Annotated in this window: 52 protein-coding genes and 1 pseudogene (1 of these 53 cut by a window edge); 26 read left to right on the top strand and 27 right to left on the bottom strand. The window is 69.2% G+C overall.

Going from position 1 to position 56,950, the window contains the following annotated elements; translation table 11 throughout:
* Positions 1–338: 338 nt before the first annotated feature.
* Positions 339–2,834, top strand: a complete 2,496-nt coding sequence (locus tag H5T77_RS07840) for a DNA gyrase/topoisomerase IV subunit A (RefSeq protein WP_292647293.1) — start codon at positions 339–341, stop codon at positions 2,832–2,834.
* Positions 2,835–2,972: 138 nt separating this feature from the next.
* Positions 2,973–3,347 carry a YybH family protein gene (locus tag H5T77_RS07845; RefSeq protein WP_292647296.1) on the top strand — a complete coding sequence of 125 codons (375 nt, stop codon included), beginning with the start codon at positions 2,973–2,975 and terminating at the stop codon, positions 3,345–3,347.
* A 78-nt stretch (positions 3,348–3,425) separates the two neighbouring features.
* Here H5T77_RS07845 and H5T77_RS07850 read toward each other — a convergent pair whose 3' ends face one another.
* The 6 genes from H5T77_RS07850 to H5T77_RS07875 form a co-directional block, all read right to left on the bottom strand.
* Complete coding sequence (locus tag H5T77_RS07850) at positions 3,426–3,887, bottom strand: dienelactone hydrolase family protein (RefSeq protein ID WP_292647299.1); 462 nt, start codon at positions 3,885–3,887, stop codon at positions 3,426–3,428.
* Between the two features lie 454 nt (positions 3,888–4,341).
* On the bottom strand, positions 4,342–5,328 hold the full coding sequence (locus H5T77_RS07855) for a cyclase family protein (protein WP_292647303.1): 987 nt from the start codon (positions 5,326–5,328) through the stop codon (positions 4,342–4,344).
* A complete protein-coding gene (locus H5T77_RS07860; protein WP_292647305.1) occupies positions 5,325–6,497 on the bottom strand; it encodes an alpha/beta hydrolase family protein in 1,173 nt (390 codons plus the stop codon). Before H5T77_RS07860 ends, H5T77_RS07855 begins: the two co-directional genes overlap by 4 nt.
* A 24-nt stretch (positions 6,498–6,521) precedes the next feature.
* Complete coding sequence (locus H5T77_RS07865) at positions 6,522–7,502, bottom strand: fumarylacetoacetate hydrolase family protein (protein ID WP_292647308.1); 981 nt, start codon at positions 7,500–7,502, stop codon at positions 6,522–6,524.
* Between the two features lie 25 nt (positions 7,503–7,527).
* Positions 7,528–8,499, bottom strand: a complete 972-nt coding sequence (locus H5T77_RS07870; protein WP_292647310.1) for a VOC family protein — start codon at positions 8,497–8,499, stop codon at positions 7,528–7,530.
* A gap of 29 nt (positions 8,500–8,528) precedes the next feature.
* Positions 8,529–9,656: an FAD-dependent monooxygenase gene (locus H5T77_RS07875; protein ID WP_292647312.1), complete on the bottom strand. Its 1,128-nt coding sequence runs from the start codon at positions 9,654–9,656 to the stop codon at positions 8,529–8,531.
* Between the two features lie 115 nt (positions 9,657–9,771).
* Here H5T77_RS07875 and H5T77_RS07880 point away from each other — a divergent pair, with 115 nt between their 5' ends.
* The 5 genes from H5T77_RS07880 (at position 9,772) to H5T77_RS07900 (ending at position 14,762) form a co-directional block, all read left to right on the top strand.
* Complete coding sequence (locus H5T77_RS07880) at positions 9,772–10,698, top strand: LysR family transcriptional regulator (RefSeq protein ID WP_292647315.1); 927 nt, start codon at positions 9,772–9,774, stop codon at positions 10,696–10,698.
* Between the two features lie 130 nt (positions 10,699–10,828).
* A complete protein-coding gene (locus tag H5T77_RS07885) occupies positions 10,829–12,019 on the top strand; it encodes an MFS transporter (RefSeq protein WP_292647317.1) in 1,191 nt (396 codons plus the stop codon).
* Between the two features lie 19 nt (positions 12,020–12,038).
* Entirely contained in the window at positions 12,039–12,260 is a 222-nt protein-coding gene (locus H5T77_RS07890) for a hypothetical protein (RefSeq protein ID WP_292647319.1), read from the top strand.
* 58 nt (positions 12,261–12,318) lie between these two features.
* Positions 12,319–13,041 (top strand): LppX_LprAFG lipoprotein, encoded by a 723-nt coding sequence (locus tag H5T77_RS07895; protein ID WP_292647321.1) that lies wholly within the window; start codon positions 12,319–12,321, stop codon positions 13,039–13,041.
* Positions 13,038–14,762: an MFS transporter gene (locus H5T77_RS07900; RefSeq protein WP_292647323.1), complete on the top strand. Its 1,725-nt coding sequence runs from the start codon at positions 13,038–13,040 to the stop codon at positions 14,760–14,762. Before H5T77_RS07895 ends, H5T77_RS07900 begins: the two co-directional genes overlap by 4 nt.
* Positions 14,763–14,778: 16 nt before the next feature.
* On the opposite strand, the gene H5T77_RS07905 is transcribed toward H5T77_RS07900, so the two are convergent.
* The 5 genes and pseudogenes from H5T77_RS07905 to H5T77_RS07925 all read right to left on the bottom strand — a co-directional run.
* A complete protein-coding gene (locus tag H5T77_RS07905) occupies positions 14,779–15,972 on the bottom strand; it encodes a cytochrome P450 (protein ID WP_292647325.1) in 1,194 nt (397 codons plus the stop codon).
* A gap of 16 nt (positions 15,973–15,988) precedes the next feature.
* Positions 15,989–16,237, bottom strand: a complete 249-nt coding sequence (locus H5T77_RS07910; protein ID WP_292647327.1) for a hypothetical protein — start codon at positions 16,235–16,237, stop codon at positions 15,989–15,991.
* Positions 16,238–16,339: 102 nt separating this feature from the next.
* Positions 16,340–16,483, bottom strand: coding sequence for a GPGG-motif small membrane protein (locus H5T77_RS07915; RefSeq protein WP_292647329.1), 144 nt, complete (start codon positions 16,481–16,483; stop codon positions 16,340–16,342).
* Positions 16,484–16,600: 117 nt separating this feature from the next.
* The gene (locus H5T77_RS07920) at positions 16,601–17,389 is read right to left on the bottom strand and encodes a catalase-related domain-containing protein (protein WP_292647429.1); all 789 of its coding nucleotides are present in this window, start codon (positions 17,387–17,389) and stop codon (positions 16,601–16,603) included.
* A 27-nt stretch (positions 17,390–17,416) separates the two neighbouring features.
* A pseudogene (locus tag H5T77_RS07925) lies at positions 17,417–18,802 on the bottom strand (catalase); the annotation flags it as partial.
* A 126-nt stretch (positions 18,803–18,928) separates the two neighbouring features.
* Between H5T77_RS07925 and H5T77_RS07930 the strand changes: the two are divergent.
* Positions 18,929–19,723 carry a sigma-70 family RNA polymerase sigma factor gene (locus H5T77_RS07930; RefSeq protein WP_292647330.1) on the top strand — a complete coding sequence of 265 codons (795 nt, stop codon included), beginning with the start codon at positions 18,929–18,931 and terminating at the stop codon, positions 19,721–19,723.
* Between the two features lie 56 nt (positions 19,724–19,779).
* Positions 19,780–20,004 carry a hypothetical protein gene (locus H5T77_RS07935; protein WP_292647332.1) on the top strand — a complete coding sequence of 75 codons (225 nt, stop codon included), beginning with the start codon at positions 19,780–19,782 and terminating at the stop codon, positions 20,002–20,004.
* A gap of 78 nt (positions 20,005–20,082) precedes the next feature.
* Here H5T77_RS07935 and H5T77_RS07940 read toward each other — a convergent pair whose 3' ends face one another.
* From H5T77_RS07940 to H5T77_RS07950, 3 genes are all read right to left on the bottom strand, one after another.
* Entirely contained in the window at positions 20,083–20,409 is a 327-nt protein-coding gene (locus H5T77_RS07940) for a plasmid stabilization protein (protein ID WP_292647334.1), read from the bottom strand.
* Between the two features lie 174 nt (positions 20,410–20,583).
* Positions 20,584–21,120 (bottom strand): sigma-70 family RNA polymerase sigma factor, encoded by a 537-nt coding sequence (locus H5T77_RS07945; RefSeq protein ID WP_292647336.1) that lies wholly within the window; start codon positions 21,118–21,120, stop codon positions 20,584–20,586.
* A gap of 188 nt (positions 21,121–21,308) precedes the next feature.
* On the bottom strand, positions 21,309–21,929 hold the full coding sequence (locus tag H5T77_RS07950; RefSeq protein WP_292647337.1) for a helix-turn-helix transcriptional regulator: 621 nt from the start codon (positions 21,927–21,929) through the stop codon (positions 21,309–21,311).
* A 160-nt stretch (positions 21,930–22,089) separates the two neighbouring features.
* Here H5T77_RS07950 and H5T77_RS07955 point away from each other — a divergent pair, with 160 nt between their 5' ends.
* Complete coding sequence (locus H5T77_RS07955) at positions 22,090–22,665, top strand: hemerythrin domain-containing protein (protein ID WP_292647338.1); 576 nt, start codon at positions 22,090–22,092, stop codon at positions 22,663–22,665.
* Between the two features lie 66 nt (positions 22,666–22,731).
* Positions 22,732–22,929, top strand: coding sequence for a hypothetical protein (locus tag H5T77_RS07960; protein ID WP_292647340.1), 198 nt, complete (start codon positions 22,732–22,734; stop codon positions 22,927–22,929).
* A gap of 19 nt (positions 22,930–22,948) precedes the next feature.
* Here H5T77_RS07960 and H5T77_RS07965 read toward each other — a convergent pair whose 3' ends face one another.
* Positions 22,949–24,985, bottom strand: coding sequence for a M3 family metallopeptidase (locus H5T77_RS07965; RefSeq protein ID WP_292647342.1), 2,037 nt, complete (start codon positions 24,983–24,985; stop codon positions 22,949–22,951).
* Between the two features lie 61 nt (positions 24,986–25,046).
* On the opposite strand from H5T77_RS07965, the gene H5T77_RS07970 reads away from it, so the two are divergent.
* The 5 genes from H5T77_RS07970 (at position 25,047) to tuf (ending at position 33,018) form a co-directional block, all read left to right on the top strand.
* On the top strand, positions 25,047–25,544 hold the full coding sequence (locus tag H5T77_RS07970; RefSeq protein ID WP_292647344.1) for a beta-class carbonic anhydrase: 498 nt from the start codon (positions 25,047–25,049) through the stop codon (positions 25,542–25,544).
* Positions 25,545–25,701: 157 nt separating this feature from the next.
* The gene (locus H5T77_RS07975) at positions 25,702–26,502 is read left to right on the top strand and encodes an ABC transporter ATP-binding protein (RefSeq protein ID WP_292647345.1); all 801 of its coding nucleotides are present in this window, start codon (positions 25,702–25,704) and stop codon (positions 26,500–26,502) included.
* Between the two features lie 46 nt (positions 26,503–26,548).
* Positions 26,549–29,182 (top strand): ABC transporter permease, encoded by a 2,634-nt coding sequence (locus H5T77_RS07980; RefSeq protein WP_292647347.1) that lies wholly within the window; start codon positions 26,549–26,551, stop codon positions 29,180–29,182.
* A gap of 9 nt (positions 29,183–29,191) precedes the next feature.
* Entirely contained in the window at positions 29,192–31,456 is a 2,265-nt protein-coding gene (locus H5T77_RS07985) for an FdhF/YdeP family oxidoreductase (protein ID WP_292647348.1), read from the top strand.
* Between the two features lie 374 nt (positions 31,457–31,830).
* Positions 31,831–33,018, top strand: coding sequence for an elongation factor Tu (gene tuf / locus H5T77_RS07990; protein ID WP_292647350.1), 1,188 nt, complete (start codon positions 31,831–31,833; stop codon positions 33,016–33,018).
* A 57-nt stretch (positions 33,019–33,075) separates the two neighbouring features.
* Here the strand turns inward: tuf and H5T77_RS07995 are convergent, their stop codons facing one another.
* The 3 genes from H5T77_RS07995 to H5T77_RS08005 form a co-directional block, all read right to left on the bottom strand.
* Positions 33,076–33,528: a PaaI family thioesterase gene (locus tag H5T77_RS07995; RefSeq protein WP_292647432.1), complete on the bottom strand. Its 453-nt coding sequence runs from the start codon at positions 33,526–33,528 to the stop codon at positions 33,076–33,078.
* Positions 33,529–33,645: 117 nt separating this feature from the next.
* Entirely contained in the window at positions 33,646–34,056 is a 411-nt protein-coding gene (locus H5T77_RS08000) for a hypothetical protein (RefSeq protein WP_292647353.1), read from the bottom strand.
* Between the two features lie 16 nt (positions 34,057–34,072).
* Positions 34,073–36,067, bottom strand: a complete 1,995-nt coding sequence (locus H5T77_RS08005) for a DNA gyrase/topoisomerase IV subunit B (RefSeq protein ID WP_292647356.1) — start codon at positions 36,065–36,067, stop codon at positions 34,073–34,075.
* Between the two features lie 481 nt (positions 36,068–36,548).
* Here H5T77_RS08005 and H5T77_RS08010 point away from each other — a divergent pair, with 481 nt between their 5' ends.
* Positions 36,549–36,755 carry a DUF7455 domain-containing protein gene (locus tag H5T77_RS08010; RefSeq protein WP_179657270.1) on the top strand — a complete coding sequence of 69 codons (207 nt, stop codon included), beginning with the start codon at positions 36,549–36,551 and terminating at the stop codon, positions 36,753–36,755.
* Positions 36,756–36,843: 88 nt separating this feature from the next.
* Positions 36,844–37,344 carry a DUF456 domain-containing protein gene (locus tag H5T77_RS08015; RefSeq protein ID WP_292647363.1) on the top strand — a complete coding sequence of 167 codons (501 nt, stop codon included), beginning with the start codon at positions 36,844–36,846 and terminating at the stop codon, positions 37,342–37,344.
* Between the two features lie 120 nt (positions 37,345–37,464).
* Here H5T77_RS08015 and H5T77_RS08020 read toward each other — a convergent pair whose 3' ends face one another.
* The 3 genes from H5T77_RS08020 to H5T77_RS08030 form a co-directional block, all read right to left on the bottom strand.
* A complete protein-coding gene (locus tag H5T77_RS08020) occupies positions 37,465–39,435 on the bottom strand; it encodes an N-acetylmuramoyl-L-alanine amidase (RefSeq protein WP_292647365.1) in 1,971 nt (656 codons plus the stop codon).
* 136 nt (positions 39,436–39,571) lie between these two features.
* Positions 39,572–40,942, bottom strand: coding sequence for an RNA polymerase sigma factor (locus H5T77_RS08025; protein WP_472850341.1), 1,371 nt, complete (start codon positions 40,940–40,942; stop codon positions 39,572–39,574).
* Positions 40,943–41,275: 333 nt separating this feature from the next.
* Positions 41,276–41,854 carry an HhH-GPD-type base excision DNA repair protein gene (locus H5T77_RS08030; protein ID WP_292647368.1) on the bottom strand — a complete coding sequence of 193 codons (579 nt, stop codon included), beginning with the start codon at positions 41,852–41,854 and terminating at the stop codon, positions 41,276–41,278.
* Between the two features lie 84 nt (positions 41,855–41,938).
* Between H5T77_RS08030 and H5T77_RS08035 the strand changes: the two genes are divergently transcribed.
* On the top strand, positions 41,939–42,403 hold the full coding sequence (locus tag H5T77_RS08035; protein ID WP_292647371.1) for a hypothetical protein: 465 nt from the start codon (positions 41,939–41,941) through the stop codon (positions 42,401–42,403).
* Here the strand turns inward: H5T77_RS08035 and H5T77_RS08040 are convergent.
* Positions 42,400–43,323 (bottom strand): DUF4192 domain-containing protein, encoded by a 924-nt coding sequence (locus tag H5T77_RS08040; RefSeq protein WP_292647373.1) that lies wholly within the window; start codon positions 43,321–43,323, stop codon positions 42,400–42,402. The two genes, H5T77_RS08035 and H5T77_RS08040, sit on opposite strands and share 4 nt — an antisense overlap.
* 147 nt (positions 43,324–43,470) lie before the next feature.
* Here H5T77_RS08040 and H5T77_RS08045 point away from each other — a divergent pair, with 147 nt between their 5' ends.
* From H5T77_RS08045 to H5T77_RS08060, 4 genes are all read left to right on the top strand, one after another.
* Positions 43,471–44,781: a DNA polymerase IV gene (locus H5T77_RS08045; protein WP_292647376.1), complete on the top strand. Its 1,311-nt coding sequence runs from the start codon at positions 43,471–43,473 to the stop codon at positions 44,779–44,781.
* Between the two features lie 171 nt (positions 44,782–44,952).
* Positions 44,953–45,162 (top strand): hypothetical protein, encoded by a 210-nt coding sequence (locus H5T77_RS08050; protein WP_292647379.1) that lies wholly within the window; start codon positions 44,953–44,955, stop codon positions 45,160–45,162.
* A 10-nt stretch (positions 45,163–45,172) separates the two neighbouring features.
* Positions 45,173–47,308, top strand: a complete 2,136-nt coding sequence (locus H5T77_RS08055; RefSeq protein WP_292647381.1) for a S9 family peptidase — start codon at positions 45,173–45,175, stop codon at positions 47,306–47,308.
* A 202-nt stretch (positions 47,309–47,510) separates the two neighbouring features.
* Positions 47,511–48,458 (top strand): sigma-70 family RNA polymerase sigma factor, encoded by a 948-nt coding sequence (locus H5T77_RS08060; protein WP_292647383.1) that lies wholly within the window; start codon positions 47,511–47,513, stop codon positions 48,456–48,458.
* A gap of 51 nt (positions 48,459–48,509) precedes the next feature.
* Here H5T77_RS08060 and H5T77_RS08065 read toward each other — a convergent pair whose 3' ends face one another.
* From H5T77_RS08065 to coaE, 3 genes are all read right to left on the bottom strand, one after another.
* The gene (locus H5T77_RS08065; protein ID WP_292647385.1) at positions 48,510–49,649 is read right to left on the bottom strand and encodes a DNA polymerase IV; all 1,140 of its coding nucleotides are present in this window, start codon (positions 49,647–49,649) and stop codon (positions 48,510–48,512) included.
* Positions 49,650–49,763: 114 nt separating this feature from the next.
* Positions 49,764–51,056: a glycoside hydrolase family 3 N-terminal domain-containing protein gene (locus tag H5T77_RS08070; RefSeq protein WP_292647388.1), complete on the bottom strand. Its 1,293-nt coding sequence runs from the start codon at positions 51,054–51,056 to the stop codon at positions 49,764–49,766.
* A 96-nt stretch (positions 51,057–51,152) separates the two neighbouring features.
* On the bottom strand, positions 51,153–51,734 hold the full coding sequence (gene coaE / locus H5T77_RS08075; protein ID WP_292647391.1) for a dephospho-CoA kinase: 582 nt from the start codon (positions 51,732–51,734) through the stop codon (positions 51,153–51,155).
* 277 nt (positions 51,735–52,011) lie between these two features.
* On the opposite strand from coaE, the gene H5T77_RS08080 reads away from it, so the two are divergent.
* Complete coding sequence (locus tag H5T77_RS08080) at positions 52,012–53,109, top strand: pectate lyase family protein (RefSeq protein ID WP_472850340.1); 1,098 nt, start codon at positions 52,012–52,014, stop codon at positions 53,107–53,109.
* Positions 53,110–53,115: 6 nt separating this feature from the next.
* Here H5T77_RS08080 and H5T77_RS08085 read toward each other — a convergent pair whose 3' ends face one another.
* A complete protein-coding gene (locus H5T77_RS08085; protein WP_292647396.1) occupies positions 53,116–54,075 on the bottom strand; it encodes a helix-turn-helix domain-containing protein in 960 nt (319 codons plus the stop codon).
* 89 nt (positions 54,076–54,164) lie between these two features.
* Between H5T77_RS08085 and H5T77_RS08090 the strand changes: the two genes are divergently transcribed.
* On the top strand, positions 54,165–54,311 hold the full coding sequence (locus H5T77_RS08090) for a hypothetical protein (RefSeq protein WP_292647398.1): 147 nt from the start codon (positions 54,165–54,167) through the stop codon (positions 54,309–54,311).
* Positions 54,312–54,486: 175 nt separating this feature from the next.
* A complete protein-coding gene (locus H5T77_RS08095; protein ID WP_292647400.1) occupies positions 54,487–55,911 on the top strand; it encodes a mandelate racemase/muconate lactonizing enzyme family protein in 1,425 nt (474 codons plus the stop codon).
* A gap of 22 nt (positions 55,912–55,933) precedes the next feature.
* On the opposite strand, the gene H5T77_RS08100 is transcribed toward H5T77_RS08095, so the two are convergent.
* Positions 55,934–56,950, bottom strand: the 3' portion of a protein-coding gene (locus H5T77_RS08100) for a TCP-1/cpn60 chaperonin family protein (RefSeq protein ID WP_292647403.1). Its footprint extends 480 nt past the window's final position; the window shows 1,017 of its 1,497 coding nt (coding positions 481–1,497); its start codon lies beyond the right edge, outside the window; its stop codon occupies positions 55,934–55,936.

Below are 56,950 nucleotides of genomic sequence, written 5' to 3' on the forward strand. Positions count from 1 at the left end.
GACATAGGAGCGTCGCGGTGCATGATCGAGAAACACTCGAGGAAATCGAGAAACACTCGAGGAAAGGGTCGGCGGCGAACCCTAGAAGCGAAGAAACAGTCGCGTAGCGAGGTTTCCCCGACGAGAACCGTGTTGGTCTCGACACGCCTCCGCCTAGCGGCTCCGGCGGCTCGACCAGCGGGTGGCAGGTCTCGACCAGCGAGTGGCGGGTCTCGACCAGCGGGGGATGCTCGACCAGCGGGGGATGGGTCTCGACCACCGGGCCGTACCAGACAGATCTGGCCCCGTACGGCGAGCCCGATGTCGCGTTCGCACAGGGATTCGAGACAATGCCCCTTATGGCACGCGGCAAGGCAAAGCAGGATGTCCCCGACGACTTCGAGGAGCACATCCTCGACACCGACATCGGTGACGAGATGCGGTCCTCATTCCTGGAGTACTCCTACTCCGTCATCTACTCCCGGGCGCTGCCCGACGCCCGCGACGGCCTCAAGCCCGTCCAGCGCCGGATCCTGTTCACGATGAACGACATGGGCGTACGCCCAGACCGCGGCCACGTGAAGTGTGCACGCATCGTCGGTGAGGTGATGGGCAAGCTGCACCCGCACGGCGACGGCGCGATCTACGACGCCCTCGTCCGGATGGCGCAGCCGTGGGCGATGCGACTGCCGATGATCGACGGGCACGGCAACTTCGGCTCCCCAGGCGGCGACGACCCGGCTGCGGCGATGCGTTACACCGAGGCCCGGATGGGGCCGGCCGCGCAGGCGATGACCGATGACATCAAGGAAGACACGGTCGACTTCCGGCCCAACTACGACTCGCGGGAGATGGAGCCGAGCGTGCTCCCCGCCGCGATCCCCAACCTGCTGGTCAACGGCGCCACCGGCATCGCGGTCGGCATGGCGACCAACATGGCCCCGCACAACCTGATCGAGGTCATCGCCGCCGCGCGTCACCTCATCAAGCACCCAGGTGCCGAGCTCGACACGCTGATGAAGTTCATCCCCGGCCCCGACCTCCCCACCGGCGGCACCATCGTCGGCCTCGACGGGATCCGGGATGCGTACGAGACCGGCCGAGGCTCCTTCAAGATCCGTGCGACGACGCGGATCGAGACGTTCGGCCGCCGCAAGGGCATCGTGATCACCGAGCTGCCGTTCAACATCGGCACCGAGAAGATCATCGAGCGCGTCAAGACGCTGGTGCAGTCCAAGAAGATCCAGGGCATCGCCGACCTCAAGGACCTCACCGACCGCGAGCACGGCACCCGCCTGGTGATCGAGGTCAAGAACGGGTTCGTGCCCGAGGCCGTCCTCGAGCAGCTCTACAAGATGACCCCGCTGGAAGACTCCTTCGGGATCAACAACGTCGCGCTCGTCGACGGCCAGCCGCGCACCCTCGGCCTCAAGGAGCTCCTCGAGGTCTTCCTGGGACACCGCTACGACGTCGTCCGCCGCCGCAGCCAGTTCCGCCGCGACAAGGCCGCCGACCGGCTCCACCTGGTCGACGGTCTGCTGATCGCGATCCTCGACATCGACGAGGTCATCCAGCTGATCCGCTCCTCCGACAACGCCGGGGAGGCCAAGGAGCGGCTCATGTCGGTCTTCGACCTGAGCGTGGCGCAGGCGGAGTACATCCTCGACATGGCGCTGCGCCGGTTGACGAAGTTCTCCAAGATCGAGCTGGAGAAGGAGCGCGAGGACCTGCTCGCCACCATCGAGTACCTCGACTCGATCCTCGGCGACGACGACATGCTCCGCAAGGTCGTCTCCGACGAGCTGGGCGAGGTGGCCAAGACGTTCGGCACCCCGCGCCGCACCGTCCTGCTCGCCTCGGCCGGCACCCCGGCGCTCGAGGCGATGAGCCTGGAGGTCGCCGACGACCCGTGCTTCGCGCTGCTCTCCTCGACCGGGCTCCTGGCCCGTTCCTCGGACGCCGACCCGTTCTCGACCGGCTCTACTGGTTCCGGGGGGAGCCGCGCCAACCACGACGTCATCGTCTCGGTGGTCCCGGCGACCGCCCGCGGCCAGATCGGCGTCCTCACCTCCCGCGGGCGCCTCGTACGCCTCGGGGTGCTCGACCTGCCGGCAATGCCGCCGACCCACGGCGACCCGAACCTCTCCGGCGGTCTGCCGCTGTCCGCGCTCCTCTCGCTGGAGTCCGACGAGAAGGTGCTGGCGCTCACCACGCTGGCCACCGAGGGCCCGGGCATCGCGCTCGGCACCAAGCTCGGTGTCGTCAAGCGGGTCAACCCCGAGGTGCTGCTCAACAAGGACGAGTGGGAGGTCATCAAGCTCGCCGACGGCGACGAGGTGGTCGGCGCGGCCGAGCTGCGCACCGGCACCGAGTCGCTGGTCTTCGTCACCTCCGACGCCCAGCTCCTCCACTTCCCCGCCGACGTCGTACGTCCCCAGGGCCGCAGCGCCGGCGGTATGGCCGGCGTCCGGATGGCCCACGGCTCCCGCGTCGTCTTCTTCGGGATCGTCTCCCCCGATGCGCCCGAGGGCGCCGCGGTCGTCACCGTGTCCGGATCCTCGACCGCACTGCCCGGCACCGAGCCGGGCTCGGTGAAGACCACCCCGTTCAGCGAGTTCCCGGCCAAGGGCCGGGCCACCGGCGGCGTACGCGCCCACCGCTATCTCAAGGGCGAGGACTCTCTCGTCTTCGCCTGGGTCGGCGCCGCTCCCCCGATGGCGGCCGCGGCCTCCGGCGCACCGATCGAGCTGCCCGAGATCGACCCGCGCCGCGACGGCTCCGGGGTGCCGCTGGAGCAGCCCATCGACGCCGTAGCCGGCCCGGTCGCCAACGCATTCCCGGTATCCGCTGGGTAGGTGTTGTCTGCTCACCGAGGTAACTCAGTCGGCGCGCACTTCCTTCACCGAGTTCCACGAAGGAAGTGCAGCCAAACCGAGGTATCTCGGTGAGCGTCCGCGCCCTCAGCGCACACCGGTCGCCACGAAAGGAAGTCGATGGGCAAGCACACCGCCCGACTGACCGAGTTCATCGACACCTACGAACGCGCGACCAACAGCCATGACACCGCGGAGCTCGCGCCACTGATCGCGCCCGAGGCCGTCTACTGGTTCACCGACGGGTCACATCGAGGGCGCGAGGCGATCCTGTCCGCCATCGCTGACACGTTCACAACCATCAGAGACGAGACCTACCGGATCCACGATCTGGAGTGGATCCTCGCCGACGACAGCCAGGCCGTATGCCGCTACCGGTTCTCGTGGACAGGGGCCATCAACGGAGACCCTCGATCGGGAGACGGGCGGGGAACGAACGTTCTGGTCCGCCACGGCGAGTCGTGGCAGGTGCTCCACGAGCATCTGAGCGCCTGAATCGCCCGTCCGACTGCGGGGCACCGATGTGGCAGGGCGCGCGGCTCCGCGCTTCGACGCCCTTGGAAGGCAACAGAACTAAGGACGCAGTCTGCTGGCGACGAAGTCGATCCAGGTCTCTTCGTCGCCAGCATGAGAGTCGGCATGAGCGCCTGGGCGAAGGGTCATGACCTTGTCGGGCGACCCGAACGCATCGAAGAGACCGAGCGCCCCGCTGAACGGGAAGAGTTCGTCGCCGCGTTGCACGTGCAGCAGCAGTGGCGCCTCGATACGCCGCGCTGCGCCCTCGATGAGCTCCGTGGTCGCCAACTCCTCCGGCAAACGCGTCGACTGTTCCAACCCGAACTTGCCGAACACAGCACATCTCAGGCGCTGCCCCAGCTCAGCCGCGAGCGGGATGCCGAACCGGGATCCGAGGGACAGACCGATATAGCCGCAACGGTTCCGATCGACGCGGGCAGTCTCATGTGCCGCCTCGAGCGCGGCCAGCCAGTCGGCCATCATCGTCTCGATCACGGATGCGACCCCGACTTCGATCATCCGGTGTTGGTAGTCGCCGGCATGCTGGGCCGCAACTCCCCTATCGCCGTGGAACGGTCCGTCGATCGCAAGTGCCGCTATGCCTCTTGAGGCCAACGCGTTCCCGAGACGCTCGTTGCGAGCGGACGCTTTCGAGCTGCTACCGCCATGCCCGAGCATGCAGGTCGGCGCTCCGGTCGGGTGACTCGGCAGCCACAGGAGCGCGGGAACGTCGCCCCTGTGGCCATGGATCGAAACCTCTAGCCTGCTAACCGCAAGGTTCGTCTCTTCGATCTCGGGTCGTGATCCCACTCGCTGAGGATGGCAGATCTGTCACATCCATCCACCGTGGCCTCGATACCGTTTGCTCACACGTCGACCTGTGAAGCGCCATACCGTCGACTTGGCGCTCGACGGGTCTGTGTTGGTCTCGACACGCTCGGCCGCAGGCGGCCTCGCGGCTCGACCAGCTTGGTCAGCGCAGGGCGATGGGGTTCACCGGGGCGCCGACGGCGCCGGTGACGCGGAGCGGCGCCGCGGTCAGCAGGAAGTCGTAGCGACCGTCCTCAGCGCAGGCGGAGGCGAGGCCGTCGAGGTCCCACATCTCGCCCAGGAAGAGGCCGAGGTGTGGGATCGCGACCTGGTGGAGCGGCTGGAAGGCATCGTCGAACTCGTTGGGCCGGACCTCGAAGCCCCAGGTGTCGGTGGCGATCGCGGCGATCTCGGTGCGGTGCAGCCAGTCGGCGGTGGTGAAGGAGAGCCCCGGGGCCGATCCGCCGGCGTAGCCGCCCCAGCCGTCACCCGCCGCGACGGCGCGGCGGGCCCGGGTCAGCTGCCCGGTCCGGACCACGACGATGTCGCCGCGGCCGACGGCCGCGCTCGGCCCCTGCGCCGCGATCGTACGTTCCAGGTGCTCCTCGGTGATCGCGAAGCCGTCGGGCAGCTCACCGTCGGTCCCGACCGCGCGGCCGACGTCGAGCAGCACCCCGCGGCCGCAGACCACGTCGGCGACCGTCTCGATGCCGGTGACCCCGTCGCCGAGCGAGGTGACCACCGAATCGGCCGGTCGGCCGTTCCAAGCCCGGCCGTGGTCGAAGATGTGGCCGAGCCCGTCCCACTGGGTCGAGCACTGCAACGGCATCGCGATGACGTCGTCGGCGCCGCCGATCCCGTGCGGGAAGCCCTGGACGCCGGCAACCGCGTCGGTGCCGGTGTCGAGCATGGTGTGCACCGGGTTCGTACGCCGCCGCCAGCCGTTCTGCGGGCCGTCCATGTCGAAGGGCAGCGAGAGGGAGTAGGACCGCCCGGTCTGGACCAGCCCCGCAGCCGAGACCCGCTTGGAGTCGGTGAGGAAGTTCATCGTCCCGCGGACATCGTCCTCGCCCCAGCGCCCCCAGTTGGAGACGCGGGCGACCGTCTTCGCGATCTCGCCTTCGGGATCGCTCCGATCAAGGGAGGTCACGACGCGTCCAGCTCGGCGAACGTGTCGGCGACCCAGTCGGCGATGTAGCCGATGACGTGCGGGAAGTGGTCCAGCCCGATGTGCTCGGTCGCGCCCTCCTCGGGCGTGAAGACCCGCAGCTCGCGCTTGGGGCTGCCCGTCGCCTGGTCGTAGGAGCGGTGCGCGTAGGAGAGCGGGATCTGGCGGTCGTTCTCCCCGTGGGCGATGAGGAACGGCACAGTGATCTTCTTGACCACGCCGTCGAGGTTGATGTCCTCGGCGAAGTCGATGAACGTGTCGATGTCGGGCTGTCCCCACACCCACAGCACGTGGTCCCAATAGTGCGGCACCGGGTTCTCACCCTCGCGCAGCAGCCGGCGCTTCTGCACCGCACCCCAGTCGTGGTTCGCACCCCAGGCGACACACAGCGCCAGCCGCTTCTCGTACGCCGCGGCGCGAGGTGCGTAGTAGCCGCCCAGCGACCAGCCCACGAGCCCGATCCGGTCGCTGCGTACGTCCGGACGCGCCTCCAGCCAGTCGACGCAGGCCGCGGCCCAGGCCTCGGTGTCGACACGCGCGGTGAGCCCGTCGAGACGCAGCGCCTCGCCTGCACCGCCGCAGTCGACCATCAGCGTCGAGATGCCACGGGCGGCCAGCTCGGTGTGGACGCCGGCGCCGACCATCATCTCCTTGGTCGAGTCCAGGCCGTTCCACACGATCATGACGGGCGCCGACTCGTCCGCACCGACAGCCGCATGGAAGTAGCCGGGCAGCGTGGTCTCACGGCCGTTCTCGACGTACGGGATGGCGACCTTCACCGTCGGCTGGTCGAGCAGCTCGAAGGAGCGCACCAGCAGGTCGACGCTGCGCTGGTACTCGGCGTTGCGGCCCGGGTCCTTCGCGCTCTGCATCCGCTCGGCCTGGGAGACGTAGACCGAGGCGCGGAAGAGCTTCTGGCCGGCGGTACGCCGGTGGCCGGCCTTCTCGGCCTCGCCGGCCTGCTCCTCGAGCTGGTCGGCGACGCCGCGCCAGGCAGCCATGAACTCGGCGGTGCCCACGTCGGAGCCCTGCGCGGCCAGCTCCTTCAGCGGCCGGCAGGCGCGGTCGACCTCGTCGATCAGACCGCCGGAGTTGAGCGTGGCGACCACACCCAGGTTCCACACGTAGTTGCCGGGAAAGTACTCGAACATTGGTGTTCCTCTTCTTGGTAGGTATCAGCGGCGGCGGTCGGCAGCGGCGCGGCACCGCACCGGCGGCAGCTCGGGGGCGGCCGGCGCGACCGCGACGGTGTTGGTGAGGGTGCCGATCCCCTCGACCTCGAGGGTGACCACGTCATCGGGTTGCAACGGCTTCGGGTCTTGCGAACCGCGACGGCCCCAGAGCTCGGCCAGGCATCCGCCGTTGCCGACGGTGCCGGAGCCGAGGACGTCGCCGGCGACCACGCGAGAGTCGCGGGAGGCGTAGGCGATCATCGTCTCGAAGGTCCACCCGACGTTCGAGAGCCGGTCGCGGCCGACCTCGACGCCGTTGACCGACACCGTGCACAGCAGGTCGAGGAAGCCGTCGTCGGCGCGGTACGGCTCCAGCTCGTCGGCCGTCACGATCCACGGCCCGAGCGTGGTCGCGAAGTCCTTGCCCTTCGCCGGTCCGAGACCCACCTGCATCTCGCGGCCCTGCAGGTCCCGCGCGGACCAGTCGTTCATGATCGTGTAGCCGAAGACGTACGCCCCGGCCTCCTCCGGCGGGACCGACCGGCCATCACCGACTCTGCCGCCGACCACGACCGCGACCTCCAGCTCGTAATCGCGGGCCTGGCAGGCGGCCGGGAACGCGACCTCCTCCCCCGGTCCCTGGATGGCGTGCGGGTTGGTGAAGTAGAAGGTCGGCGCGTCGTACCAGGCGTCGGGGACACCGCTGGCGCCGTCGACCGAGCGGCGTACGCCCTCGACGTGCTCCTCGAAGGCGACGAAGTCGCGCACCGAGGCCGGCTCCAGCGGCGCCAGCAGCTCGACCTCGGCGAGGTCGATGGCGTCCGCCGCCCGAGCGTGGTCGGCGGCGCGGTCGAGCACGTCGCGGCCGCCGGCGATGAGCGTACGCATCGAGTGCCGGACGGCGAAGGGGTGCAGCCCGTCCTCGGTGACGAGGCCGACGCGCGGCACGCCAAGGTCAGGATCACGGAAGGTTGCCAGCTTCATCGGGCTCTCCTCATTCGATCGCGTCTCAGACCGGCGGGGCGACGAAGACGCCCTTGTCCGGGTCGTTGAACGACTTCCCGGCCACCAGCTCGTCCATCGGGTTGGCGGTGCCCCACTGGTCGGTGACGTTCGGGTCGCTGAAGTCGTACAGATGCGGGTGCCAGTTGTCCTCGACGAGCTCCTCGAGCTCGGTGGTGTACTCGATGGTGTTGCCGTGCGGGTCCAGGAAGTAGCTGAAGGTGTTGTTGCCGGCCAGGTGCCGCCCCGGCCCCCAGATCTTCTCCGCGCCGGCCCGCAGCAGCCGCCCGGTGCCGCGCATGTACTCGTCCAAACCGCGCATCTCGAACGAGGCGTGGTGGAGCGCGACGTGCGGCCCGCGGGCGATCGCCAGGCTGTGGTGGAACCGGTTGGTACGCAGGAACCACATCATCGAACCCATCCGCGGGTGCATCAGGGTGTCGGAGAGCGCGAAACCGAGGTGGCGCTGGTAGAACGCCACGGTCTGCTCCGGGTTGGGTGAGTTGATCACGACGTGGGAGAGCTTGACCGGCACCGACTCGCCCTCCTCGATCCGCCGGTGCTGCCGCACGGCGACGTCGCAGGAGACCTCGACCGTACGTCCGTCGTTGTCGAAGAAGCGGAAGCCGTAGCCGCCCCCGGGGGTCAGGATCGGGCCGGGCTCGCTGATGAGCCTCACCCCGGCACGGCCGAGCCGCTCGGCCATCGCGTCCACGTCGGCCGGGCTGGCAGCACCGAAGGCGATCAGGTCCAGGCGCTTGTCGTCGGCGCGGCGCAGGCGCACGGAGTAGTGCTCCGGGGAGCCCTCCGCGGCCAGGAACGCCAGGCCGCTGTCGGTGGTCTCGGCCTTGAGCTTCCAGGTGTTGGTGTAGAACTCCAGCTGCCGCTCGTAGTCGGGCACGGCCAGGTCGACGTGGCGCAGGTGGGTGATCAGCCGCTCGGCCGGCGGCGCCTCGATGACAGGTTCGTTGTCGGTCACGGTCTTCTCCTCGTGAGATCGGTGGGTGGTCAGGCGGGGTCGCTGACGAGAGTGGCGACGCCGGCCATCAGGCCGGGTACGTCACCGCGCTCGCGCGCCTTCAGCCAGGTGCAGAGCTGGAGCGAGGCCTCGACGACGGCTCGCGCACGGGGCAGCCGGCGCTCGGTGAGCGCGGGCCAGACGGTGGCCAGGTCGTCGTGACTGGTGAGCAGCTCGGCGAGCACCACGGCATCCTCGAGCGCTTGGGCGGCGCCCTGGGCGAGGGTCGGCGGGCAGCTGTGGGCGGCGTCGCCGATGACCACGACCCGGCCGCGGTTCCAGGGGCCGTCGATGACGTGGCTCTCGAAGTGGGTGTGGTTGACCCGGGTCGGGTCGGTCAGCGATCCGCGGATCTCGTCCCAGGGCCCGTGGAAGGCCCCGGCGAGCTCGCGCATCACCGCCAAGCCTTCCTCGGACGAGAGGCCGGTGCGGTCCTGGGCCGGCTCGACGATGTAGGCGTAGAGGGAGTCCGCCGAGGTCGGGCAGTAGCCGGCGATGTAGGACGGTCCGCCGTAGATCAGGTCGGTGCGGGTGACCGAGTCGGGCCGGTCGGTGAAGGCCCGCCAGATCCCCATGCCGACCGCCTCGGGCTCGACGTCGATGCCGATCGCCCGACGCGTCCACGACCGCACCCCGTCGGCGCCGACGACGAGGTCGTAACGCCCGTGCGAACCGTCCGCGAAGGTGGCGTCGACCCCGTCGGCGTCCTGGGCGAGCTCGGTCACCGCGACCCCGAAGCGCACCTTGGCGCCGGCCTCGACCGCCCGGTCGAGCAGGATGCGCGCCAGGGCCGGGCGGTACATCCCCATGGTCGCGGGCAGGTCCGGACCGCCGGTGCGGTGGTCCTCCAGCTCGACCAGCAGGGTGCCGGCCGGGTCGGGTGCTCGCAGCCCGAGGGTGTCGTACCCGTAGCCCTCTTCGCGGACCTGCTCCCACACGCCGAGATCCCGCAGCACGCGCAGCGCGTTGCCCTGCAGCGTGATCCCGGAGCCGAGGGCGGCGATGTCCGGCTTGGCCTCGACGAGATCGACCGAGACGCCGCGCTCGGCGAGCAGGATCGCGGTCGCCGTCCCGGCGGTTCCGGCACCGATGACGAGAACCGAGCTGATGGCGGGCATGAGGTCTCCCTGGATGTGGAGTGGTGGAGTGACGCGCACCACTCTGTCCCGGGCTCAGCTATTCAGGAAGAGCGGATTTCCGATCCCGCATATTCATGGTGTTTATAGTCAGGCCATGGCCAGCGATCCGCTCCGCAACCTCGATCTCAATCTGCTTCTCTCCCTGGACGCCCTGCTCGAGGAGCGCAACGTGACCCGCGCGGCGGAGCGGCTCGGGCTGAGTCAGCCGGCGGTCTCGGCCGCGCTGCGGCGGCTCCGGCGCCACTTCGCCGACGAGCTCCTCGTCCGCACCGGCAACCGCTACGACCTGACTCCCCTGGCCACCCAGCTGCGCGGCACGACCACGACGGCCCTCTCCGGCGTACGCAGGGTCTTCGAGGCCGAGCCGAGCTTCGACCCGGCGACCTCGTCCCGGGAGTTCACCGTGGTCGCCTCGGACTATTCCACGACCGTCCTCGGCGACCACCTCGCCACCGAGCTGGCCCGGGAGGCTCCCGGCGTACGCCTGCGGTTCCAGCTGCAGACGCACGGCGACGTCGACCAGGCACCCGAGTCGCTTCGGCACGTGGACGGGATGGTCCTACCCCACGGCTTCCTTCAAGACCTGCCGGCCGTCGAGCTCCACACCGACAGCTGGGTGCTGGTCGTGGCCACCGACAACGAAGCCGTCGGCGACGCGATCACCATGGAGCAGCTCGCCGAGATGCCCTGGGTCGTCACCCATCACGCCCCGACCGCCTTCACCCCGGCCGTACGCCAGCTCAGCATGATCGGGGTCGAGCCGGACGTCCACGTGGTGACCGAGACCTTCCTCCCGGTCCCGTTCCTGGTCGCCGGGACACCGCGCATCGCCCTCCTGCAGCGACAGCTCGCCGCGCGGCTGGCAGGGGCCGCAGGCGTACGCATCCTCGACTGTCCATGGGACGTGGTCCCGCTGAAGGAGGCGTTCTGGTGGCACCCCGCCCACCGCGCCGACCCGGCCCACGGGTGGCTGCGCCGGATGATGGCCCGCGCCGCGGCAAGGCTGGATGAGCCTTCCTGATCAGTCTGACCTCCGGCTATCGACGGTGCTGATACCCGCAAGAAGCAGGTTTGGCTTCCGCAATACCTCCTGGTCTCCGACGATTCTGTGACTGCTGTCACACCATCTCGGCCCGACCGTGGGAGACCCCATGCCCGACTCCACCCCACCGACCCGGCGAGCCGGACGCCCTCAGGGCTTCCTGCTGATGTTCATGAGCTGCCTGCCGATCCTCGGCGCCGTGCTGCTCGCCCCCGTCCTGCCCCGGATGCAGGACCACTTCGGCCACAGCGGCGCCGCCACCGCGCTGGTCCCGCTGTCGCTCACCGTCCCGGCGCTGATGATCGCGCTCCTGGCGCCGTTCGCGGGCCGCATCGTGGACCGGTTCGGTCGCAAGCGGCTTCTGCTGACCGGCCTGGCGGTCTACGCCGTGTTCGGCACCGCTCCGCTGTGGCTGGACGGCCTCGGCGCGATCGTGCTCAGCCGTGCCGGGGTCGGCGTCGCCGAGGCGGCGATCATGACCTGCTGCACCACGCTGATCTCTGACTATTTCTCCGGCACCGAGCGTGACCGTTGGCTCGGCATGCAGACCGTGTTCGCGTCGCTGTCGGCCACGTTGTTCTTCGCCCTCGGCGGCGCGCTGGGCGCCCAGGACTGGCGCACCCCGTTCTGGCTCTACGCCTCGAGCCTGATCTTCCTCGTCCTCGCTGCCGCGTTCCTCTGGCAGCCGGCCGGCGAGGCCGCCGCGGGCTCGAGACGCACCCCACTCCCGCCCCTGCCCACCCGCACCCTCGCCTTCCCGTGCGCCGTCACCCTCGTCGGCGGCATCGTCTTCTACACCCCGATCGTCGAGCTGCCCTACCTGCTGGACGCGGCCGGGATCACCGCCGTCCCCGCCATCGGCGCGTTCACCGCGTTCGCCTCGCTCGCGACGGCCGGCGGTGCGTACACCTTCGGCCGGGTCTCCGGACGCGGCACCGCCACGCTGCTGCCGATCGCCTTCCTGCTGGCCGGGACCGGTCTGGTCGTCCTCGGCGCCACCTCGTTGGTGCCGGTCATCGTGCTCGGCGCGGTCATCGCCTCGGCCGGCACCGGCCTGATGCTGCCGACCCTGCTCGTCTGGGCGCTCTCCGGTCTCACCTTCGAGCAGCGCGGCCGCGGCACGGGGCTGTGGACCGCCGCACTGTTCCTGGGCGAGTTCGTCTGCCCGCTCCTCGTCGTCGCCTTCACCGGCGCCGTCGGCGGCCTCGGTGCCGCGGTCGCCCTCATCGGCGCCCTCGCTCTCGTCCTCGCCCTCCTCACCCGCCGGGTCCTCACCCGCGCCGTCCCCGTCCCTGCCTGATTCAAGGAGACCGATCCACATGTGTCATGTCGACCCCGAGTTCGTCGAGCGGCTCACCGAGTCCCTGCCGCCCGAGACCGCGGAGCCGGTCGGCGTCGGCACTCTCGCCCTCTCCCACCTCGTGCCAGGCGGCAACCCGGCCTCGCGCTGGCGCAGGACTCAGCGTGGCTTCTCCGGCCACCTCGTCGTCGGTGAAGACCTGAAGGTCATCCCCGTCGGCCGGGCCCGCCGGACCAGCTGAACCGCGCAGGAGCGGCCTGACCACCCGCGAGGTTGCGAGACGTGGCATTCTGACTCGCATGCTCAGCTCGCATCTGGTGCGGAACCTGCCGCGCCTCGCCTTCGCACTCATCGCCCTCCTGGCCGCGCTTCTGGTGATGACCGCCTGCGGCGGCGAGGACCCTGCCAAGGGACGTACGCCGCAGCAGGTTCTCGCAGCCGCGCAGAACAACCTCGACGAGACCAGCGGGATCAACTTCTCGCTGGCCTCCGACGACCTGCCCGAGGGCATCACGACGCTGAAGGCCGCGACCGGGACGCTGACCCGCGACCCCGCCTTCGAGGGCAAGCTGACCGTGCCGGTGATGGGTACCGAGGCGCAGGTCGAGGTGGTCTCTGTCGACGGCGTCGTCTACGCGAAGCTGCCGTTCACGACCTCGTTCCAGGAGCTCGATCCGGCCGACTACGGCGTGCCGGACCCGGCTGCGCTGATCGCTCCGCAGACCGGGATCTCCTCGCTGCTCCCGGCGACCGAGGACGTGAAGATCGGCAAGTCGGTGCGCGGCGGCGCCGACAACGACGAGATCCTCTCCACCTACACCGGCACGCTGCCGGCCGCGGCGGTCCAGAAGATCCTCGCCGGCGCGGAGGGCGAGTTCGACGTCACCTACATCGTCAACGACGCCGACGAGCTCACCGAGGCCACCATCACGGGCCACTTCAGCGGTGAGGGCGAAGCGGCGTACTCCTACACGCTCGACGTGACCGAGTACGGCGTCGAGAAGGAGATCGCCAAGCCGTGAGAGCGGTCCTCTGGCTCGCCGCGATCGCGGTGGCGTTCGCCGCTGCGGACACCTACGTCGTCGTGCTGGCGCTGCCGGACATGATGGCAGGCGTCGGGCTCTCGATCGAGGAGCTGCAGCGGGCCGCACCGCTGATCTCGGGCTTCCTGCTGGGCTACGTCGCGGTGCTGCCGCTGATCGGACGGCTCGCCGACCTCCTCGGTCACCTGCCGGTGCTCGTCGCCGGGCTGGTGGTCTTCGCCTTCGGCTCCTTCCTCACGGCGCTCTCGTGGGACCTGACCGCGATGGTGGTGGGACGGTTCTTCCAGGGGCTGGGCGGCGGCGCGCTGGTGCCGGCGACCCTCGCTCTGGTCGCGGCGCTCTATCCGGTCGAGCGCCGCGGCGTGCCGCTCGGGCTGGTCTCGGCGGTCCAGGAGCTCGGCTCGGTGCTCGGCCCGCTCTTCGGGGCGGTGGTGCTCGCGGTCGCGGACTGGCGGGCGATCTTCCTGCTCAACCTCGTGGTCGGCGTGGTGCTGGCCGTGGCGATCCGGCGGCTTGGCCGCCCTGATCCCGCCTCCGTCGCGGGTCGCTCGGGCCGGCCCGGCCTGAGTGCTCTGCTGATGCTGCTGGTCGCCGGCGCCGCGTTCGTGCTGCTGGCGGTCGAACCCACCGCGCTCGTACAGGACCTGACCTGGGGCGCGCTCTACGTACCGGCCGCCGGATCCTCGCGCTGGCTGACGCCGCTGGGGCTGATCACGATCCTCGCCGCGCTCGGCTTCGTGGCGACGTGGGTGGCCAAGCCAGGCGTACGCAGCGTGCTTCGCCGGATCACCGCCGAGGTCGACCTCCTCGGGGCGCTGCTGCTCTCGATCGCCCTGGCGGGGGTGATCCTGGCCTTCGCGACCGCCGATCCCGAGGTGGCGGTCTTCTCCGACCAGGGCGTCTGGTATCTCGTCTCCGCCGGGCTTGCCCTGCTCGGCTTCGTCTTCCACCTGCGGCGGGCACAGAACCCGATCGTGCCGCGCGGTGCGTTCGCGCGGATGCCGGCGTGGGGTTCGGTGCTCGTCTCGTTCTTCGTGGGCGCCGCGCTGGTCGCCGCGCTGATCGACGTCCCGCTCTTCGCCCGCACCACCATCCACGGCGACAGCCAGCTGAGGGCCGCCCTGGTGCTGCTGGAGTTCCTGGTCGCGCTGCCGGTGGGTGCCGTCCTGGGCGGGTTCCTGACCCGGCGGCTGCCCGCGGGCGTGATCGCAGGCGGCGGGATGCTGCTGGCGGCGGTGGCATTCGTGTTCATGGCCCGCTGGGATGCCGACGCCCTCCGCTCGCTGTCGTCGACCGTCGTGCTCGTCTCCGGCGGCCTCGGTTTCGGTCTCGCGCTGGCGCCGGTCAACGCCGCAGTCCTGGCCACCACCGAGCAGTCGGTGCACGGCCTGACCACGTCGTTCACCGTCGTCGCTCGCATGGTCGGGATGCTCGTGGGCATCTCGGCGCTGACCACGATCGGCCTACGCAGCTACTACGCCGCCCAGGCCGACCTGCCGTCGCTCTCCTCGGTCTGCACCGGCGGCGGCATGTGCGAGGAGTATCAGGACCTGCTCATCGGCGCCGCCATCGCCCAGGAGCACACCGTCTTCGCCGGAGCCGCGGTCTGCGCGGCGATCGCCGCGCTGCTGTCGGTCGTGCTGCTGCGGGGCGCGCCGACCCGGGCGCTCTCCCCCAGCGAGACGGTCACCGCGCTCTGACAGGTGCCGGACCGGCCTACCCGATCCGCAACCGCAACTGTGGCCGAGCCGGGATCCGGGGATAGGTGCTCCCCCGCTCCACCACGCTCCACGACGCCGCGACGAAGACCTCGACGGTCGCGGAGAGCATCTCGATCGTCGCGGGCTCGCCGGGACACCGGTGACCCTCTGCCGGGTCTCCCCCACCCTGCGGGACCAGCTCGAACGGGTCGACCTGCCGGCCGAGGAACCGCTCGGGAGAGAACTCGGTCGGCGCCGGCCACGAGCTCGGATCCAGGTCCGTCCCGGGGACGTCGAGGACGATCCGCCGTCCCGGGGAGACGGGATGACCGTCCCAGTCGACACGCTGACGGGTGACACCGGCGAGCGCGGGCACGAACGGAGCGGTGCGGCGCACCTCCTGGGAGTAGGCGTGCCGCCAGGAAGCGTGCTCGGCGAGGGTCGGCCAGATCTGTCGATGACCGTCGAGCGCCTGCACGGCGAAGGCGCCGAGGTAGGCGACCGCGACGGCCGGACGAAGGACGTTGAGCAGCTCGACCGCGGCCACCGGGACGGGCAGCAGGTCCTCGTGCTGGTCCCGCCAGCCCGCGATGGTCTGCACGGGCGTCGGGGCACCGGAAGCCGGCGACGCCGAGCGCGCCTCCCGAACCAACCCCCGTGCCCAGTGGTTGGCCCAGAGCCGCGCCGCCCACGCCGTCCCGGCGGACGGCCCCGACATCCCGAAGCCGTCGACGATCGCCGCCAACCGGCGCCCTACCCTGCTCGGGTCACGCACCGAGATGCCGGCCCAGTCAAGGACTGCGCGGCCGTAGACCTCGGACAGGAGCGTGAACACACTCACCGGCTCGCCGTGGTTCTCGTGCAGGGACGAGAGCAGGTGGCAGCGTACGTTGTCCTGAAGGTCCGAAGCAGCGGCGTCGTCGAGGAGGTCGAGGAAGAGCGCCTTGCGGTGGAGGTGCTCGGCGCCGTCGAGTCCGTGGATGGCGCCGCGGCCGAAGAGAAGCATGGCCAGCGGCGCCGGCACCGCGCCGGAACGCTGGATGAGCGAGGCGTCGTAGAAACGACGTACGGAGTCGGGACCGCTCACGACCAGAGCGTCGTCTCCGAGGAGCTTCACGGGGCAGACCGGCGCATCGCCCGCCTCGCGGCGGGCATCAGGGATCGCGTGGTAGCCGTGCCGGAACAGATCAGTTGAGAGTTCGCGGGGCATCCGGGTCCGCTGCCCGTCAGGAGCCGCTGGTGACGCGGTCGCTCACACCGGTCACGCCCACCTCGTTGGCGCAGTGAGCGCAGCAGAACATGTGCTGCTCGTTCTGCACCCCGTGTCCGAGGATGCGGGTGCCGCAGTTGACGCAGGTCGGTGCGACCACCGGCGCCGCGCACTCGATCGAGTCGAAGACATGGTGTTCGCCCGATGCCGTCGTCACCTCGAACGTCCCGTCGTAGTCGTTGCCGCACGTGACGCACTTACCCATGATCGGTCCTTTCGCTCTTGCCGCACACCGGCTTTCGCACCGGCTCTTCACACGGACGCCACGCGGCCCGGGACCCGATGGTGGCACCGGGCCGCATGGTGACTACGTGAAGATGCTTACCCCACCGGGGCCGACCAACAGGCCGACCACGATGAGGACTGCGCCCCACAGGATTTGGCCACGGACCAGCGACACGATGCCGCCGATCACCAGAGCTGCCGCGATCAGCCAGAGAATTAGTGCCATTTGATCTCACCTCGGTGTGTAGTTGTTGCGGGGGATGCTCGGTCCTTGTCGACCGAGCGGGCTACGGGCAACCGGTACCCACCCCCGCGTCCGGCAAACCCTCCTGACGGCAAACCCTCAGGAGAGTGCGAACCGCTCCCACGACCGGTGCGCAGCCAGCAGGTCGGGAAGCTCGGCGGCGACCTCGGCCCCGGACTTCAGGGACTTGACCCCCGGCGCAGGCACCGCGATGCCCGCTGTCGCGACCGCCTCTCCACCGTCGCCCCAGGCGAGCAGCGCCTTGCCGTGCCGGAAGATCTCCTCGATCAGGAGAAGCAGGTGCGGGTCCGAGTCGATGGCCCCCGCGCCGTCCGCGAGCACCAGCGCGTCGTACTCGACCGATCGAGCGGTGGCGAACGTCCGCTGCACCGGCAGCTCCCCGCCCACCGGAGCGCCCGTAGGGGCGATGAGCAGCGGCGTGATCCCCGAGCCGGAGAGCGCCGTGCGCACCCCGTCGATCTGGTCCGACGCGCTCTCCGGGCCGGCGACGATGCCGACGACCCGCCCGTCCGGTGGGTAGGAGCCGCCGAGCATCGAAAGAGCCGGGCTGGGCTCGGGGTCGGCGAGCTCGATGGTCGGAGACGGCACCGGCAGCCCGAGGGAGGTGGCGACCCCCTCGCACAGGTCTGCGTCGATGTTGGCCAGGCACTGCAGCTGTCGCTCGCGGATCGCGGGCTCGTAGACCTTGCCCAGCTCGAAGCTGTACGCCGCGATGATGTGCTGCTTCTCGACCGGTGTCATCGAGAGCCAGAAGAGTCGCGCCTGGCTGAAGTGGTCGTCGAAGGAGGCCGGCTGAGCGCGCTGCTTGACCGTCTCGGGCACCTTCACCGGGTTGTCCACGAAGGCTCCCTGCGGGTCGCCCGCCATGAACGGGCAGCCGGCGTCGAGCGAGTTGGGATGGTAGGGCGCCACGCCACGGTGCACCGCATCCTGGTGGAATCCGTCGCGCTGCATGTCGTTGACCGGGGCGTGCGGGCGGTTGACCGGGATCTGGTTGAAGTTCGGTCCGCCGAGCCGGGTCAGCTGGGTGTCGACGTACGAGAACAGTCGCGCCTGCATCAGGGCGTCATCGGTGACGTCGATGCCGGGCACGAGGTTGCCGACGTGGAACGCGATCTGCTCGGTCTCGGCGAAGAAGTTGGACGGGTTGTGGTCGAGGACCAACCGGCCGATCTTCTAAACCGGCGCGATCTCCTCCGGAACGATCTTGGTCGGGTCGAGCAGGTCGATGCCCGCGTACGTCTGCTCGGGTGTGTCGGGGAAGACCTGGATGCCCAGCTCCCACTCGGGGTACGCGCCCGTCTCGATCGCATCGGCGAGGTCGCGGCGGTGGAAGTCGGGGTCGAAGCCGCCGAGCATCTGGGCCTCCTCCCAGAGGAGACCGTGCACACCGAGCTTCGGCTTCCAGTGGAACTTGGCGAGGCTCGTCTCGCCGGCGGCGTTGACGAGCCGGAAGGTGTGTACGCCGAAGCCCTCCATCATCCGGTAGGAGCGGGACAGGCCACGATCGGACATGTTCCACATCGTGTGGTGCTGCGCCTCGGTGTGCAGCGAGACGAAATCCCAGAAGGTGTCGTGCGCGGACTGGGCCTGGGGGATCTCGCGGTCCGGGTGCGGCTTGCCCGCATGGATGACGTCCGGGAACTTGATGCCGTCCTGGATGAAGAAGACCGGGATGTTGTTGCCGACGAGGTCGAAGTTGCCCTCCTCGGTGTAGAACTTGGTCGCGAACCCGCGGGTGTCGCGCACCGTGTCGGCGCTGCCGCGCGAGCCGAGCACCGTGGAGAACCTCACGAAGACCGGCGTCTCCCGGCCCTCGGCGAGGAAGCCGGCGCTGGTGACGGTCTCCGCGCCGCCGTAGGCCTTGAAGGTGCCGTGCGCGCCGGCCCCGCGCGCGTGGACCACGCGCTCCGGGATCCGCTCGTGGTCGAAGTGGGTGATCTTCTCGCGCAGGTGGTGGTCCTGGAGCAGGGTGGGGCCGCGCTCACCCGCCTTGAGCGACTTGTCGGTCTCGCGCAGACGCACGCCTCCGGACGTGGTCAGCCACTCGCCCTGCTGGGCGTTGACCTGCTGGTCCTCGTGGGCCTGCACACCGGTCGGTGTCCGCACCTGTGGTCCGCTCTGGTCGGGTTTGGGGCCTGGTGTGGGTACCGGTTCGGTGGGCTCCTCCACCGGCGGCGGCTGCGGGGCGGGGGCACCGGGGATCGGGATGTCGGGCATGACACTCCTTCGGTCGGGAACAGGCTCGTGCCTCCCGTACCCCTGGTGGGCGCCGGACATGCCCGGTGCGACCCGAGCCCGGCTTCTCACCCGCAGGGGTGGTTGCGGCCGTGAAGAGGCACACCCGCCCGGGTGAACTTCACTTCACAGCCGTTGGATGGCGATCGATCCGGGCACTAACTGGATATGACGACGACAACTTTCGAGACAGACCTTCCCAGGGCCGAGCGACAGCGTCTGACCTCAGAGCTGTTGACGAAGGCGCACAACGCCGAAGGCGTTGAGCAGGAGCGACTCCTCGAGGAGGTCATCCTGCTCAACGCGGCGGTCGCACGCTCGATCGCTCACCGCTACACCGGGCGCGGAATCCCCCGCGCCGATCTCGAACAGGTGGCGTACACCGCGCTGGTCCGAGCCGCGAAGAGCTTTCACCCGGACCGCGCCGACGATTTTCTCACCTACGCCGTGCCCACCATCCGTGGTGAGGTGAAGCGCTGGTTCCGTGACCATGGCTGGACCGTACGGCCGCCGCGGCCGATCCAGGAGCTGCAGAGCACGTTGCTGCGGATCGGCTCCGAGCGGGGCAACCTGCCCACCTCCGAGCTGGCCCAGATCGCCGACGTCCCGGAGCAGAAGGTACGCGAGGCGCTCGACGCGCGTGGATGCTTCACCCCCACCTCGCTGGATGCCCCGCTGCGGGCCAGCGACGCGCAGTCCTCGGGCGAGGCCACCATCGGTGACATGCTGCCCGGCATCGACGGGGGCTTGGCCGACTGTGAGACCCGACTCGCGCTGGAGCAGGCGATCAAGACGCTGAACAAGCGCGACCAGCTGGTGGTGCGGCTCCGCTACCTCGAGGACCGCAGCCAAGCAGAGATCGGCGAGACCATCGGCGTCACCCAGACACAGGTCTCCCGGATCCTGACCCGGATCATCGACGACCTGCGAGGCCAGCTCGAGGACGTAGGTATCGCCGCATGACCCACACCCACGACGGGTACGGGACGAAAGCCGACCCGACAACCAAGGAGACTGGCATGACGTACTCAACGATCACCGGCGAGCGCGACGACACCGCCCAGCGCTCACTGTGGAACGGCACCCCCAAGTCCAAGTGGCAGGAGTCCTCTTGGGGCAAGCGGATCTCGGCGGTCGCCGCATTCGCGGTGCCGATCGCGATGGCTGTCGTCACCACCATGGTCCGCAAGAAGGGGACCGACGCAGTGATGCGGAAGCTCAAGGGTGGAACGAAGAAGCACTGAGCACGCAGGAGACTGAGAACAAAACGCCATGTGCCGGTCTGTATGCGATTCGCATACAGACCGGCACATGTGGCTCAGTCAGCGGCCGACGGCCTTCTCGAGCTCTGCCTTGTTCATCTTCGAGCGTCCCTCGATGTTCTTCTTCTTGGCCTCTTCGTACAGTTGGGCCTTGGTGCGTCCGCCCGAGCCGCGGTGGCTGCGTAAGCCACCGCGGCGGCTCGAGGAGATGTCCTTCGTCGAGGTGCGGCTGCTCTCGCGGGACTCGCCCTTGCGGGCACGCTCCTTGTTCACCGTTCGAGCAGCGATCTCTTCGGCGGTGTCCTCGCTCTTGCCACTGTCGAGCGCACCTTCCTTGATGTGCTCGTACTGTCGCTCTCGCTTCTTGCTCCAAGCACGTTGCGGCATCTCAACTCCTCTTTCTCGGGTGTTCAACGCGCTCGTCGTCATCGGCGACGTGCTTGTTCCGCCTGGCGTCGAAGAGCCAGGCGGCGACAGCGACCAGGACGACCATCACGCCGATCAAACTGAAGATGATTACTTGGGTGCTCATGGTCTTCCGGTACCCATCAGTGGTCTCGGCTACGCGGCGAGGCCGCCGCGCATCCGGCGGATGATCCGCGCCAGAGCGCGAGAGATCTGGGCCTGGGTGGCACCGAGGCGTTCGCCGATCTCGGCCTGGCTCAGGCCGTCCGCGAACCGTAGCTGCAGGATCATCCGGTCGGTCTCGTCGAGATCGCCGATCGCCCGCTCGACGATGACTCGCGCCTCCGCACGCTCGAAACCGGGGTCGGGCTCCCCCATCTGCTCGAGCAGCTCGTCGTCGCCGTGAGAACGTACGCAGCGGGCCTGCTCGCGGAAGCAGTGGCGGATCTCGCCGGTGGCCATCGGCACGGCATAGTTCAAGAACGCCCCTTGCTCGGGATCATAGCGGCGAGCGGCCTTCACCAGCCCGACTCGTGCGGCCTGACGAAGGTCCTCGACCTCGACGCCACGGCCCGCGTAGCGGGCGGCAAGGGAGCGGGCCACCGGGAGGTGACGTACGACCAGCTCCTCCTGCGACAGCGAAGAGTCCTGCTGAACCGGAGCCGGAAGCGGCGAAGCCTGCGTCGTGTCCATGGCTCGAGTCTGCGCCGTAAACCCCTCGAACCCCCAGATCTACGTGGGATTTGACCCTCAGGGGTGGGGTTGCCCCCACGGCCGCCCACCCCTGAGGGTTAGTACCGCGACCCCGAGTCCGTGCCGGGGCCACGGCCATCGGCGGCGCGACGTGGTGTCAGCTCTCCCGCGCTTGGGCACGGAGAGAGTCACCCAGACTGCTCCACCGATAAGTCTCCGGTAACCATCTGTGCCCCGACGGATGCGCCCGACTCCACGGAATCGCCATCAGGCGGCGCGAACCCGTGGGTGATCGCCCAGCTGACCGCCTGGCTGCGGGTCGTCACCTCGATCTTGCGGTAGGCCTGTCGGATGTGGCTCTTGAGCGTGTTGACGCTCACGACGAGCTTGTCGGCGATGTCCTTGTTGGACAGCCCCTGGGTGATCAGGGCGAGCACCTCGACCTCGCGGGTGGTGAGCCCGGCGACCGTGGCCAACCGGTCCTCGTGCTCGCCGATCGGCTCGCCGGCCGCGGCGAGCTCGATGGTGCGTACGAGCTCACCGGCGTGCACGCTCATCGAGACCCACGCCTTCGCGCCCAACGCGTAGGCCCTGGCACGCAGGTCGGGGCGCATGTCGCGGCTGAAGATCAGCACCTTGGCGTCGGTCTCGCTCAGCAGATATCTGAGGTCGGTGCCGTCGGTCAGGTGCAGCCCGAGAGTGTCGTAGAGGATCACGTCGACTCCCGGCGCCTTGGTGCGTACGGCCGGAAGCGCCGTCACCACCAAGCGATCCGGATAGTCCGCGAGCATCGTGGTGAGCCCACGCATGACAACTTCCTGCGGGCTGACCACCGCCACCCGCACAACCCCCGACCTCATCACTCCAGAACCCTCTCAGATCGGCGATCGGCTGGACGGGTGCATGGAGAGAACACGCCGTGGGTACCAAGCCGACGTCCAAAGATTACCCGAGTCAGGAGAAATCCCTGTGTCCCACGTGACCGAAGCCCTCAAGAAGGCCTCGGAGCTTCCCGAGGGGGACGTGGTCCGGATCCTGCTGCAGCAGCACGCCGGCATCCGGCAGCTCTGCGCCACGGTGGGGAACTCAACCGGCCCGGCCAAGCGCCAGGCGTTCGACGACCTCCGCGTCCTGCTCGCAGTGCACGAGACCGCCGAGGAGCTCGTCGTCCATCCGGTCGCCTCGGTCCATGGCGGCGAGACGCTCACCAAGGCGCTCGTCGCCGACGAGAAGGAGGCCACGCAGATGCTGGCCCAGCTCGAGGAGGTCGGCGTCGACAGCCCCGAGTTCGACGCGACCTTCCCGATCTTCCAGCTCGCCGTCGAGCAGCACGCCGAGGAGGAGGAGCGGGTCGAGTTCCCGCTGCTTCTCGCCGAGCTCGACGAGACCGCCCGCCAGGCGATGGGCAAGCGGCTGTCGGCGGCCGAACGGGTCGCGCCGACCCGCCCCCACCCCGGCAGTGCCGGCTCCGTGCCCAAGCAGCTGGCCACGATGCCGTTCCACTCCGTCGTGGACCGCGTCAGGGACGCGCTGAGCCGCTCCTGAAGTGGCACAGTGGGTGCTGAGCGGCACCGACGACATCATCGAAGTTCTTCAGATGGGAGCAGAACCATGGTCGAGAAGGAAACCAAGGACCCCGTGACCGGCGCTGACGAGAGCACCGAGGCCCCGATCCCCTTCCCCACCCCGGAGCGGGTCGAGGAGGAGGGCGAGGAGCGCGATCCCCAGGACGAGGCCGCGGAGGAGACGTTCCCCGCCAGCGACCCGCAGTCCAGCTGGGCGGGCCCTGAGGACCCGCGCGACCGCTGAACCCAGCGACAGTTGACCCTCAGGCCAGGCCCCGGCGCTCCAGCAGCGGAGCGATCGGGGCCGGCCTGCCTCGCCACTCCGCGTAGGACTCCAGCGGGTCCCGGGTGCCACCGATGCCGATCACGTAGCGGACGTACGCCTCGCCGTTCTCCCGGGTCAGGCCGCCGTTCTCCTTGAACCACGCCACCGTGTCGGCGTCGAGGACCTCTGACCAGATGTAGGAATAGTAGGCCGAGGCGTAGCCGCCGAAGATGTGCTTGAAGTACGCCGTGTAGTACCGCGCCCGCACCGCCGGGTTGTCCAGGCCGACCGCCGAGAGCGCGGCCGCCTCGAACTCGCCCACCGCCTCCGGCGAGGCCGGAACCTCGTCCGGGGCCAGCTCGTGCCAGGCCAGGTCGATGAGCGCGGCGGCGAGATACTCCGAGGTCGCGAACCCCTCGTTGAACGTGGCGGACGCCTCGAGCTTGCCGAGCACGTCGGCCGGGATCGGCTCGCCGGTCTCGTGATGCACCGCGTAGTTGGCCAGCACCTCGGGCCAGAGCATCCACATCTCGTTGACCTGGGAGGGGTACTCCACGAAGTCGCGGTAGACCGACGTCGCCGCGAACCGCGGGTAGGTTGCCCGGGCGAGCAGCCCGTGGAGCGCATGCCCGAACTCGTGGAAGAGAGTGTTGACCTGGTCGAAGGTCAGCAGCGTCGGCTCCCCCGGCGCCGGCTTGGGCACGTTGAGGTTGTTGGTCACGATCGCAGACGGCTCGCCCAGCAGCGTGTTGGCGGTGACGTAGGAGTTCATCCAGGCACCGCCCTTCTTCGAGTCGCGGGTGTAGAGGTCGAGCAGGTAGAGCCCGATCGGCTCGCCGTCGCGGGCGACCTCGAAGACGCGTACCTCGGGGTGGTAGCCCTGCAGGTCGGGCCGCTCCTCGAAGGTCAGCCCGTAGAGTCGCCCGGCGGCGAAGAAGACGCCGTCGCGCAGCACCCGGTCCGCCTCGAACCACGGTCGCAGCACGGCCAGGTCGACGTCGTACTCAGAGGTCCTGACCTTCTCCGCGTAGTAGGGCCAGTCCCAGGCTTCGATCTTGCTCCGCCCGTCTTCGGAGCGAGCCGACGCCTCGAGGGCGGCCTGCTCGGCCCGGGCGTTGCGAGCCGCCGGCGCGGCGAGGCGCTCCAGCATGTCGCGGACTGCCTTCGGCGTACCGGCCGTGTTGTCGGCCGTCACCAGACCCGCGTAGCTGTCGAACCCGAGCAGCTGGGCCTTCTCGGCCCGCAGCCGCAGCGCGTCGAGGGCGATGGCGCGGGTGTCGTTGGCGTTGCCGCGCGAGCCGCGCGCGAGCTGCGCCTCGAAGAGCCGCTGCCGCAGCTCCCGGTTCTCCAGCACAGACAGGTAGGGGTGGGCGGTGAACAGGGTCAGCGTGATCAGGAACCTGCCCGCGAGCCCTCGGCCTTCGGCGGCCGCCGCAGCCGCCGAGATCTCTCCCGGGGTCAGCCCGGCGAGCTCCTCGACGGTGTCGACGACGACGGCGAGATCGTTGGAGTCGGCCTGCGCGGCCTGCCCGAACGCCGCCTCCAGCCCGGAGATCTCCTGGTTGAGCTCCCGCAGGCGCGCCTTCTCCGCGGGGCCCAACGCAGCCCCCGCGAGCACGAAGTCGCGGTGGTAGCGCTCGACCAGATAGCGGTCCTCACCCTCCAGCTCGGCCCGCTTCTCATGGACCGCGTTCACCCGGGCGAAGAGCGCGTCGTCGAGGAGCAGCGCGTCGTGGTGGGCCGCCAGCCGAGGAGCGTACGCAGCGTTGAGCTCGTCGAGGTCGTCGTCGGAGTCCGCGGAGAGCAGCGAGAAGAAGACCCGCAGGACCCGGTCCAGACGCTCGCCGGACCGCTCCAGGGCGACCAGGGTGTTCTCGAAGGTCGGCTCGTCGGTGGACGAGGTGATCGCGGCCAGCGCCGCCAGCTGCTCGGCCATCCCCTGCTCGATCGCCGGGCCGTAGTCCTCGATCGAGATGTCCGCGAAACGGGGCAGTCGGTGGGGCAGGTCGCTGGGCTCGAGTAGGGCGTCGATCACATCGCGCACGCTATCTGACACGGCGCGAGGTCGTCGCCGCGATATCGGCTACCTTGACACCATGTCCGACTTCGATGACCTCCTAGCCGCGAATCAGACCTACGCCGAGACCTTCGACGACGGTGGCTTCGACGGTGTCGCCCATGCCGGTGTCGCGATCGTCACCTGCATGGACTCTCGTATCGAGCCGCTCGCCATGCTGGGCCTGGGCCTGGGCGACGCCAAGATCTTCCGCAACCCCGGTGGCCGGGTCACCCCGCAGGCGATGGAGGCCCTGGTGCTCGGTGTGCACCTCCTCAACGTCAAGCGCATCCTGATCGTGCCCCACACCCGCTGTGCGGTCGCCTCCAACACCGAGGCCGCGCTGCGTGCCAAGATCGCCGAGTCCGCCGGCCAGGACGCGTCCTGGCTCGACCTGACCGTCGTCGTCGACGACCAGGCCCGCGCGCTCGCCGAGGACGTCGCCAAGGTCCGCTCGCACCCGCTCGTCCCCGAGGACGTCAAGGTCGGCGGGTTCATCTACGACGTCGACACCGGGCTCCTCAACCAGAAGATCTGAGTCCGAGCCTACGACCCCTGCGAGCGAAGCGAGCAGGGGTCGTAACGCGAGGAGATCGAGCAAGCGCAGCGGGTGAGCCTGCGAACCCGCGAAGCGGGTCGAGATCCACGCCTCGAAATGACATGCACCCCAACCACCCATAGGCAAGAGTTGAGGCGTGAGTCTCACAGATCCGGCACCGCAGGACCCCGCGCAGCGTGAGATCGCCGCTCAGGCGATCGACGTGCACAAGACCTACGGCAAGGACGCTGCGGAGGTGCGTGCGCTCGACGGCGTGAGCCTGGACCTCTACGCCGGCGAGTTCACCGCGATCATGGGCCCCTCGGGCTCGGGCAAGTCGACGCTGATGCACTGCCTGGCCGCGCTCGACAAGCCCACGACCGGCGAGGTGGTGGTCGGCGGTCGCAAGCTCGGCCGGCTGCGCGACCGCCGCCTCACCGAGCTGCGACGCGACAAGATCGGGTTCGTCTTCCAGGCGTTCAACCTGGTGCCGACGTTGACCGCGCAGGAGAACATCCTGCTGCCGCTCTCCCTGGCCCGGAAGAAGCCGGACCCGGGGTGGTTCGACCAGGTCATCGACACGGTCGGCCTGCGTCCGCGGCTCGACCACAAGCCGAGCGAGCTCTCCGGCGGACAGCAGCAGCGGGTTGCCTGCGCCCGGGCGCTGGCCTCCAAGCCCGACATCGTCTTCGCCGACGAGCCCACCGGCAACCTCGACTCCACCTCGGCCGCCCAGGTGCTCGGCTTCCTGCGCCACAGCGTCGACGACCTCGGCCAGACCATCGTCATGGTCTCGCACGACCCGGTCGCGGCCTCCTACTGCGACCGGGTGATCTTCCTCGCCGACGGCCGCGTCGTCGACGAGCTGGCCAAGCCGAGCCGTGAACAGATCCTGGCCCACATGGCTGACCTGCAGTCGCGGGCGATGGGACTGGCCCCGATCGGCGAGGACGCCTGAGGGTGAACCAAACCATCGGCACGCCGCCACGTCCGTACCCTGGCGCTTGCGCAACGGGGGTGGTGGCGTGCTCCGGCTGACGCTGCGCAACCTCGCCGCGCACAAGGTGCGCCTGCTCATGTCGACCCTCGCGATCGTGCTGGGCGTGGCGTTCCTGGCCGGCGTACTCACCTTCTCCCACGGGCTGGACCGCACCTTCTCCGGGATCATCAGCGGCTCCACGCCCGACGCTCAGGTGCGCCCGGCCAACAGCGCCAGCGCCGCAGAGGCGGCCGCTCGCCCTGGCGCCGGCAGCGAGGCGATGCTGGAGCCGGAGGCCATCGAGAGGCTGCGTACGCTGCCGGAGATCGCCCGCGCCGATGGCGTCGTCCAGGGCACCGGGCTCTATGTGCTCGACACCGAGGACAAGCTGGTCAGCAGCTCCGGTGCGCCGACGCTGGCCTTCAACCACACCGGCTCCCGCAACCTGCTCGGCGAGCCGATGCTCGAGCTCGAGGAAGGAAGCTGGCCGAAGACCGAGAAGGAGCTCGTCCTCGACGGAGCGACCGCGGAGAGGGCCGGCTACCGGGTGGGTGACTCGGTCACCCTCATCGCGCCCCAGGGCGAGACCCGGCGCAAGGTCACCCTCACCGGCACCGCAGCCTTCAACGGCGGTGGCACCGCCGGCGCCCAGCTGCTCGTCTTCAGCACCGCGGGCGCGCAGAACCTGTTCACCGAGGGGAAGGACGTCTACGCCGCCGTCTCCCTGACCGCCGCCCCCGGCGTCAGCCAGAAGGAGCTGGTCGAGGCGGCGAACACAGTCGTCCCGGACGGCTTCGAGGCCGTCACCGGCGACAAGGTGGTCGCGGAGTCCGAGGACGCCATCGGCGACTTCCTCGACGTGATCTCGGTCTTCCTGATCGTCTTCGCGGTGATCGCGGTGATCGTCGGTGCCTTCATCATCGTCAACACGTTCTCGATCCTGATCGCGCAGCGCTCGCGTCAGCTGGCGCTGCTGCGCGCCCTGGGTGCCTCGCGGCGCCAGGTCACCGCCTCGGTGCTCTTCGAGGCGCTGGTGATGTCGCTGATCGCGGCCACCATCGGCGTCCTCGCCGGCTGGGGGCTCGCCCACGGCCTGGCCGCCGCCTTCCGCCAGGCCGGGCTCGAGATCGCCTCCGACGTCCTCGTCCTCACCCCGCGCACCATCTGGATCTCCTACGCCGTCGGCGTCCTCGTCACGCTCGCCGCAGCCCTGCTCCCCTCTCGCCGGGCGGCGAAGGTCCCGCCGGTGGCGGCCATGCGCGAGGACACCCAGCCGCCCGCCAGATCCACCGCCCTGCGTACGTCGGCGGGGCTCGTCCTGCTGGCCGCCGGTCTCGGGCTCGCGGCGATGCCACGGATCGGGATCCCCGAGATCAGTCTTCCCGGCGGCTTCGAGGTGCCCACGAGCCCGGCGCTGTGGGTCGGCGTCGGGGCCGGTGTCTCGATCCTCTCGGTCGCCTGGATCAGCGCGTTCCTGGGCCGTCCGGTGCTGGCGGCGCTGCGTACGCTGTCCGAGCTGGCCTTCGGGATGACCGGCAAGCTGGCCGGCCAGAACGCGATGCGCGACCCACGGCGCACCGGCGCCACCGCCTCCGCGCTGATGATCGGGCTCGCGCTGGTCTCCCTGATCGGGGTGCTCGCCGCCTCGATGAACGCCTCCGTCAGCGACGTCGTCGAGGAGGAGTTCAAGCCCGACCTGATCGTGCAGAGCCCGACCTACACCCCGTTCCCGGCCTCGATCGGCGACGAGATGGAGAAGGTGGAGGGCGTCGCCACCGTCTCCCGCGCCCAGGTGGCCCAGGCCGTCCTCGGCAAGGTGGATCTGCAGAATCCCAAGAAGAACGAGCCCGCGTTCCTCTTCGGCGTCGACGAGCACATGTCACGGATCTACGATCTGGACGCCCTCGAGGGCAGCGACGACGTCAAGCCCGGTCAGGTGCTGGTCACCGAGGAGACCGCGAAGGAACACAAGTGGCAGCTCGGCGACCGTATCGACCTCACCTTCCGCAGCGGCCGCCAGCTGCAGCCGCAGATCAGCGGGATCATCGCCGAGACCCAGGTCACCGGAGACATCACCGTGCGCATCGAGGACCTCGTCGAGGCGAAGGTGCCGCGTGAGGACGCCTCGCTCAGCATCCTGCTCGCCCGCGGCGCCGACCCGGCCGTGGTCCACGAGCGTCTCGACAAGCTCGTCGCGGACCGTCCGGTGGTCGCGGTGCAGGACAAGGAGGAGTTCGCCGAGTCGATCAAGGGGCAGGTAAACCAGCTGCTCTACATGATCTACGGCCTGCTCGCTCTGGCGATCGTGATCGCCGTGATCGGCATCGTCAACACCCTCGGACTCAGCGTCATCGAGCGTACGCGTGAGATCGGGCTGCTACGCGCCATCGGGCTCTCCCGCGGGCAGCTGCGCCGGATGATCACCCTGGAGTCGGTGACGATCGCGGTGCTCGGCGCGGTCCTCGGGCTCGCTCTCGGGGTGCTCTTCGGGGTGCTGCTGCGCGACGCGCTGCGCGACGACCTCACCAGCCTGTGGGTGCCGCTCGACCAGCTGGCCGCGTTCTTGGCGGTCGCCGTGGCCGTCGGCGTACTGGCCGCTCTCGTCCCGGCGATCCGGGCGGGGAGGCAAGACGTCCTCAAGGCCATCGCCACGGAGTAGCCTGCAGGGGTGAGCACCGAACGTCCTACCGACCTGCCCGAGCCCACCCTCCGCGTCAGCCCGCCGGAAACGGCCGCCGTCGGAATCTCGGGAGTGGTGCACTCGATGGAGTACGCACTGCGCGAGATGGGCCCCAAACGCAGCCTGCAGACCCTGCTCAAGGTCAACCAGGTCGGCGGCTTCGACTGCCCCTCGTGCGCTTGGCCGGACCCCGACCACCGCAAGGCGGCCGAGTTCTGCGAGAACGGCGCCAAGGCGGTGGCGTGGGAGGCCACCCGCAAGCGGGTCGACCGTTCCTTCTTCGCGGCCAACTCGGTCGCGTCGCTCGCCGAGCGCGACGACCACTGGCTGGAGGCGCAGGGCCGGCTGACCGAGCCGATGTACATCGCCCCGGGCGACACCCACTACTCCCCCATCACCTGGTCCGAGGCGATCTCGCTGATCGCCGACCGGATGCGCGCGACCGCGCCGGACCGCTCCGTCTTCTACACCTCCGGGCGGGCGTCCAACGAGGCCGCGTTCGCCTATCAGCTGCTCGCCCGCCAACTCGGCACCAACAACCTGCCCGACTGCTCCAACATGTGTCACGAGTCCAGCGGCACCGCGCTCGGCGAGGTCATCGGCATCGGCAAGGGCACGGTCTCCTACGACGACCTCGCTGAGCACTCCGACCTGATCCTCATCGTCGGCCAGAACCCCGGCACCAACCACCCCCGGATGCTGACCGCGCTCGAGTCCGCCAAGGAGAACGGCGCCAAGGTCGTCTCGGTCAACCCGCTCCTCGAGGCCGGGCTGGGACGGTTCCGCAACCCGCAGACCGTACGTGGCATCAGCGGTGTCGGAACCAAGCTCGCCGACGTCCACGTTCCTGTCCAGGTCAACGGCGATCTGGCGCTGTTCGCCGGGGTCAACAAGCTGCTCGTCGAGCACGACGCCATCGCGCACCCGTTCATCGAGAAGCACACCGACGGGTTCGAGGTCGCGGCGCAGGCGTGGGCTGCGATGGAGTGGGACGAGATCACCCGGCTCAGCGGCATCTCCCGCGAGGAGATCGAGTCGCTGACCGACCTGATCGAGAGCCGCGAGCGCATCATCGTCTGCTGGGCGATGGGCCTGACCCAGCACAAGAACTCGGTCGCCACGATCCGCGAGATCGCCTCGTTCCTGCTGCTGCGCGGCAACATCGGCAAGCCCGGCGCGGGTGCCTGCCCGGTCCGGGGCCACTCCAACGTGCAGGGCGACCGCACGATGGGCATCTGGGAGAAGCCGCCGGCGTGGTTCCTCGACGCCGTCCGCGACGAGTTCGGCATCACGCCGCCGCGGGAGGAGGGCTTCGACGTCGTCGCTGCGATCGAGGCGATGCGCGACGGCGCCGTCGACGTCTTCGTCGCCCTCGGCGGCAACTTCGCCGCGGCGACCCCCGACACCGCCGTCACCACCGCGGCGCTGGCCAACGTCGGGCTCACCGTCCAGATCTCGACCAAGCTCAACCGCAGCCATCTCCACCACGGCCGCGAGGGTCTGATCCTGCCCTGCCTGGGACGCACCGAGCGCGACGAGACCGGCGGCCGTGAGCAGTTCGTCACCGTCGAGGACTCGATGGGCATGGTCCACGCCTCCTACGGCCGGCTGCTGCCCGGCTCGAAGGAGCTGCGCAGCGAGGTCGGCATCATCTGCGCCATCGGCGAGGCCATGTTCGGCTCGTCGGAGGGCGTCGACTGGGCCGCGATGGGCAGCGACTACTCCAGGATCCGTCAGCACATCTCCGCGGTGATCCCCGGCTTCGAGGACTTCGAGACCCGGCTGAAGGCGCCCGGCGGCTTCGCCCTGCCCAACGGTCCGCGCGACTCCCGCACCTTCGACACCGCGACCGGGCGGGCCCGGGTCACCGCCAACCCGCTGACCGCGATCTCCGCTCCCCCCGGACACCTGCTGCTGCAGACGCTGCGCTCCCACGATCAGTTCAACACCACCGTCTACGGCTACGACGACCGCTACCGCGGCATCAAGGGCGGGCGCCATGTCGTCTTCGTGAACGCCGAGGATCTCCTCGAGCTCGGTATCGCCGACGGCGACACCGTCGACGTCGTCTCGGTCTGGACCGACGGCGAGCGCCGCGCCGAAGGCTTCCGCGTCGTCGCCTACGCCACCCCTCGAGGCTCCGCCGCGGCGTACTTCCCGGAGACGAACGTCCTCATCCCGCTCGACTCCTACGCCGACGGCAGCCGCACCCCGACCTCGAAGTCGGTCGTCGTGCGCCTCGACCCCCGCTGAGTCGGCTCATCCTGACCATAATCCTCGCCGAGTCGGCGCGTCATGACGCGCCGACTCGGCGCTGGATCACGTCGGTTTGCGCCGACTCGGCGCACGGGAATTACGTTGCCGGGGCCAGTGTTGATGCCTATCGTGATGCGCATGTTCCGCGTGGTTTCCGAGATCGACCTGTCAGGCATCGGCCTGACGGGCGCTCCCACGTGGGCTCCGTCAGTTGATTGCACCGGCGCTCGAGGCTGACCCTCCTCCTGATCTTCAGGACCCGCGGAGGAGGGTGGCCCGCACCGGCCCCCTCATCGCGGTGACAGCGCTGTGAGGGCTTGCCGGAGGGTCCTGGCTCACCCCGAAATCTTCTGACACACCTAGGAACTCTCATGGCCAAGAGCCAGTTCGTGCGGACCAAGCCGCACCTCAACATCGGGACGATGGGTCACGTCGACCACGGCAAGACGACGCTGACCGCCGCGATCACCAAGGTGCTCGCGGAGCGCGACCCGAGCGTGAACCGCTTCATCGCCTTCGACGGCATCGACCGTGCCCCGGAGGAGTTGCAGCGCGGGATCACGATCAACATCTCGCACGTCGAGTACGAGACCGCGTCCCGCCACTACGCGCACGTCGACATGCCCGGGCACGCCGACTACGTGAAGAACATGATCACCGGCGCCGCCCAGGTGGACGCCGCGATCCTGGTCGTCTCCGCGCAGGACGGCGCCATGCCGCAGACGCGCGAGCACGTGCTGCTCGCACGCCGGGTGGGCGTGCCGTACCTGGTCGTCGCGCTCAACAAGGCCGACATGGTCGACGACCCGGAGCTGCTCGACCTGGTCGAGCTGGAGGTCCGTGACCTCCTCTCCGAGTACGGGTTCCCGGGCGACGACGTGCCTGTCGTGCGGGTCTCCGGGCTGAAGGCGCTGGAGGGCGACCCGGAGTGGACCGTCGCGATCGGCGACCTGCTGGACGCGGTCGACGACTACGTGCCGGTGCCGGACCGCGCTCTCGGTGAGCCGTTCCTGATGCCGATCGAGAACGTGGTCACCATCACCGGCCGCGGCACGGTGGTCACCGGAGCTGTCGAGCGCGGGTCGCTGAAGGTCGGCGACGCGGTCGAGATCGTGGGTCTCGGCCCGACGATCACCACCACGGCGATCGGCATGGAGACGTTCGGCAAGTCGCTGGAGTCCGCTGACGCCGGCGACAACGCGGCCGTGCTGCTGCGTGGCATCAAGCGCGACGAGGTCCGTCGTGGCCAGGTCGTGGCTCTGCCGGGCAGCGTACGTCCGCACCGGAGGTTCCGGGCGAACCTGCACGCGCTGTCCACCGCCGAGGGCGGCCGGCACACTCCGTTCGCCGCCGACTACCGGCCGCAGTTCTACTTCCGGACCACGGACGTGCCCGGCGGGATCGACCTGGGTGAGGTCGCCCTGGTGATGCCCGGCGACACGATCGAGCTCGGGGTGGAGCTGGAGAAGCCGATCGCGATGAACGTCGGTCTCGGCTTCGCGGTCCGCGAAGGCGGTCACACCGTCGCCGCCGGCACCGTGACCGAGCTGCTCGACTAGAGCTGCTCGACTGACGATGGGGACGGCCCTCACCTGGTGGGGGCCGTCCCTCATCTCTCAGCTGCGGGGGCGCCAGCGCTTCCACAGCGCCTCGCCCTCGGCGCGGACCTTCCCTTCCCACTCCAGCCTGACCAGCGCGGTGATCTGGTCCTCGCTGGCGTCCTTGGTGGAGGCGACCAGCGTGATCGGCTCCTTGAGCGGAGCCGGCCGCCGGTAGCGTACGTCGAGCCCGGCCGTGACGTAGGCCAGCGACTCCCCCTCGGCGGGCATCCAGCCGTTGAGGAAGGCCTCCTGGTGCACCGCGGCGGCGCTGTGGCAGTCGAGCAGGGTCGCGATGACCCCTCCGTTGAGGAACCCACCGCCGTTGTCGTGCTGCGGCCACGGCTGGAAGGTCGCGGTCACGCTCCCGTCCAGCTGCGGATAGCTCTTGAGCCGGAGTCCCTCGGCGTTGGCCGGCCCGCACCCGAAGCAGGTCATCGTCGGCCACCACTCGTCCTGCAGCGCCATCATCTTCACCGCGCCACCATAACCATCTCCCCGGCCGGTCAGCCGATCCCGGTCTTGAAGCCCTCCCGCCAGCGGATAGCCGACGGCGCCCTGCTGGTCCGGGCCCAGCCGGTCGAGGCTCTACCCGTCCAGGAGCGTACGCAGCGATTGGTCGACCAACGGCCGCCCCAGCGCTCCCTCCGCGAGCGCTTCGCCCAGGGCGGTGACCGAGTCCAGGGCGCCGACGAGACCGACGAGCTCGCCGACCTCCTCCCCTATCTCGACCGGGGTGGTCGAGGCGACCGGACGGTCGAGCAGCAGCGGGCAGTCGACCGGACCGCCCTCGGGCTCCGGGTGGTTCAGAGCGGCGACCCAGCACCCGATCTCGAAGCGTAGCGGCGCGCTCGGCCCGGCCCCCTGAGCGCGCAGGTCGATGTACCAGACGATGTCGTCGCGCTTGGGGTCGCCGAGCCGGTGATGACCCTTGCGCAGCGGCATGCCACCGGCCTTGAACGCCTTCGCCGCCGCGGTCCGGGCTGCCTTCTGGTCCATCGGTGCTGTCCCGGTCCTAGAAGTCGAGATCGGTCTCGGAGAGCTGACCGCCCCCGGCGACGATGAACTCCTTGCGCGGTGCCACCTCTGAGCCCATCAGCAGGTCGAAGACCGCAGCGGCCGCGTCGGCGTCGTCCAACGTCAGCCGGCGAAGCGTACGGTGGCGCGGATCCATCGTGGTCTCGGCCAGTTGGTCGGCGTCCATCTCACCCAGACCCTTGTAGCGCTGCACCGGGTCCTTCCAGGAGACGTTCTTCTTCTTCAGCTCGGCGAGCCTCCGCTGCAGCTCCTGGTCGGAGTAGGTGTAGATGTACTTGTCCATCCCCTTCTTGGGGTTGGAGATCTCGATCCGGTGCAGCGGCGGGACCGCGGTGTAGACCTTGCCCGCCGCGATCAGCTCGGGCATGTACTTGAAGAACAGAGTCGCCAGCAGCGTACGGATGTGGGCGCCGTCGGAGTCGGCGTCGGCCATGAAGATGATCTTGCCGTAGCGCGCCGCGTCCAGGTCGAAGCCGCGACCGGTGCCGGTCCCGACCACCTGGATGATCGAGGAGCACTCGGCGTTCTTCAGCATGTCGCCGACCGAGGCCTTCTGGACGTTGAGGATCTTGCCGCGGATCGGCAGCAGCGCCTGGAACTCGGAGTTGCGGGCCACCTTGGCGGTGCCGAGCGCGGAGTCACCCTCGACGATGAACAGCTCGGCGCGGTCGTCGGTGGTGCGGCAGTCGGCAAGCTTGGAGGGCAGCGCGGAGGACTCCAGCGCGTTCTTGCGCCGCTGGTTCTCCTTCTGCTGACGCAGCGAGAGGCGGGTCTTGGAGGCGGAGTAGACCTTCTCCATCACCAGCTTGGCCTGCTGCTTCTGCGCACCGCGCGAGTCGACGAGGAACTTCTTCATCTCCGCGGCCACGACCTTGCGCACCACGCTGCGAGCGGCCGGGGTGCCGAGGATCTCCTTGGTCTGCCCCTCGAACTGCGGCTCGGCCAGACGCACCGTCACCACCGAGGTCAGCCCCTCGAGGACGTCCTCCTTGACGATGTCCTTGTCGTTGACCTTGAGCACCTTGGCGGCGCGCATGGCGTCGTTGAACGTCTTCGTCATCGCGTTCTCGAAGCCGCTGACGTGGGTGCCGCCCTTCGGGGTGGCGATCACGTTGACGAAGGAACGGATCTCGGTGTCGTAGCCGCTGCCCCACCGCACCGCGATGTCGACGCCGAGCTCGCGCTCGACGTCCTGCGGGGTCATGTGACCGGCGTCGTCGAGCATCGGCACGGTCTCGGTGAAGGTGTCCGAACCCTGCAGGCGGAGTACGCCGCTGACCGGCTCGTCCTTGGCCAGGAAGTCGACGAACTCGGCGATGCCGCCGTCGTGGCGGAACTTCTCCTCGAGCGGGCCCTCGTTGCCGGACCCGGACAGGTCACGGATGACCAGCTCGAGGCCGGGGACGATGAAGCTGGTCTGCCGGGCGCGGCCGAGCAGCCCCTCGAGCTCGAAGCGCGCGTCCTTGGTGAAGATCTGCTTGTCCGGCCAGAACCGGATCCGGGTGCCGGTCTTGCCCTTCGCGACCCGCTTGCCCTTGCGGGTAAGGCCGCTCTGCGGCGTGAAGCCGGCGGTCGGGCCGTCGCCGTCGAAGATGCCGGGCACACCACGGCGGAACGACAGGCCCTGCTGGGCCGGCGAGCGGTCCACGTCGATGTCCATCCGGCTGGAGAGCGCGTTGACGACCGAGAGACCGACACCGTGCAGACCGCCGGTGGCGTTGTAGGAGCCGCCACCGAACTTTCCGCCCGCGTGCAGCTTGGTCGCGACCACCTCGACGCCGGGGAGACCGGTGCGGGGCTCCTTGTCGGTCGGGATGCCGCGGCCGTCGTCGTAGACCTCCACCGAGCCGTCGGGGTGCATCGTGACCTCGACGTGATGGGCGTAGCCGGCCAGCGCCTCGTCGACGCCGTTGTCGATGATCTCCCACAGGCAGTGCATGAGGCCGCGGGTATCCGTCGAGCCGATGTACATACCGGGACGCTTGCGAACCGCCTCCAGGCCCTCGAGGACGAGGAGGTGCGCGGCGTTGTAGGTGTTGTCAGAGATGATCGGCTCCTGGCTGTACTGCGTAACTGCGCTGTTTCTCGGTGCAGCTGCGTGGGGGGGTTGCTCAGATGAAATCTACCGTGCGACACGCCCGGCTCTCACGCAGGCACGCGGCAACGGGCCGGTGCGCCGTCGAGCGGCACATCTACGTTGTGACCGGTCCGTTACGCGGAACTTGCGGGTTTCGATGCACGAAATGGTCGGTCGACAGGTAAGAATGTCTCTCACGGACAGCGATGTCCCGCGGGGTAGGTTCCGACCCGGATCCCCGACTTGGAGCGACAACTGCAAGGATTAGAGGTGCGGCGGCGATAAGAGTCCGCGAAGAGACGCTAGCGACCTAGGGAATCTTCCAAGGCTCACGTACGTTATCCCGGCGCAACCATGATTCAGAAATGAGGCCGATGTGACCACTGCCGTTGCCACCAGCTCGCCGCTCACGTCCGAGGACCGTTGCGACCGGTGCGGAGCGCAGGCCTACGTACGCGCGGAGCTCCACTCCGGCGGCGAACTCCTGTTCTGCGCTCATCACGCCCGCGAGCACGGTGAGAAGCTCAAGGAGATCGCGAGCTCCATCATCGACGAGACCCACAAGCTCACCGAGAAGAGCTGACCCGCCCACCAACTCGTGCGAAGGCCCGGACCACCATGGTCCGGGCCTTTGGCTTACCTCGCCCGATCACAGGGCTAGGGTTCGCTCCGTGAGTCCCGTCCCTGAATCCATCGTCGTTGGCATCGTCGCGCTGGTCATCGCCTTCGGCATCGCTGGCATCATCGTCCCGGTCCTGCCAGGGGGTGCGCTGCTCGTCGCCGCCGCCATCCTCGGCTGGGCCATCTGGCTGGGAGAGTCCGCCGGTTGGGTGGTCTTCGGTATCGCCGCCGCCTTCATCGCCATCGGGCTGATCACCAAGTACGCCATCCCCGGCAAGCATCTCAAGGACTCCGGGATGCCGCTGTCCACCCAGATCGCCGGCGGGATCCTCGCCATCATCGGCTTCTTCGTGATCCCGGTCGTCGGCGTCTTCATCGGCTTCCCCATCGGCGTCTTCCTGGCCGAGCTGCGCCGCCACGGCGGCAACGCGGGCGACGCCTGGGCCTCCACCTGGACCGCCCTGAAGGCCGTCGGCCTGTTCATCCTGATCGACGCCCTCGCCGCCACCCTCGCCACCATCACCTGGGTCGTCGGCCTGTTCCTGACCTAGGTTCGTCGGTCGAGCCGTGAGCGTCAGCGAGCGTGTCGAGACCAACACAGTAGGTGGCCGTGTTGGTCTCGACACGCCTCCGCCTAGCGGCTCCGGCGGCTCGACCAGCGGTGCTGGCGTTCAGCCGTCGGTGACGGTCACGTCGTCGGCCATGACGTACGCGATCCGGTGGTTGAACCAGATCTGGTAGTAGGTCGTGTCGCCGCTGATCACGATGCAGTCGGGTACGCCGTTGACCGCGGCGCAGTTGAAGTTGTTCGCCTTGTAGTAGTCGGTCGGGACGTCGGCGTCGGCCAGGACGTACTGCTGACCGGCGGGGATGGTGTACTGCAGCGGCGCGATCGTCCGCGGCGTCACTCCTGCGGGGTAGTCACTGGCCTTCGTGGGGTAGGCGGTGCCGTAGATCTTGGCGGCGACGCCGGCCTTCGGGGTCACGACCTTGCCGTCGGAGGGCAGGAGTACGGCTTCGGGGTTCTGGATCCACCCCTGCTTGCCGCCGAACCAGATCCCCCACCAGTCCGAGCGGGTCCGGTCGTTGACGACGACCTTCTGCCCGGCAGCGAGGCGAGGGCCCCAGTTGGACACCCTGGCGGAGCCACCGACGACGGTGTCCGGCAGCAGCGGGGCCGTGGTGGACGGCTCGGAGTAGACGTTGACGAAGTTGGTGCCTCGGTCGCTCGGACACGGGACGCCTGCCCCCGTGCAGCCGGTCATCACGTTGCCGGTGTTGGTGTCGAAGTCCGGGTTGACGGTCCAGATCTGGCTGCGCGAGTGCCGGTCGGGCTTGATCGGCGAGCGGAGCAGGTCGAAGTAGTGGCTCCAGTCCCAGTAGGGGCCCGGGTCCCAGTGCATGCCGGCGACGTTGGCCGGCGCGACACCCTGGATCTGGTCGTGGCCGATGATGTGGGCCCGGTCCAGCGGGACGTCGTACTTGGCGGCCAGGTAGCCGACGAGGGAGGCCGAGGTCTGGTACATCGCCTCGGTGTACCACGCACCGTTGGCCGCGTAGCCCTCGTGCTCGAGCCCGATCGAGTGGCTGTTGACGTACCAGTTTCCGGCGTGCCAGCCGATGTTCTTGCCAGGGATGTGGTGGGCGACGTGGCCGTCGACGGAGCGCAGCGTGTAGTGCCAGCCGAGGTACGTCGGGTCCTGGACCAGTCTCACGGTGCCGTTGTAGGAGGTCTCGGTGTCGTGGATGATGATGTAGTCGATCGAGCCTTCCTCGGGCCGGTTGCCGAGGTCGTGGTTGCCGTAGTCGCCGATCGTGTCGCCGGTCTGCGCATACGGCGCCGGCAGCGACTCGCAGCCGAGCGTCGCCGGACACTCAGGCTCCTCGGCGGTCGAGCCTGTCGAGGAGTCGGCGAGGTCGAGCCGTCCGATCGCCTCCTTGCTGACCCCGACCGGCTTGGCCGCCAAGGTGACCCGATGGCCGTCGTTGGTCGTACGCGACTCCCCCGCGCTCAGGGTCGCGAAGACCTGGCGGGCGAACTGGAGCGCGGTCGCCTCGTCGGCGGCTCCGCTGTAGCGGCCGACCGCGGCACTCCAGTCGGCCAGAGTGTCGGCCCCGCCCACGGCCTCCTGGTAGTCGGCCAGCACTGCGGCACCGCCGCAGATGTTGGCGACCGCGTCCTCGCGCAGGTCGGCGACCGGGATCCCGGTGATGTCGTTGGCCGTACGCAGCGTCTCGACCTCACCCAGCCTGATCGCCTCCTCACGCTGGTGCGGGGTGCGCTCCTGGTGGGAGCCGTCGCCCTTCCCGAGCGGGTCTGGGTGGGCCTCGGTGTGCTCCGCCAGCGCGGGTAGGTCGGTGAGGTGCATCGGGCCGTAGCCGCCAGATGTGCTCGGGGCCTCGCCATGGGCATCCCAGCGCGACTCCATGTAGGAGACCGCCAGCAGCACCTCGGCGGGCACCCCGCTGGTCTCGGCTGCTCGGTCGAAGACGGCCTGCCGGTCGGTGGAGCCTTCCAGACAGGCCTTCCAGTCGGGCTCGGAGGCCGACGCCACCGCGGTGATCGGCACCGCAGCGAACAAGCCTGCGATCAGGGCTCCGGCCGCGACCAGCACGGGCCGGCGTGGACGTGAGAGACGCATAGGCACGAGAAACCTCCCAGGACAGGAATCTGACGCGTGCAACCTAGCGGAGTCCGCAGTTGTTACGGACGAGTCTGCAGAAATGGCGAACGCCCTCCCAGATATCCGGGAAGGCGTTCGGTGGGACTAACGGGGTTCAGTCGAGATAGTCACGCAGCACTTGCGAACGCGACGGGTGTCGCAGCTTCGACATCGTCTTGGACTCGATCTGACGGATGCGCTCGCGGGTGACCCCGTAGACCTTGCCGATCTCGTCTAAAGTCTTCGGCTGGCCGTCGGTCAGGCCGAAGCGCATGCTCACCACGCCGGCCTCGCGCTCGGAGAGCGTGTCGAGGACCGCGTGCAGCTGCTCCTGGAGCAGAGTGAACGAGACGGCGTCGGCCGGGACGATCGCCTCGGAGTCCTCGATCAGGTCGCCGAACTCGGAGTCGCCGTCCTCACCCAGCGGGGTGTGCAGCGAGATCGGCTCGCGACCGTACTTCTGGACCTCGATGACCTTCTCGGGGGTCATGTCGAGCTCCTTGGCGAGCTCCTCCGGGGTGGGCTCGCGGCCCAAGTCCTGGAGCATCTGACGCTGGACACGAGCCAGCTTGTTGATGACCTCGACCATGTGCACCGGGATACGGATGGTGCGGGCCTGGTCGGCCATCGCACGGGTGATGGCCTGGCGGATCCACCACGTCGCGTAGGTCGAGAACTTGTAGCCCTTGGTGTAGTCGAACTTCTCGACCGCACGGATCAGACCGAGGTTGCCCTCCTGGATCAGGTCGAGGAAGAGCATGCCGCGGCCGGTGTAGCGCTTGGCCAGCGAGACGACCAGACGCAGGTTGGCCTCGAGGAGGTGGTTCTTGGCGCGCTTGCCGTCCTCGGCGATCCACTCGAGCTCGTCGAGGATCTTCGGGGTGATCTTGCCGCCCTTGCCGAGCTTCTCCTCCGCGAAGAGGCCGGCCTCGATCCGCTTGGCGAGCTCGACCTCCATCTCGGCGTTGAGCAGCGGGACCTTGCCGATCTGCTTCAGGTAGTCCTTGACCGGGTCGGCGGTCGCACCGGCGACCATGACGGTCTGCTCGGGCTCGTCGGTGTCGTCGGAGGTCGAGACGACGAAGCTCTGCTTCGAAGCCTCCTTCTCGTCCTCCTTGATCGTCGGATCGGCGACGACGTCCTTCTCGAACTGCTCGTCGGGGATGTCGGGCAGCACCTTCTTGCCGTCGGGGCCGACCGGGACGACGACCGGGACGTCCGTCTCGGTCTCCGAGTCCTCGACCACGATGTCGTCGACATCGACCTCGACGTCCTCGAGGATGATCTCCTCGCCGTCCTCGTCGATCTCTGTCGTCTTCTTGGGCTCGGGCACGTCGGACTTCTTCGCCGCGGCCTTCTTGGCCGGCTTCTCAGCCTCGGCCTTCTTGGCGGCAGCCTTCTTCGCCGGCGCCTTGGCCGTGGTCGTCTTGCGGGTCGAGGTCGTCGCCGCCGCGGCACGGCTGGTCACCGCGGTGCCGAGGTCCACCGAGATGCCGAGCGTGCTCAGGTGGCCGAGCAGCGCCTTGAGGTGTCTGGGCTCGACCGCGGCGTCCTCGCTGGCCTGGCGGACCTGATCTGGGCTCACCCGTCCAGTCGGCTTGGCCTGGTCGATCAGTGCCTTCACGGCAGGGTGGGCGAGTACCTCAGCGGGTATCTTGCGCGCGTTCGAGGACACGAACACCTCTCCGTCGAACTTGGTCGAGACTTATCAAAAACTCAGTTTGGGCGCGGCAGGGCCCGGGGTCGTCAAGAGCCGCAGATTCATTCTGCCACGGTGATGGTGAACAGTCCCCATCCGGGGCGCGTTTCCGCCAGTGACTCATTCGGATGCTTTGGCTGCGGCCTTCTTCTGCTGTTTGTAGTCACGCACCTTCTGCAACGAGTCAACGTCGACGACGTCAGCCACAGAACGGTAACCATCCAGCGAGTAGTCCCCGACGGCCTCTTCCCAGCCCTCGGGTCGCACTCCCAGCTGCTTGGCCAGCAGCGAGACGAAGATCTGCGCCTTCTGCTTCCCGAAGCCCGGAAGCGCCTGGACCCGCTTGAGCAGGTCCTTGCCGCTGCTGGCCTCGGTCCACAGCCGGGTGACGTCGCCGCCGTACTCGTTGGTGACGATGGTCGCGATCCCCTGCACCTTCGCCGACATCGAGCCGGGGAACCGGTGGATCGCCGGCGGGGTCGAGGCGACCGTCTTGAACTCGTCGGGATCCATCTCGGCGATCTTGGCAGGATCCAGATGGCCCAGGCGGGTCACCAGCTTGTGACCGCCCTTGAACGCATCCTCCATCCGATACTGCTGATCGAGGGCCATGCCCAGCAACAGCGCGAACGGATCCTCGGAGAGCAGCTTGTCAGCGGCCTCGTCGCCGGTGATTTTGAGCGAAGGCATGAGAGCCATCTTGCCTCATCCGGCAACACATCATGAGGTCATACCTGTGGATAGCGGGTCGCGCCGATCGGGCATCCGTTGCACTCTGGGTCCATGGCCTCCACCTCTGTCATGTCCGCCGTATCCGAGACGAGCGTCGAAGGACTGCACGAGCCGCTCTCGCCGGTGCTCGAGAAACGACTGAGACGCGCGGTGCTCGACCACACCGCCAGCGAGCACCGGCGCTCATTCCTCGCGCTCGTGCATCTCGGCATCCCGGGCGGCAAGGAGGTCGTCCACGCCCATCGCGAGGACGAGCCCACGGATCAGTGGCTTCGTGCCGACATCATCCACAGCATGCGGCGCCGGGTCGGCGTACCCGACCCGATCGTGTGGCTGACCCGCGCCGGCGACCTGCAGGTCGAGGACGTCGACCTCCGCTGGCTCGCCGCCGCCCGGCAGGCGTTCCGCGAGATCCGGACACCCCTGACGTACGTCGTCGTGACCCGCAACGCGTGGGTCGATCCGCGCTCGGGGCTGGCCCGCCGGTGGAAGCGGCTGCGCTACCGCAACGACTAGGACACGTCCGGCTGCCCCAGCGCCTCCTCCCAGGCGGCCGGCGCGACCGCCCCGTCGAGCATCTGCGCAACCAGCACCCCGAGGCCATGGTGACGCTCGCTCGCGAAGCAGCGGTCGAGAGCACACCAGGCGAGCGCGCCGTCGCCTCCCAACCAGGCCGCGAAGGCCAGCACCGCCGCGGGGTGGGCGACGTGTCCGTCGGGGCTGCGGCGTACGACATCGGTCCACAGGCGCACGTGGGCGTTGGCCTCATCGCGGGTCATCCCGCCCCAGGCGGCATCACGTGCCTGCGGGTCACGCAGCGCAAGCAGCAGGGAGGCGACCTGACCGGCCGAGAGCACCGTCCCGGCGACCGCGTCGTCGACCAGACGGCCGACCTCGTAGAGCTTCATCGGCGGGGCCTCACTCAGAGCCGCTTCGGTCTCGGCGACGGCCGCGGGGACGGCAGCGATGGAGGTGGCCAGCTCGGTGCGGGAGCGGCGCACCAGGTGGCCGTCGTAGACCGCCTGGGCGAGGATCGGGTGCACGTCGACATCGAAGGGCACACCGTCGGCGGGGACGTCATGGAACCCGAGCGGGTCGAACCACCGCCCACCCTGGACCCGCAGGCAGCCGATCAGGTCGATCTCGCTCTCGGCGAGCCTCTCGGCCAGACGGCGAGCGAGCTTCGCGCCGAAGCGCGGACCGCTGTCGTAGAGGACGAGCAGGACACCGCGTACCTGATGGCGGATCGCGGGCAGGAGGAGACTGTCGAGACAGACCTCGACCTCGTCGGGAGGCGGCAGGTCGATCCGGCCGTGGACCTGGTGGACACCGCCGAACGTCAGCATGACGATCGACTTCTCGGGCTGGAACCCGAGCAGGACAGGGACTGCCGCCAAGACGTCCTCGGGGCGGGCGATGGAGAGTTTCGTGGTCATACCGACCACACTCCCCGCGACCCACCGACAGTTTCTTCGTCAATAGCCGGGCCTGTGGACAACCTCGTCCCCAGTCGCACGTGTGGACGGTCAACGGCCCGAGGCAGCCCGAGACAGACTGTCCGCGCTGCCAGATAGGTTGCCACCATGAGACCGAACGCGTCGGTGATGCACCTCGACCTCGACGCGTTCTACGCCTCCGTCGAGCAGCGCGACAAGCCGTCCCTACGCGGCAAACCGGTGGTCGTGGGCGGCATCAGCGGCCGCGGCGTGGTCAGCACGGCCTCCTACGAGGCCAGGGTCTTCGGTGTCCGCTCGGCGATGTCGACGCGGGAGGCCAGGGCCCTGTGCGGACACGCCGCCTTCCTCTACCCGCGCTTCCATGCGTACAAGAAGGTCAGCGAGCAGGTCTTCGGGATCCTGCGCGAGCTGTCGCCGCTGGTCGAGCCGCTCTCCCTCGACGAGGCCTTCGTCGATCTCGCCGCCGCCGACCTCCCTGACCTGGAGGTCGAGACCGTGACCGAGACCGCGGCTCGGATCCGCGCCGAGGTCGCCGAGGTCACCGGCGGCCTGAGCGCGAGCGTCGGGCTGGCCAGCTCGAAGTTCATCGCCAAGATCGCCAGCGACCTCGACAAGCCCGACGGCCTGGTCGTGGTAGCACCCGGCACCGAGCTCGACCTGCTCCGCCCGATGAACGTCAAGGTGATCCCCGGCGTCGGCCCGGCCACCACCGAGCGCCTACGCCGCGCAGGCATCCACACGGTGGCCGACCTGGAGCAGGTCAGCGTCGAGGAGCTCGTACGCCTGGTGGGCAGGTCCCACGGCACCAACCTCCACCAGCTGGCCAGGGCCCAGGACGACCGGCGCGTCGAGCCCGAGCGTGAGGCGAAGTCGGTCAGCGTGGAGGGCACCTACGACACCGACCTGACCGACCGGCCGCTGATGGAGCAGATCCTCACCCGCCAGGCCACCGAGGTCGCCGCGCGGCTGAAGAAGAGCGGTCTCTCGGGCCGCACGATCACGATCAAGGTCAGGCTCTACGACTTCACCACGATCAACCGCTCGGCGACCCTCCCCGGCCCGACCGACCAGGCCGGCGCCATCGCCCGCCTGGCCAGAGCTCTGCTCGGCGAGCTGTTCACCGCCGGCGAGACAGCCGGCGGCGTACGCCTTCTCGGGGTGGGCGTCTCCGGTCTCGCCGACTGGATCCAGGAAGACCTCTTCGGCGACGACACCGACGAGGACACCGAGCCGGACCTGCCGCTGCCCGAGCCGGCACGGCGGCCGACCTGGGCGGCAGGGATGGACGTCGTCCACGCGGAGCTGGGCCGAGGTTGGGTGTGGGGCTCGGGGCGAGGTGTCGTGACCGTGCGCTTCGAGACCGCCGAGACTCCCGCCGGTCCGGTGAAGTCCTACGCCGTCGACGATCCCGACCTGCAGCCCTTCACCGAGTCCTGAGGTGCCGCTCCCCCGCTCTGTGCTGCGCCGTCCCGGCCGGCCCGTGCAGTATCGCGGCAACCGACAACAGTGTGCGATAGCGCGGGCTGCTAGAACACCGAGCTTGGGTCACTCAGTAGACACAATCGGCTTGTATCGGACGCTTGGCACAAATTGCCTGAAGGAGGCCCTGTGCTCGGCATCGGACTGATCGAGCCGGCTCTCGTCGTTGCCGTGCTACTCCTCACCCGGCTCATCGGCAGTGCGCGGCCGGCGGCCGATCCGCTGCTCGCCAAGGCCCGGACGTACGTCGCCTCCGCTCGTGCGCTCGGATGCAGCGACTCGCAGGTGAGGGACGCGCTCGAGCGGGCGCTCGCCGACTCCTCACCTCACCGAAGATAGGGTCACATTCATGTCTGAAGCCCTCCCGTCGACGCCCTGGCCGATCGCACCCAAGAAGCCCTCGGCCAAGCAGTTCCACGGCCTGACCCGGACCGATGACTACGAATGGCTTCGCGAGAAGGAGAATCCCGAGGTCATCGCCTACATCGAGGCCGAGAACGCCTACACCGAGCAGCAGACCGACCACCTCTCCGACCTGCGCACCCAGATCTTCGAGGAGATCAAGGCGCGCACCCTCGAGACCGACCTGAGCGTGCCGACGCGGTCGCGCGGCCACTGGTACTACGGCCGAAGCTTCGAGGGGAAGCAGTACGGCGCGAGCTGCCGGGTCAAGGTGGCCGACCCCGACGACTGGACTCCGCCGACCCCGGCCGACGTCACCCACGACCAGCCCGCGCTCCCCGGCGAGGAGGTGCTGCTCGATCTCGACGCGCTCGCCGAGGGCCACGAGTTCTTCAGCCTCGGCGGCTCCAGCGTGAGCCCGAGCACCACCCTGCTCGCCTACGCGGTCGACGTGGCCGGCGACGAGCGCTACACCGTACGCGTCAAGGACCTGACCACCGGCGAGCTGCTCACCGACGAGCTCACCAACGTCCACGGCGGCGCCACCTGGGACCGCGAGTCCTCCGCGCTCTACTACACGACCGCCGACGAGTCCTGGCGCGCCGACAAGATCTGGTGCCACCGTCTCGGCACCGCCCAGGACCAGGACGAGCTCGTCTACCACGAGACCGACGACCGGTTCTGGGTCGGCGTGGGGCGGACCAAGTCCGACCGGTTCATGTTCATCGGCACCGCCGCGAAGATCACCGCCGAGTACCGCTTCCTCGACCTCGACGACCCCGACGCCGGCTGGCAGGTCTTCGCCGCCCGCGAGGAAGGCGTCGAGTACTCCCTGGAGCACGCCACCATCGCCGGCGAGGACGTCTTCCTGGTCACCCACAACGTGTCGGGCCCCGACTTCGAGATCGCGACCGCCCCGGTCGCGCCAACCCAGCGCGACCAGTGGCAGCCGCTGATCCCCCACACCCAGGGCGTACGCCTCGAGGACGTCGACGCCTTCGCCGGCCACCTGGTCGTGCACCAGCGCAGCGAGGGCCTGACCCAGCTCCGCATCCTGGAGCTCGGCGACGCCGGCGTGACCGACGACTACCTGGTGAAGTTCGACGACGAGCTCTACACCATCGGCTCCGGCTCCAACCCGGCCTTCGACTCCCCCGTCGTGCGGCTCGGCTACACCACGATGCGCACCCCGGCCTCCGTCTTCGACTACGACGTACGCAGCCGCGAGCTGACCCTGCGCAAGCAGGCCCCGGTGCTCGGCGGCTACGACCGCGACGACTACGAGGAGCACCGCCTCTGGGCCACGGCCGAGGACGGCGTACGGGTGCCGATCTCGATCGTGGCGAAGAAGGGGCTCCACGAGGCGGGGCCGATCCCGGTGCTGCTCTACGCCTACGGCTCCTACGAAGCCAGCATGGATCCCTACTTCTCGATCGCCCGGCTGAGCCTGCTGGACCGCGGGATCGGGTTCGCGATCGCCCACATCCGCGGCGGCGGGGAGATGGGCCGGGCCTGGTACGACGACGGCAAGATGCTCAAGAAGCAGAACACCTTCTCCGACTACATCGCCTGTGCCCGCCACCTGGCCGAGTCCGGCTGGTCGACGCCCAACCAGATCATCGCCGAGGGCGGCAGCGCCGGCGGTCTGCTGATGGGCGCGGTCGCCAACCAGGCACCCGACGCCGTGGGTGCGATCGTCGCCGCCGTGCCGTTCGTGGACGCGCTGACCACGATGCTCGACGCGACGCTGCCGCTGACCGTCACCGAGTACGACGAGTGGGGCAACCCGGAGGCCGACAAGGAGACCTACGACTACATGGCCTCCTACGACCCCTACACGAACGTCGCCGCCCAGCACTATCCGCCGATCCTGGCCGAGACCAGCATCAACGACACCCGGGTGCTCTACGTCGAGCCCGCCAAATGGGTCGCGAAGCTGCGGGCCGTGGCGGAGAATCCCGGTGACGTGCTCCTGAAGACGGAGATGGCGGCCGGACACGGAGGAGTCTCGGGGCGCTACAAGGCGTGGGAGGACCGGGCGTTCAGCCTTGCCTGGATGATCGATCAGGTGACCCCTTCGTAGGGCATATCTGAACGGTTCTCGGGGTACTCCATGAGAAACCCCTGAGATTCACCTCATGATGCAACTTATCGCCCCTGGCGTACGTCGAACCGGACAAGAGATCGAAGTCGGATCGATGACAAGGCGCTCTACCAGGGAACACCTGGGAGGGGCGAAGCGTTGAACACCGTGAGGCCACAAACCTCACCGTGAGGAGGTTCCCATGGCGACACGCACCGCAACCGTGACCCGCGAGATCGAAGGCCGCGACAGCGTCGGTCTGTATCTCGACGAGATCGCGCGCAACGATCTCCTGGATGCTGCCAAAGAGGTTGAGCTGTCCAAGGCGATCGAGGCCGGCCTGATGGCCGAGCACCTCCTGGCCGAGGGTCGCGTCGGCCGCAAGAAGGCACCCGGCGGAGCCACCCGAGCCGAGCTGGAGTGGCTGGCCGAGGAGGGCCACCGCGCCACCCGTGAGTTCATCAACGCCAACCTGCGACTGGTGGTGTCCATCGCGCGGAAGTACGGCCGCGCGCAGATGCCTATGCTCGACCTGATCCAGGAGGGAAACACCGGCCTGATCAGGGCTGTGGAGAAGTTCGACTACACCAAGGGCTACAAGTTCTCGACGTACGCGACGTGGTGGGTGCGCCAGGCGATCACCCGTGGCATCGCCCAGCAGGCGCGTGTGGTCCGGCTTCCGGTCCACGTCGTCGAGGAGCTCAACCAGGTCGGCGGCGCCCGCCGCACCCTGGAGCGTCAGCTCGGCCGCGACCCGGAGCCGGAGGAGATCGCCACCGAGCTCGGCATGGACATCGACCGGGTGCTCGACCTGCTCTCCTGGGGTCGTGACCACGTCTCGCTCGACACGCCCATCGACGAGGACGGCGACACCTCGCTGGGTGACCTGATGGCTCAGGAGTCGGCCCCCGGCCCCGACATGGACGTGATCGACGTCGAGTCGCGCGAGCGGCTCAACTCGCTGGTCGGCCAGCTCGACGATCGTTCCGCCGACATCGTCCGGTCCCGCTACGGGCTCACCGACGGGCGCCAGCACAAGCTCGCCGACATCGGCGTCAAGCACGGCATCTCCGCCGAGCGCGTACGCCAGCTCGAGCGCGAGGCGCTGCAGAAGCTGCGCCGCTTCGCCGACCCTGACCTGGCGGCCTGACCAATCAGATTCGGCGCTCCTTCGGGGGCGCCGAATCTGTAGTTGTGGCGGTCAGTAGCCTCCGGGCGGCGGGGCCATCTCCAGGCGTACGCCGATCAGGCGGACCGGGCGGTCCTTCTCGACCCGCTCGAGGAGCGCCTCGGCCTCGTCGGCGAGCCGGTCAGCGTCGAGGGTGGGCTCGGGGAGCTTGTGGCCGCGAGTGACGGTGAAGAACGGTTTGAACCGCACCTTGATCTCGACCCTGGTCACCGGCCGGTCCTCCTTGACCACGTCGGCCAGGCACTCGCCACAGAGCCGCCTGGTCGCGGCGACGATGTCGGGCCACTCGACGAGATCCTGCTGGAACGTCTCCTCGTGGCCGTGACCGCGGGCGACCCAGGGCGAGGGGTCCACGGGGCTGGTGTCGGCGCCACGGCCCAAGCGGCGCAGCCAGGGGCCGGTCGTGGGACCGATCTCGGCGGCCAGCCGCTCCGCCGAGGCGGCTCCCAGCTCGGCGACCGTCTCGATCCCGAGCCCGGCGAGCCGCTTGGCGGTCTTCGCCCCGATCCCCCACAGCGCGTCCGTCGGAAGATGCCCCATCTCGGCGTCCCAGGTCTCGTGCGTGATCCGGTAGACGCCGCTCCCCCGCAGCTGCCCGGCCGGTCCGGGCTCGTGGCCGCCCGCCCCGGCCTCGCGCGCGACGGCTCCGTCGACCCGCCGCTTGGCGAACCCGGTGGCGAGCTTCGCCTGCAGCTTGTTGTCGCCCACGCCGACCCCGCTGTGCAGACGGGTGCGGGCGAGCACGACGTCGCGTACGTCCCAGGCGAAGGCCGCCGGATCGCCGAGCTCGCCATGTCCCGGGCCCGGCCCCAGGAACGCCTCGTCCCAGCCGAGGACCTCGACCAGGACCGGTACGCCGCCCCACTCCAGCGACCGCAGCGTGTCCATGACGCCCACGGAGGCCTCGTCGTAGGCGACGTGATCGACCGGCAGCAGCACCGCATCGGGACACTTCCGCACCGCCAGGCGCAGCGGCATGCCCGAGCCGACGCCGTACGCCCGGGCCTCATAGGACGCCGTCGAGACGACCGCTCGCTCGGCCGGGTCGCCGCGCCCGCCCACGATCACCGGCTTGCCGGCGAGCTCGGGCCGGCGCAGCACCTCGACCGCCGCGATGAACTGGTCGAGGTCGACGTGAAGGACGACGCTCATTCCGCCGCCTCCGTGCGAGAACGCCGAGGATACGGAGGCGGCGGAATGAGGCCTATCGTCGCTCGCTGACGCTCGCTCATGCACCGATGGTGCCACGAACGGGCCCGGTTGGGGTCAGCCTTCGGAGCCGGCCTCGGAGAGGGCCTCAGAGGCCTTCTCCGCCTGCTTGCGTACGTCACCGGGCACCGGGACCGCCTCGGCGGTGCGCTGCTGCCACATCTGCATGGCGACGACCTTGGCCGCGGCCTCCTCGACCCGTTCCCGGTCGAGGCGACCGGAGCGGAGGGCCTTGACGACGCTGCGGTGGGCGGCCCGGGAGTTGGCGGGCATCAGCAGAAGGTCGGCGCCGGCCTCGAGCGCGACCACCGCGGGCTTCTTGGTGGTGGTCGTGACCGCACCCATCCCCAGCGAGTCGGTGATCGCGATGCCCTCGAAGCCGAGGTCGTCGCGGAGCAGGTCGTAGATCGGGGGCGCCATACTGGCCGGCACACCGGGGGCCACCGCCTTCACGTCGACGTGGCTGATCATGACGGCCGGAGCGCCGGCGTCCACCGCCGCGTCGAAGGGCACCAGGTCACGGCGCTTCAGCTTCTTCATCCCGAAGTCGAGCTCCTGGAGCCCGAGGTGGGTGTCGCCGGTGACCGCGCCATGGCCCGGGAAGTGCTTGGTGGTGGAGACCAGGCCGGCGGCGTTGTAGCCCTGCACGGCCGCGGATACGGCCGCGGCGGCGATCTTCTTGTCCTCGCTCGGCGAGCGCGACCCGATCGTCGGGTCGGTCGCGCCCACGGTCACGTCGGCGACCGGCGCGAACGCCCAGGTGAAGCCCAGGTCTCGAAGCTCGAGCGCCGTCGTGCGCGCTGCCTCGGTCGTCACCGGGACGCCCTTGCGCGGCTTGGCCTCGATGGCGTCGCCGGTGCGCGCGAACTCCGGGAACTCGGTGGCCACGCCGCGCAGGTGGGAGACCACGCCACCCTCCTGGTCGACGCCGATCACCGCCGGGATCGTGCGGCCGTCGGCGGCGACGGCCTCGTTGACCGCAGCGGTCGTCTCACGCACCTGTGCCTCGTCGACCACGTTCTCGCCGGTGACGCTGACCCCGGCGAGGTGGAGCTTGCGCACCATCTTCGCGGCCTTGGCCGGGTCCGTGCCGTGGTAGCGGCCGACGATCACCTGACCGGCGAGCCGCTTCTCGTCCCAGCCCGCCACCAGCTCACGGGCGGTCGCGAGCTCACCGCGGGTCGGACCCCAGGCGAGCGCCGTGGTGTCCTTCTTCGGGTCTTCCTTCGGGGAGGCAGCGACCGGCCCGCTCGGCTCGACGTCGGCCCTCGTCGGGAAGCCGACGGTCACCGCCGCGGCGCCCGCACCGGCCGACAGGGCCAGCACGGCCCCGGCGATCACCGGTCGCATCCAACGCCTCGGACGACGCGGCTGATCCTCTGATTCGGTGTGCTTGCCCCCAGTCACCCGGCCGAGTATGGCAGCAACCCCCAGCTACTGACACGTTCAGGCGAGTGAGTCATAGATCTCCCGCACCCGCTTGCTCAGGTCCTGCAGGGTGCCGGTGTTGTCGATGACGTACGTCGCCGCGGCGAGCCGCTCCTCACGACTGGCCTGCGCGGAGATGCGGGCACGGACGTCGGCCTCGCTCATCCCGCGCGAGACCGCCCTCTCGACCTGGGTCTCGACCGGCACGTCGACGACGATCACCTCGTCGAAGAACGGCGCGTAGCCCACCTCGACCAGCAGGGGGATGTCGTTGACGACCAGCCTCCCCGCCGCCCGCCCGGCTTCCTCGAGCTCCGCGGAGCGCGCCCCGACCAGCGGGTGAACGATCGCGTTGAGCCGCGCGCGGGCGGACTCGTCGGCGAAGACGAGCTCCCCCACCTTGGCCCGATCGAGCTCGCCGGCCTCGGTCAGCACCGCGGGACCGAACTCCGCCACGACCTGGGCCAGCCCCTGCGTACCCGGTTCGACGACCTCCCGGGCGATCAGGTCCGAGTCGACGATCACCGCCCCGAAGTCGGCCAGCAGCTTCGAGACCGTGCTCTTCCCCGAGGCGATCCCGCCGGTGAGTCCTACGCGCATGGCGCCCAACCTATCGACAACCCGGCGCAGCCCCACCCCGGACCCGGACATCCTTCGGCCGCGCGACCCCACGGTCGGGCATCGCACCATGCCCACTCCGCATCGCGTATCCGGACCACTCCGCATCGCTTTCCACGCCGAGCCGCTAGCGTCGATTCCCGGTGAAATCGGGATCCGATGGTGTCACGATCCACCTGCGGCACCATGCACCGCTCAATCGGCCCATTCCACTGTTCGACAGTTCAATCCCCCACAACCACGAACGATGGGAACAGGAATGCGATCACCACGAGTTTCACGCACACTCCTAGCAGCCACCGCCGTCGCCGCTGTGAGCGCGGCCGGCGTCGTGACGACCCAGCTGGTCCCCCCGGCATCCGCCGCGGGAACCGCATCCGGGTACGCGTCCCAGAACGGCGGCACCACCGGCGGCGCCGGCGGTGAGACCGTTCGGGCGCGAACCGGCACCGAGATCCACCAGGCGCTGTGCTCACGACCGGCCAGCGACACCCCGATCACCATCGAGGTCGAGGGCACGATCAACCACGCGAACACCAGCAAGGTCTCCGGCGACAGCTGCAGCACCGCCGACGGTGTGATCGAGCTGAAACGGGTCAGCAACGTCACGCTGGTCGGCGTCGGCAGCGGCGCGGTCTTCGACCAGGTCGGCATCCACATCCGAGAGGCCAGCAACATCATCATCCAGAACCTCACCGTCCAGAACGTCAAGAAGTCCGGTACCCCGACGTCGAACGGCGGCGACGCCATCGGCATGGAGTCCGGCGTACGCAACGTCTGGGCCGACCACCTCGACCTCATCGCCTCCGGCGGCGAGTCCGAGGGCTACGACGGGCTCTTCGACATGAAGGCCGGCACGCGGTACGTCACCCTCTCCTACAGCACGCTGCGCAACTCCGGACGCGGCGGGCTCGTCGGATCCAGCGACTCCGACACCGGCAACACCTACGTCACCTACCACCACAACCTCTACGAGAACATCGACTCGCGCACCCCGCTGCTGCGGGCCGGGACGGCACACACCTACAACAACCACTTCACGCGCATCAACGAGTCCGGCATCAACGCCCGGCTCGGCGCGAAGGTCCGGGTCGACAACAACTACTTCGAGGACTCGAAGAACCCGCTGGGCACCTTCTACACCGACGCCCTGGGCTACTGGGAGGTCAACGGCAACATCTGGGAGAACATCACCTGGGACAGCGACGATCACCCGGCCGGACCGGACCCGAGGTCGACCACGTCCGTGCAGATCCCCTACGCCTTCGACCTCGACCCGGCCGAGTGCGTGCCGAACGTCGTCGCGGCGACCGCGGGATCGCACACGAACCTGGCAGTCTCCGACGGCAGCTGCTGATCCAGGCTAGGAAGCGACGTCCCCGCAGGCGAACCGGCGACGGTAGGCCTGCGGGGACAGGCCCCGCACCCGGGTGAAGTGGTGCCGCAGCGCGGCCGCGTTGCCGAACCCGACCTCGCTCGCGATCCACTCCACCGACCGCTCGGTGCTCTCCAGCAGCTCCTCGGCCCGGCGGACCCGCTGGGCGGTGATCCACGCATAGGGGGTCGCGCCGGTCTCGGCGCGGAACCTGCGGGCGAACGTACGCGGCGACATCAGCACCCGGCGGGCCAGCGAGTCCACGTCGAGCTCCTCGTGGAGGTTCTCCAGGATCCAGGCCAGGAGCGGACCGAGAGTCTCGGCGTCGACCTCGGGCACGGGACGGGAGATGAACTGCGCCTGGCCACCGTCACGCTGGGGCGGCACGACCATCCGGCGAGCCACCGCGGAGGCGACCGCCGCACCGTACTCCTGGCGCCAGATGTGCAGGCACGCGTCCAGCCCGGCCGCCGTGCCGGCGCTGGTGATGATCTGCCCGGTGTCGACGTAGAGGACCTCCGGCACCACCTTCGCCTCCGGGAACCTGGCCGCGAGCTCGTCGGTGTACTTCCAGTGGGTCGTGCACTCGCGCCCGTCGAGGAGACCGGCCGCGCCCAAGGCGAACGCGCCCCCGCAGACCGTCAGGATCCGGGCACCGCGGTGATAGGCGCGCAGCAGCGTCTCGACCACCCACGGCGGCACCGGGTCGCCCCTGCGCATGGCCGGGACACACAGCAGATCGGCCTGGTCGGCTCGCTCCAGACCGCTCGGAGCCTCGATCGCGAAACCCAGGTTGGAGCGCACCAGGCCGGGCTCGAGCGAGCAGACCCCGAACTCCAGCAACGGCACTCCGTCCTCGCGCCGGTCGAGCCCGAAGGCCTCGCACACGACCCCGAACTCGAAGGGAGCGACACCGTCCCAGATCACCGCGGCCACGTTCCTAAGCACCTCAGAAGAGTGCCACTTGGCAGGAACTCGCGCAACTTAGGCATTTCTGCCAATGTGGCAGGAATGCCAAGTAGCGCAGAATCACTGCCATGAACACAGCACTCCTCGCCCTCATCGTCCTGCTCGCCGTCGCCGCGTACGCCACGTTCGCCGCCATCCACGCCGACCGCCCCAAGGCCGCCCCTCGGTCTCACGCCACCGACCCCGACTTCGAGCCCGTGGTGAGGTGGCCGTGACCGGACGGACGCCAGCTCCGTACCGGCGTCCGTAGCACCCTCTGACCCGCAGCGAAAGCCGACCGCTATTCGAGATCGCGATGTCAGGATCCGGAATCCGTCGCATGTGAGAGCGGAATAGAACGATCACGAAAGCGCGATTGTCCCCCGGGCTCGGATCCACTTGTCTGCATCTATGAGCCTGTTCACAAACCCCACCGCCACCGCCCTCAACCGACGCTCACTCCTCAGCGCCGCCGGGATCGCGACCGCCGGAGTCTCCGTCTCGCAGATCCTTGACCGGCCCCTCGAAGACCAGATCTCGCACCTGACCCAGAACGTACGCCGTGCCTCCTCACCGAGCGAGCTGAAGATCACCGACATGCGGATCGCGGTGGTGGCCGGCGTACCGTTCACCTCCCCCATCGTGCGCATCGACACCAACCAGGGCATCAGCGGCTACGGCGAGGTGCGCGATGACGCCGACAAGCGCTACGCGCTCATGCTGAAGAGCCGCATCCTCGGCGAGAACCCCTGCAACGTCGAGAAGATCTTCAAGATCATCAAGCAGTTCGGCGGTCACGGCCGCCAGGGCGGCGGTGTCTCCGGCGTCGAGATGGCGCTGTGGGACCTCACCGGCAAGGCGTACGAGGTGCCCGTCTACCAGCTGCTCGGCGGCAAGTACCGCGACAAGGTCCGCCTCTACACCGACACCGCCGGCGCGGAGACTCCGGAGGGGTACGCCAAGCAGATGAAGAAGAAGATCGACGAGTTCGGCTACACCTTCGTCAAGATGGACGTCGGGATCGAGCTGATCAAGAAGATCCCGGGCACCCTGACCGGCGCCGGCCCCTGGGGCGACCTCGGGCAGTACGACCTCGACCCGCCCAGCGACTCCTACGGCTCCACCGAGCACCCCTACACGGGGATCGAGATCACGGACAAGGGCATGGACGAGATCGCCAAGTTTCCCGCCGCGATGCGGGAGGCCATCGGCTGGGACATCCCGCTGGGGATCGACCACATCGGCCACTTCGGCGTCAACAGCGCCGTCCGTCTCGCCCGGCGGCTGGAGGAGTACTCGCTGGCGTATCTCGAGGACATCCAGCCTTGGTTCCACCACGACGAGTTCAAGCAGATCACCGACTCGTCATCAACGCCGATCATGACGGGCGAGGACATCTACGGGCTCGACGGCTTCCGCCCGCTCCTCGAGCGCCGCACGTGCGACTACATCCACCCCGACATCGCCACGGCGGGCGGCATCCTGGAGACCAAGCGCATCGGCGACCTCGCCCAGGAGCACAACATCCCGATGTTCATCCACTACGCCGGCTCACCGATCGGCGCGATGGCGGCCGCTCACGTCGCAGCGGCGACGGAGAACTTCATGGCACTCGAGCAGCACTCCTCCGAGGTGAAGTTCTGGGAGGACCTGGTCACCGGCCTGCCCAAGCCGCTCGTCGACAAGGGCTACTACCACGTCTCGGACGCCCCCGGGCTCGGTCTCGAGCTGGTCGAGGAGGTCGTCAGCGAGCACCTGGCCGAGGGCGAGAAGTACTTCGCCCCGACCGACGAGTGGGACGACTGGAAGATCACCCACGACCGCCAGTGGAGCTGAGCACCGCTACCACGCGGCCCGATCAGTGACCATGACCGTGGCCATGACCATGACCGCCCTGGTGAGCCCGGCGCTCCTCGTGCCGGGCCACCTCGGTGGCGTGACGGTCTGACGCGGTGTCCAGGACCATCCCGCCGCTGCTGATCAGCAGGCCTGTCACCGAGCACGCAGCCCGTAGGCTCGCCTGGAACAGCGCGAGCGGGAGCACGGCCCCCGCCGGCGTGCGGCCGGCCATCACCTCGAGCGCGCCCCGGACCGCGTGCGCCGCGCCGTCGCGGCTCCCTGTCGCGTCGGCCTCCGGCAACGAGCACGCGGCCGCCTCCCAAGACCTTGCCGGCAGTACGCCACCAGCCACCGCCGCACAGGCGGTGGCGACAGCGCCCTGCACGGCCGGGAGCATCGACTGCCCGACGACGCCGTCAGCAGGGACGCGAAGACGTGCCCACCGATCACCGGCACCGTCCGCACCAGCCGCATGGCCCTCGACCAGGCACCGGCTCCCGTCGACCTCCACGCGGTGCGCCGTACCGAGCAGGTCCGGCGTGACGGTCTGCAACGGGACGCCGCGCTCGAGGCCGAGGACGCTCGCGCCCGTCAGCGCGGCCACCTCCGCCAGCCGCGTGCGCCGGTGGGCGCCCAGGTGCGGAGCAGCCACGGCGACCACCTGAAAGGGTCCCTGCAGGTGGTTCACGACCAGGACCGCCAACGCCTCCGAGGCGACGCGATCGGCCACCAGGAACAGCGGTCGATGTCCGTCCGGCCCGTCGGCGAGCCGACCGAGGAGCGGCAGAAGCTCGTGGGCCGAGCGCACGGGTCCGTCGTAGAGCAGCACCCTGGCGTCGTACATCTCGGCCAGGTCTGCGCCTCGGTCGGTGACCATCGAAGGGCTGAGCCGGCCGGTGTCCAGGACGACCCCGGTGCCGACCTCGAGCGTCGGCCTCTCCACATATTTCAGCGCCGGGACGACGCTGGGCGAGCGGTCCGGACCGCAGTGGGCGAGCGCCTCGATCACGAGCGACCCGAGCGCTCCGGTCGGATC

It is taken from the genome of Nocardioides sp. (assembly GCF_014360585.1).
Classification (GTDB): domain Bacteria; phylum Actinomycetota; class Actinomycetes; order Propionibacteriales; family Nocardioidaceae; genus Nocardioides.

Bases quoted from the DNA above. Each gene is read 5' to 3' on its own strand.
- H5T77_RS07840 (WP_292647293.1), top strand. From the start codon at position 339: ATGGCACGCGGCAAGGCAAAGCAGGATGTCCCCGACGACTTCGAGGAG.
- H5T77_RS07845 (WP_292647296.1), top strand. From the start codon at position 2,973: ATGGGCAAGCACACCGCCCGACTGACCGAGTTCATCGACACCTACGAA.
- H5T77_RS07850 (WP_292647299.1), bottom strand. From the start codon at position 3,887: ATGATCGAAGTCGGGGTCGCATCCGTGATCGAGACGATGATGGCCGAC.
- H5T77_RS07860 (WP_292647305.1), bottom strand. From the start codon at position 6,497: ATGTTCGAGTACTTTCCCGGCAACTACGTGTGGAACCTGGGTGTGGTC.
- H5T77_RS07865 (WP_292647308.1), bottom strand. From the start codon at position 7,502: ATGAAGCTGGCAACCTTCCGTGATCCTGACCTTGGCGTGCCGCGCGTC.
- H5T77_RS07875 (WP_292647312.1), bottom strand. From the start codon at position 9,656: ATGCCCGCCATCAGCTCGGTTCTCGTCATCGGTGCCGGAACCGCCGGG.
- H5T77_RS07880 (WP_292647315.1), top strand. From the start codon at position 9,772: ATGGCCAGCGATCCGCTCCGCAACCTCGATCTCAATCTGCTTCTCTCC.
- H5T77_RS07885 (WP_292647317.1), top strand. From the start codon at position 10,829: ATGCCCGACTCCACCCCACCGACCCGGCGAGCCGGACGCCCTCAGGGC.
- H5T77_RS07890 (WP_292647319.1), top strand. From the start codon at position 12,039: ATGTGTCATGTCGACCCCGAGTTCGTCGAGCGGCTCACCGAGTCCCTG.
- H5T77_RS07895 (WP_292647321.1), top strand. From the start codon at position 12,319: ATGCTCAGCTCGCATCTGGTGCGGAACCTGCCGCGCCTCGCCTTCGCA.
- H5T77_RS07905 (WP_292647325.1), bottom strand. From the start codon at position 15,972: ATGCCCCGCGAACTCTCAACTGATCTGTTCCGGCACGGCTACCACGCG.
- H5T77_RS07910 (WP_292647327.1), bottom strand. From the start codon at position 16,237: ATGGGTAAGTGCGTCACGTGCGGCAACGACTACGACGGGACGTTCGAG.
- H5T77_RS07915 (WP_292647329.1), bottom strand. From the start codon at position 16,483: ATGGCACTAATTCTCTGGCTGATCGCGGCAGCTCTGGTGATCGGCGGC.
- H5T77_RS07920 (WP_292647429.1), bottom strand. From the start codon at position 17,389: ATGGCGGGCGACCCGCAGGGAGCCTTCGTGGACAACCCGGTGAAGGTG.
- H5T77_RS07930 (WP_292647330.1), top strand. From the start codon at position 18,929: ATGACGACGACAACTTTCGAGACAGACCTTCCCAGGGCCGAGCGACAG.
- H5T77_RS07935 (WP_292647332.1), top strand. From the start codon at position 19,780: ATGACGTACTCAACGATCACCGGCGAGCGCGACGACACCGCCCAGCGC.
- H5T77_RS07940 (WP_292647334.1), bottom strand. From the start codon at position 20,409: ATGCCGCAACGTGCTTGGAGCAAGAAGCGAGAGCGACAGTACGAGCAC.
- H5T77_RS07945 (WP_292647336.1), bottom strand. From the start codon at position 21,120: ATGGACACGACGCAGGCTTCGCCGCTTCCGGCTCCGGTTCAGCAGGAC.
- H5T77_RS07950 (WP_292647337.1), bottom strand. From the start codon at position 21,929: ATGCGTGGGCTCACCACGATGCTCGCGGACTATCCGGATCGCTTGGTG.
- H5T77_RS07960 (WP_292647340.1), top strand. From the start codon at position 22,732: ATGGTCGAGAAGGAAACCAAGGACCCCGTGACCGGCGCTGACGAGAGC.
- H5T77_RS07970 (WP_292647344.1), top strand. From the start codon at position 25,047: ATGTCCGACTTCGATGACCTCCTAGCCGCGAATCAGACCTACGCCGAG.
- tuf (WP_292647350.1), top strand. From the start codon at position 31,831: ATGGCCAAGAGCCAGTTCGTGCGGACCAAGCCGCACCTCAACATCGGG.
- H5T77_RS07995 (WP_292647432.1), bottom strand. From the start codon at position 33,528: ATGATGGCGCTGCAGGACGAGTGGTGGCCGACGATGACCTGCTTCGGG.
- H5T77_RS08000 (WP_292647353.1), bottom strand. From the start codon at position 34,056: ATGGACCAGAAGGCAGCCCGGACCGCGGCGGCGAAGGCGTTCAAGGCC.
- H5T77_RS08005 (WP_292647356.1), bottom strand. From the start codon at position 36,067: ATGTACATCGGCTCGACGGATACCCGCGGCCTCATGCACTGCCTGTGG.
- H5T77_RS08020 (WP_292647365.1), bottom strand. From the start codon at position 39,435: ATGCGTCTCTCACGTCCACGCCGGCCCGTGCTGGTCGCGGCCGGAGCC.
- H5T77_RS08030 (WP_292647368.1), bottom strand. From the start codon at position 41,854: ATGGCTCTCATGCCTTCGCTCAAAATCACCGGCGACGAGGCCGCTGAC.
- H5T77_RS08035 (WP_292647371.1), top strand. From the start codon at position 41,939: ATGGCCTCCACCTCTGTCATGTCCGCCGTATCCGAGACGAGCGTCGAA.
- H5T77_RS08040 (WP_292647373.1), bottom strand. From the start codon at position 43,323: ATGACCACGAAACTCTCCATCGCCCGCCCCGAGGACGTCTTGGCGGCA.
- H5T77_RS08045 (WP_292647376.1), top strand. From the start codon at position 43,471: ATGAGACCGAACGCGTCGGTGATGCACCTCGACCTCGACGCGTTCTAC.
- H5T77_RS08055 (WP_292647381.1), top strand. From the start codon at position 45,173: ATGTCTGAAGCCCTCCCGTCGACGCCCTGGCCGATCGCACCCAAGAAG.
- H5T77_RS08060 (WP_292647383.1), top strand. From the start codon at position 47,511: ATGGCGACACGCACCGCAACCGTGACCCGCGAGATCGAAGGCCGCGAC.
- H5T77_RS08065 (WP_292647385.1), bottom strand. From the start codon at position 49,649: ATGAGCGTCGTCCTTCACGTCGACCTCGACCAGTTCATCGCGGCGGTC.
- H5T77_RS08070 (WP_292647388.1), bottom strand. From the start codon at position 51,056: ATGCGACCGGTGATCGCCGGGGCCGTGCTGGCCCTGTCGGCCGGTGCG.
- coaE (WP_292647391.1), bottom strand. From the start codon at position 51,734: ATGCGCGTAGGACTCACCGGCGGGATCGCCTCGGGGAAGAGCACGGTC.
- H5T77_RS08080 (WP_472850340.1), top strand. From the start codon at position 52,012: ATGCGATCACCACGAGTTTCACGCACACTCCTAGCAGCCACCGCCGTC.
- H5T77_RS08090 (WP_292647398.1), top strand. From the start codon at position 54,165: ATGAACACAGCACTCCTCGCCCTCATCGTCCTGCTCGCCGTCGCCGCG.
- H5T77_RS08095 (WP_292647400.1), top strand. From the start codon at position 54,487: ATGAGCCTGTTCACAAACCCCACCGCCACCGCCCTCAACCGACGCTCA.